The sequence below is a fragment of the Streptococcus sp. sy004 genome (assembly GCF_007859205.1).
Lineage (GTDB): Bacteria > Bacillota > Bacilli > Lactobacillales > Streptococcaceae > Streptococcus.
The window spans coordinates 57,672-115,342 of sequence record NZ_VOHP01000002.1 but is presented as its reverse complement, the minus strand read 5'-3'; the positions used below and the strand labels follow the sequence as shown (position 1 = coordinate 115,342).

The 57,671-nt window shown below is 38.6% G+C and carries 63 protein-coding genes and 1 tRNA gene (2 of these 64 cut by a window edge); 15 read left to right on the top strand and 49 right to left on the bottom strand.

Annotation, left to right across the window (positions count from 1 at the left end; all coding sequences use genetic code 11):
- From FRX54_RS03320 to FRX54_RS03290, 7 genes are all read right to left on the bottom strand, one after another.
- Positions 1–59: the start of a transcription antiterminator gene (locus tag FRX54_RS03320; protein WP_146461037.1), read on the bottom strand. It extends 1,633 nt beyond the left edge of the window; the window shows 59 of its 1,692 coding nt (coding positions 1–59); the start codon lies at positions 57–59; the stop codon falls past the left edge of the window.
- A 122-nt stretch (positions 60–181) separates the two neighbouring features.
- Positions 182–898 carry an L-ribulose-5-phosphate 4-epimerase gene (locus FRX54_RS03315; RefSeq protein ID WP_146461035.1) on the bottom strand — a complete coding sequence of 239 codons (717 nt, stop codon included), beginning with the start codon at positions 896–898 and terminating at the stop codon, positions 182–184.
- Between the two features lies 1 nt (position 899).
- On the bottom strand, positions 900–1,763 hold the full coding sequence (locus FRX54_RS03310; RefSeq protein WP_146461033.1) for an L-ribulose-5-phosphate 3-epimerase: 864 nt from the start codon (positions 1,761–1,763) through the stop codon (positions 900–902).
- Positions 1,764–1,766: 3 nt separating this feature from the next.
- Positions 1,767–2,432 carry a 3-keto-L-gulonate-6-phosphate decarboxylase UlaD gene (locus tag FRX54_RS03305; protein WP_146461032.1) on the bottom strand — a complete coding sequence of 222 codons (666 nt, stop codon included), beginning with the start codon at positions 2,430–2,432 and terminating at the stop codon, positions 1,767–1,769.
- A 37-nt stretch (positions 2,433–2,469) separates the two neighbouring features.
- The gene (locus FRX54_RS03300; protein ID WP_146461030.1) at positions 2,470–2,955 is read right to left on the bottom strand and encodes a PTS sugar transporter subunit IIA; all 486 of its coding nucleotides are present in this window, start codon (positions 2,953–2,955) and stop codon (positions 2,470–2,472) included.
- Positions 2,956–3,014: 59 nt separating this feature from the next.
- The gene (locus FRX54_RS03295) at positions 3,015–3,296 is read right to left on the bottom strand and encodes a PTS sugar transporter subunit IIB (protein WP_146461028.1); all 282 of its coding nucleotides are present in this window, start codon (positions 3,294–3,296) and stop codon (positions 3,015–3,017) included.
- Between the two features lie 43 nt (positions 3,297–3,339).
- Entirely contained in the window at positions 3,340–4,794 is a 1,455-nt protein-coding gene (locus FRX54_RS03290; protein ID WP_146461026.1) for a PTS ascorbate transporter subunit IIC, read from the bottom strand.
- Between the two features lie 246 nt (positions 4,795–5,040).
- On the opposite strand from FRX54_RS03290, the gene rpmF reads away from it, so the two are divergent.
- Both rpmF and rpmG read left to right on the top strand, forming a co-directional pair.
- On the top strand, positions 5,041–5,217 hold the full coding sequence (gene rpmF / locus FRX54_RS03285; protein WP_146461024.1) for a 50S ribosomal protein L32: 177 nt from the start codon (positions 5,041–5,043) through the stop codon (positions 5,215–5,217).
- Positions 5,218–5,233: 16 nt separating this feature from the next.
- Positions 5,234–5,383: a 50S ribosomal protein L33 gene (gene rpmG, locus FRX54_RS03280; protein WP_001265622.1), complete on the top strand. Its 150-nt coding sequence runs from the start codon at positions 5,234–5,236 to the stop codon at positions 5,381–5,383.
- Positions 5,384–5,783: 400 nt separating this feature from the next.
- Here the strand turns inward: rpmG and FRX54_RS03275 are convergent, their stop codons facing one another.
- From FRX54_RS03275 to FRX54_RS03265, 3 genes are read right to left on the bottom strand one after another with little or no spacing between them, the layout of a single operon-like run.
- Positions 5,784–7,556: an XRE family transcriptional regulator gene (locus tag FRX54_RS03275; protein WP_146461023.1), complete on the bottom strand. Its 1,773-nt coding sequence runs from the start codon at positions 7,554–7,556 to the stop codon at positions 5,784–5,786.
- Positions 7,534–8,145, bottom strand: a complete 612-nt coding sequence (locus FRX54_RS03270; protein WP_146461021.1) for a viroplasmin family protein — start codon at positions 8,143–8,145, stop codon at positions 7,534–7,536. Before FRX54_RS03270 ends, FRX54_RS03275 begins: the two co-directional genes overlap by 23 nt.
- 2 nt (positions 8,146–8,147) lie before the next feature.
- Positions 8,148–10,538 carry an LPXTG cell wall anchor domain-containing protein gene (locus tag FRX54_RS03265; protein WP_146461019.1) on the bottom strand — a complete coding sequence of 797 codons (2,391 nt, stop codon included), beginning with the start codon at positions 10,536–10,538 and terminating at the stop codon, positions 8,148–8,150.
- A 342-nt stretch (positions 10,539–10,880) separates the two neighbouring features.
- On the opposite strand from FRX54_RS03265, the gene FRX54_RS03260 reads away from it, so the two are divergent.
- The 10 genes from FRX54_RS03260 (at position 10,881) to FRX54_RS03215 (ending at position 18,446) form a co-directional block, all read left to right on the top strand.
- A complete protein-coding gene (locus FRX54_RS03260) occupies positions 10,881–11,780 on the top strand; it encodes a helix-turn-helix transcriptional regulator (protein ID WP_186603328.1) in 900 nt (299 codons plus the stop codon).
- A 223-nt stretch (positions 11,781–12,003) separates the two neighbouring features.
- On the top strand, positions 12,004–12,486 hold the full coding sequence (gene tenpIN / locus FRX54_RS03255) for a type III toxin-antitoxin system TenpIN family toxin (protein WP_146461014.1): 483 nt from the start codon (positions 12,004–12,006) through the stop codon (positions 12,484–12,486).
- A gap of 583 nt (positions 12,487–13,069) precedes the next feature.
- Complete coding sequence (locus tag FRX54_RS03250) at positions 13,070–13,501, top strand: sigma-70 family RNA polymerase sigma factor (protein ID WP_146461013.1); 432 nt, start codon at positions 13,070–13,072, stop codon at positions 13,499–13,501.
- Positions 13,502–13,664: 163 nt separating this feature from the next.
- Positions 13,665–13,979: a hypothetical protein gene (locus FRX54_RS03245; protein ID WP_146461163.1), complete on the top strand. Its 315-nt coding sequence runs from the start codon at positions 13,665–13,667 to the stop codon at positions 13,977–13,979.
- Positions 13,979–15,061, top strand: coding sequence for a cell division protein FtsK (locus FRX54_RS03240; RefSeq protein WP_146461011.1), 1,083 nt, complete (start codon positions 13,979–13,981; stop codon positions 15,059–15,061). The genes FRX54_RS03245 and FRX54_RS03240 overlap by 1 nt, the downstream gene beginning before the upstream one ends.
- The gene (locus tag FRX54_RS03235) at positions 15,058–15,657 is read left to right on the top strand and encodes a hypothetical protein (RefSeq protein WP_146461009.1); all 600 of its coding nucleotides are present in this window, start codon (positions 15,058–15,060) and stop codon (positions 15,655–15,657) included. The genes FRX54_RS03240 and FRX54_RS03235 overlap by 4 nt, the downstream gene beginning before the upstream one ends.
- 143 nt (positions 15,658–15,800) lie before the next feature.
- Positions 15,801–16,376: a replication protein gene (locus FRX54_RS03230; protein WP_146461006.1), complete on the top strand. Its 576-nt coding sequence runs from the start codon at positions 15,801–15,803 to the stop codon at positions 16,374–16,376.
- Position 16,377: 1 nt separating this feature from the next.
- The gene (locus FRX54_RS03225) at positions 16,378–16,641 is read left to right on the top strand and encodes a MerR family transcriptional regulator (RefSeq protein WP_146461004.1); all 264 of its coding nucleotides are present in this window, start codon (positions 16,378–16,380) and stop codon (positions 16,639–16,641) included.
- A gap of 89 nt (positions 16,642–16,730) precedes the next feature.
- Complete coding sequence (locus FRX54_RS03220) at positions 16,731–17,996, top strand: site-specific integrase (protein WP_146461002.1); 1,266 nt, start codon at positions 16,731–16,733, stop codon at positions 17,994–17,996.
- A 379-nt stretch (positions 17,997–18,375) separates the two neighbouring features.
- A tRNA-Cys gene (locus tag FRX54_RS03215) sits at positions 18,376–18,446 on the top strand.
- A 66-nt stretch (positions 18,447–18,512) separates the two neighbouring features.
- On the opposite strand, the gene FRX54_RS03210 is transcribed toward FRX54_RS03215, so the two are convergent.
- The 23 genes from FRX54_RS03210 to FRX54_RS03100 form a co-directional block, all read right to left on the bottom strand.
- On the bottom strand, positions 18,513–18,764 hold the full coding sequence (locus tag FRX54_RS03210; RefSeq protein ID WP_146461000.1) for a hypothetical protein: 252 nt from the start codon (positions 18,762–18,764) through the stop codon (positions 18,513–18,515).
- 319 nt (positions 18,765–19,083) lie between these two features.
- On the bottom strand, positions 19,084–20,094 hold the full coding sequence (gene mraY, locus FRX54_RS03205) for a phospho-N-acetylmuramoyl-pentapeptide-transferase (RefSeq protein ID WP_146460998.1): 1,011 nt from the start codon (positions 20,092–20,094) through the stop codon (positions 19,084–19,086).
- A 1-nt stretch (position 20,095) separates the two neighbouring features.
- Positions 20,096–22,345, bottom strand: coding sequence for a penicillin-binding protein PBP2X (pbp2X, locus tag FRX54_RS03200; protein ID WP_146460996.1), 2,250 nt, complete (start codon positions 22,343–22,345; stop codon positions 20,096–20,098).
- 2 nt (positions 22,346–22,347) lie between these two features.
- Positions 22,348–22,671: a cell division protein FtsL gene (gene ftsL, locus FRX54_RS03195; protein ID WP_146460994.1), complete on the bottom strand. Its 324-nt coding sequence runs from the start codon at positions 22,669–22,671 to the stop codon at positions 22,348–22,350.
- Positions 22,668–23,624, bottom strand: a complete 957-nt coding sequence (gene rsmH, locus FRX54_RS03190) for a 16S rRNA (cytosine(1402)-N(4))-methyltransferase RsmH (RefSeq protein WP_146460992.1) — start codon at positions 23,622–23,624, stop codon at positions 22,668–22,670. The genes ftsL and rsmH overlap by 4 nt, the downstream gene beginning before the upstream one ends.
- Positions 23,625–23,713: 89 nt before the next feature.
- Complete coding sequence (locus FRX54_RS03185; protein WP_146460990.1) at positions 23,714–24,409, bottom strand: PepSY domain-containing protein; 696 nt, start codon at positions 24,407–24,409, stop codon at positions 23,714–23,716.
- A 117-nt stretch (positions 24,410–24,526) separates the two neighbouring features.
- Complete coding sequence (locus FRX54_RS03180; RefSeq protein ID WP_146460988.1) at positions 24,527–24,781, bottom strand: DUF896 family protein; 255 nt, start codon at positions 24,779–24,781, stop codon at positions 24,527–24,529.
- Between the two features lie 8 nt (positions 24,782–24,789).
- On the bottom strand, positions 24,790–26,829 hold the full coding sequence (gene glyS / locus FRX54_RS03175; protein WP_146460986.1) for a glycine--tRNA ligase subunit beta: 2,040 nt from the start codon (positions 26,827–26,829) through the stop codon (positions 24,790–24,792).
- 1 nt (position 26,830) lies between these two features.
- Entirely contained in the window at positions 26,831–27,745 is a 915-nt protein-coding gene (gene glyQ, locus FRX54_RS03170) for a glycine--tRNA ligase subunit alpha (protein ID WP_146460984.1), read from the bottom strand.
- Between the two features lie 294 nt (positions 27,746–28,039).
- The gene (nagA, locus tag FRX54_RS03165) at positions 28,040–29,203 is read right to left on the bottom strand and encodes an N-acetylglucosamine-6-phosphate deacetylase (RefSeq protein WP_146460982.1); all 1,164 of its coding nucleotides are present in this window, start codon (positions 29,201–29,203) and stop codon (positions 28,040–28,042) included.
- A gap of 11 nt (positions 29,204–29,214) precedes the next feature.
- On the bottom strand, positions 29,215–29,469 hold the full coding sequence (yidD, locus tag FRX54_RS03160) for a membrane protein insertion efficiency factor YidD (protein ID WP_146460980.1): 255 nt from the start codon (positions 29,467–29,469) through the stop codon (positions 29,215–29,217).
- Positions 29,466–30,191: a pseudouridine synthase gene (locus FRX54_RS03155; protein WP_146460978.1), complete on the bottom strand. Its 726-nt coding sequence runs from the start codon at positions 30,189–30,191 to the stop codon at positions 29,466–29,468. The genes yidD and FRX54_RS03155 overlap by 4 nt, the downstream gene beginning before the upstream one ends.
- Before the next feature lie 10 nt (positions 30,192–30,201).
- Complete coding sequence (gene scpB, locus FRX54_RS03150; RefSeq protein ID WP_146460975.1) at positions 30,202–30,768, bottom strand: SMC-Scp complex subunit ScpB; 567 nt, start codon at positions 30,766–30,768, stop codon at positions 30,202–30,204.
- A gap of 2 nt (positions 30,769–30,770) precedes the next feature.
- Positions 30,771–31,472 carry a segregation/condensation protein A gene (locus FRX54_RS03145; protein WP_146460973.1) on the bottom strand — a complete coding sequence of 234 codons (702 nt, stop codon included), beginning with the start codon at positions 31,470–31,472 and terminating at the stop codon, positions 30,771–30,773.
- Positions 31,472–32,227 (bottom strand): site-specific tyrosine recombinase XerD, encoded by a 756-nt coding sequence (xerD, locus tag FRX54_RS03140; RefSeq protein WP_186652451.1) that lies wholly within the window; start codon positions 32,225–32,227, stop codon positions 31,472–31,474. Before xerD ends, FRX54_RS03145 begins: the two co-directional genes overlap by 1 nt.
- Positions 32,196–32,666 (bottom strand): cyclic-di-AMP-binding protein CbpB, encoded by a 471-nt coding sequence (gene cbpB, locus FRX54_RS03135; RefSeq protein WP_146460969.1) that lies wholly within the window; start codon positions 32,664–32,666, stop codon positions 32,196–32,198. Before cbpB ends, xerD begins: the two co-directional genes overlap by 32 nt.
- Positions 32,663–33,181 (bottom strand): metallophosphoesterase, encoded by a 519-nt coding sequence (locus FRX54_RS03130; protein ID WP_146460967.1) that lies wholly within the window; start codon positions 33,179–33,181, stop codon positions 32,663–32,665. Before FRX54_RS03130 ends, cbpB begins: the two co-directional genes overlap by 4 nt.
- On the bottom strand, positions 33,163–34,134 hold the full coding sequence (locus FRX54_RS03125; protein ID WP_146460965.1) for a nucleoside-triphosphate diphosphatase: 972 nt from the start codon (positions 34,132–34,134) through the stop codon (positions 33,163–33,165). The genes FRX54_RS03130 and FRX54_RS03125 overlap by 19 nt, the downstream gene beginning before the upstream one ends.
- On the bottom strand, positions 34,131–34,928 hold the full coding sequence (gene racE / locus FRX54_RS03120; protein ID WP_146460963.1) for a glutamate racemase: 798 nt from the start codon (positions 34,926–34,928) through the stop codon (positions 34,131–34,133). The genes FRX54_RS03125 and racE overlap by 4 nt, the downstream gene beginning before the upstream one ends.
- A 72-nt stretch (positions 34,929–35,000) precedes the next feature.
- Positions 35,001–35,246: a YneF family protein gene (locus FRX54_RS03115; RefSeq protein ID WP_146460961.1), complete on the bottom strand. Its 246-nt coding sequence runs from the start codon at positions 35,244–35,246 to the stop codon at positions 35,001–35,003.
- A 117-nt stretch (positions 35,247–35,363) separates the two neighbouring features.
- Positions 35,364–36,053, bottom strand: a complete 690-nt coding sequence (locus FRX54_RS03110; RefSeq protein WP_146460959.1) for a Bax inhibitor-1/YccA family protein — start codon at positions 36,051–36,053, stop codon at positions 35,364–35,366.
- A 39-nt stretch (positions 36,054–36,092) separates the two neighbouring features.
- Positions 36,093–36,560, bottom strand: coding sequence for an HD domain-containing protein (locus FRX54_RS03105; protein WP_146460957.1), 468 nt, complete (start codon positions 36,558–36,560; stop codon positions 36,093–36,095).
- A gap of 36 nt (positions 36,561–36,596) precedes the next feature.
- On the bottom strand, positions 36,597–37,340 hold the full coding sequence (locus tag FRX54_RS03100) for an RNA methyltransferase (protein ID WP_146460955.1): 744 nt from the start codon (positions 37,338–37,340) through the stop codon (positions 36,597–36,599).
- A gap of 68 nt (positions 37,341–37,408) precedes the next feature.
- Here FRX54_RS03100 and FRX54_RS03095 point away from each other — a divergent pair, with 68 nt between their 5' ends.
- Positions 37,409–37,687: an acylphosphatase gene (locus tag FRX54_RS03095; protein ID WP_146460953.1), complete on the top strand. Its 279-nt coding sequence runs from the start codon at positions 37,409–37,411 to the stop codon at positions 37,685–37,687.
- A 78-nt stretch (positions 37,688–37,765) separates the two neighbouring features.
- Entirely contained in the window at positions 37,766–38,689 is a 924-nt protein-coding gene (yidC, locus tag FRX54_RS03090) for a membrane protein insertase YidC (protein ID WP_146460951.1), read from the top strand.
- A gap of 79 nt (positions 38,690–38,768) precedes the next feature.
- Here the strand turns inward: yidC and greA are convergent, their stop codons facing one another.
- The 14 genes from greA to sstT form a co-directional block, all read right to left on the bottom strand.
- Positions 38,769–39,251 (bottom strand): transcription elongation factor GreA, encoded by a 483-nt coding sequence (greA, locus tag FRX54_RS03085; protein ID WP_146460949.1) that lies wholly within the window; start codon positions 39,249–39,251, stop codon positions 38,769–38,771.
- 93 nt (positions 39,252–39,344) lie between these two features.
- Positions 39,345–41,090 carry an endolytic transglycosylase MltG gene (mltG, locus tag FRX54_RS03080; RefSeq protein ID WP_146460946.1) on the bottom strand — a complete coding sequence of 582 codons (1,746 nt, stop codon included), beginning with the start codon at positions 41,088–41,090 and terminating at the stop codon, positions 39,345–39,347.
- A gap of 55 nt (positions 41,091–41,145) precedes the next feature.
- Complete coding sequence (locus FRX54_RS03075) at positions 41,146–41,637, bottom strand: GNAT family N-acetyltransferase (RefSeq protein WP_146460944.1); 492 nt, start codon at positions 41,635–41,637, stop codon at positions 41,146–41,148.
- A 12-nt stretch (positions 41,638–41,649) separates the two neighbouring features.
- Positions 41,650–42,981 (bottom strand): UDP-N-acetylmuramate--L-alanine ligase, encoded by a 1,332-nt coding sequence (murC, locus tag FRX54_RS03070; protein WP_146460942.1) that lies wholly within the window; start codon positions 42,979–42,981, stop codon positions 41,650–41,652.
- A 17-nt stretch (positions 42,982–42,998) separates the two neighbouring features.
- Positions 42,999–43,577 carry a hypothetical protein gene (locus FRX54_RS03065; protein WP_261379620.1) on the bottom strand — a complete coding sequence of 193 codons (579 nt, stop codon included), beginning with the start codon at positions 43,575–43,577 and terminating at the stop codon, positions 42,999–43,001.
- Between the two features lie 103 nt (positions 43,578–43,680).
- Positions 43,681–46,761, bottom strand: a complete 3,081-nt coding sequence (locus FRX54_RS03060) for a DEAD/DEAH box helicase (RefSeq protein WP_146460938.1) — start codon at positions 46,759–46,761, stop codon at positions 43,681–43,683.
- Positions 46,762–46,912: 151 nt separating this feature from the next.
- A complete protein-coding gene (gene srtB, locus FRX54_RS03055) occupies positions 46,913–47,752 on the bottom strand; it encodes a class B sortase, LPKTxAVK-specific (RefSeq protein ID WP_146460936.1) in 840 nt (279 codons plus the stop codon).
- A gap of 75 nt (positions 47,753–47,827) precedes the next feature.
- Positions 47,828–48,517, bottom strand: coding sequence for an LPKTxAVK-anchored surface protein (locus FRX54_RS03050; RefSeq protein ID WP_146460934.1), 690 nt, complete (start codon positions 48,515–48,517; stop codon positions 47,828–47,830).
- Positions 48,518–48,688: 171 nt separating this feature from the next.
- Positions 48,689–49,543 carry a class B sortase, LPKTxAVK-specific gene (srtB, locus tag FRX54_RS03045; protein WP_146460932.1) on the bottom strand — a complete coding sequence of 285 codons (855 nt, stop codon included), beginning with the start codon at positions 49,541–49,543 and terminating at the stop codon, positions 48,689–48,691.
- 21 nt (positions 49,544–49,564) lie between these two features.
- Positions 49,565–50,398: an energy-coupling factor transporter transmembrane protein EcfT gene (locus FRX54_RS03040; protein ID WP_146460930.1), complete on the bottom strand. Its 834-nt coding sequence runs from the start codon at positions 50,396–50,398 to the stop codon at positions 49,565–49,567.
- Positions 50,385–52,073, bottom strand: coding sequence for an ABC transporter ATP-binding protein (locus tag FRX54_RS03035; protein WP_398586709.1), 1,689 nt, complete (start codon positions 52,071–52,073; stop codon positions 50,385–50,387). Before FRX54_RS03035 ends, FRX54_RS03040 begins: the two co-directional genes overlap by 14 nt.
- Before the next feature lie 8 nt (positions 52,074–52,081).
- A complete protein-coding gene (locus FRX54_RS03030; RefSeq protein WP_146460924.1) occupies positions 52,082–52,630 on the bottom strand; it encodes an ECF-type riboflavin transporter substrate-binding protein in 549 nt (182 codons plus the stop codon).
- A gap of 9 nt (positions 52,631–52,639) precedes the next feature.
- Positions 52,640–53,482 carry an S-adenosyl-l-methionine hydroxide adenosyltransferase family protein gene (locus FRX54_RS03025; RefSeq protein WP_146460921.1) on the bottom strand — a complete coding sequence of 281 codons (843 nt, stop codon included), beginning with the start codon at positions 53,480–53,482 and terminating at the stop codon, positions 52,640–52,642.
- A gap of 172 nt (positions 53,483–53,654) precedes the next feature.
- Positions 53,655–54,863 (bottom strand): serine/threonine transporter SstT, encoded by a 1,209-nt coding sequence (gene sstT / locus FRX54_RS03020; protein ID WP_146460918.1) that lies wholly within the window; start codon positions 54,861–54,863, stop codon positions 53,655–53,657.
- A gap of 195 nt (positions 54,864–55,058) precedes the next feature.
- Between sstT and brnQ the strand changes: the two genes are divergently transcribed.
- Positions 55,059–56,435 (top strand): branched-chain amino acid transport system II carrier protein, encoded by a 1,377-nt coding sequence (gene brnQ / locus FRX54_RS03015; protein ID WP_146460916.1) that lies wholly within the window; start codon positions 55,059–55,061, stop codon positions 56,433–56,435.
- Between the two features lie 48 nt (positions 56,436–56,483).
- Here brnQ and FRX54_RS03010 read toward each other — a convergent pair whose 3' ends face one another.
- Complete coding sequence (locus FRX54_RS03010) at positions 56,484–57,176, bottom strand: methionine ABC transporter permease (protein WP_146460913.1); 693 nt, start codon at positions 57,174–57,176, stop codon at positions 56,484–56,486.
- On the bottom strand, positions 57,177–57,671 hold the 3' portion of the coding sequence (locus tag FRX54_RS03005) for a methionine ABC transporter ATP-binding protein (protein WP_146460910.1). It continues 570 nt past the right edge of the window; the window shows 495 of its 1,065 coding nt (coding positions 571–1,065); its start codon lies beyond the right edge, outside the window; the stop codon is at positions 57,177–57,179.

Sequence of the window (57,671 nt, the reverse complement as noted above, 5' to 3'; positions counted from 1 at the left end):
TGATCAAGCTGAATGAGGTAGCGTAATAAATCGCAACTACTTTTATCCAATAAAATCATAAGTGATTTCCTTTCTCTTTCATCTCCATTATAGCATAGATACTAAATTTTATAACGCTAAGGACCATCACTTAGCAAATCCACAAAAAAGCCTAGTCGATTACACTAGACTTTTCATTTTTTTAATGTGCATCTCCTTTTTGCCCATAATAAGCATTAGGACCATGTTTACGCAGATAATGCTTATCCATGATATATTGCGGAGCTGGTTCCACTTGTGGATTGATTTGTTCAGTGTAGCGATTCATGCGTGCCACTTCTTCTAGCACGACTGAATGATATACTGCTTGTGCAGGATCTTTCCCCCAGGTAAATGGGCCATGATTACGCACCACAATACCTGGTACGGCAACTGGGTCAATGCCACGCTCTGCAAAGGTTTCAACAATCACTGCACCTGTTTCTTTTTCATAGGCTGAATTAACTTCATCAGCCGTTAACGAACGTGCACATGGAACAGGTCCGTAGAAGTAATCCGCATGAGTTGTCCCATAAAAAGGAATATCACGACCTGCTTGTGCCCAGCCCACTGCTTCTGTTGAGTGCGTGTGAACCACTGCTCCAATTTCTGGCCAAGCCTTATAGAGAGCAACATGGGTCGCCAGGTCAGACGATGGATTCAAGTCACCCTCAACCACATTACCATCCAAGTCAGTGACTACCATATTTTCTGGGCTGAGTTTGTCATAATCCACACCAGAAGGTTTGATCACAATACGACCAAGTTCACGGCAAACTTCAGAAACATTACCCCAAGTAAACTTCACTAGACCATGTTCTGGTAGGGAAACATTGGCTTCATAAACACGTTGACGCATTTCTGCTAATGATTTTGGCATATTAGAATAACCCCGCTTTCTCAATCAATGGGTATAGAAACTCTTGTGCTTCTTTAATTGCTGCACGCGTTTCTTCCACTGTTTCACAATTTTCAGACCACATTTCAATCAAGAATGGGCCATTATAATTGGTTTCTTTCAAAACGGCAAACATATTTTCCCAATCAACGCAACCTTGACCAAACGGCACATCACGGAATTGCCCCTTAGAGCTTTCTGTGACAGCATAAGTGTCTTTTAGATGAAGGGCTGCAATTGAACGATGACCAAGTAAAAATTCACTATAAATATCATTATGCCAAGCAGACACATTTCCAGTATCTGGGTAAACAAAGAGATATGGCGAATCAATTTCTTTTTCAATGGCTAGGTACTTTTCAATCGAGTTAATAAATGGATCATCCATAATCTCGATGGCTAGCATAACTTGAGCTGCTTCAGCCCAGTCACACGCCAAGCGTAGGTTTTTCAAGAAACGTGCTCTGGTTTCTGGCGATTTTTTTTCGTAGTAAACGTCATAACCAGCCAACTGAATGGTACGAACACCCAAATCTTGAGCCAACTCAATACATTGTTTCATAGTTTCCAGTGATTTGGCTTCCAGTTCTGGATCGTTTGAACCTAGTGGGTAACGACGATGACCTGAGAAACAGATGGTTGGAATACGCACGCCTGTTTCATAAATGGCCTTAACAACTTCCAAACGCTCTTCTTTACTCCAATTTAGGCGAGCCAAACGATCGTCTGATTCATCCACAGACATTTCAACAAAATCAAAACCGAGTTCTTTAGCAAAATTCAAACGCTCTAACCAAGTAAACTGTTTTGGCGTTGCTTTTTCATAAATACCAATTGGACGTTTCATGGCCTACCCCCAAATACGACGGATTTCATCCTTGAATTCACGAGCTGCTTGTGCAGGATTTTCTGCTTCGGTAATACCACGACCAGCGATAAAGGTATAAACATCAACACCTTCAAACAATTTCAAGGTATCCACATCAAGACCACCTGTAACTGATACACGGAAGCCCATGTCAATCAATTTCTTAACTTTGTTAAGGTCTTTTTCACCCCAAGTTTCACCGGCAAGAAGGGCGTCACGAGATTGATGGTAAATGGCTTGAGAAATGCCTGCATCCAACCATAATTGAGCTTGTTCATAAGTCCAGTCACCATACAACTCAATTTGAATTTCTCCCTTATCGCCATTTACTTCTTGGATGGCTTTAAGGGCTGCTGACATGGTTGGAATGGTTGCTGAACAGATACACGTCATCCAGTCAGCACCACGCACGGCATTGTTTTTAGCAATCGTGCCACCAGCGTCTGCACACTTGGTATCTGCCACAATAATCTTATCTGGAAACAGATTGCGAAGAACTTCTACCAACTCACTTCCCACTTGAAGTAAGCAAACTGTTCCTGCCTCAATAATATCAACTTCTGTACCAACTGCAACGGCAGCCTTAACAGCACCTTTCAAGTCAGAGTGGTCAAGGGCAACTTGTAAATTTGGAATATGTTTTGTCATTTTTTCTCCTCTTTTCTATTTATTCAACAAGCCTATCTTAGCTATCCAAGTCAAGACCTTCAAGATATGGGCTATTTTTTGATTCTTCAACCATAGCTAGCACTTCTTCAGGACTTTGGCATGCCACTAGACGCTCGATTGAATTTTCCAATTCAAAAAGAGCAATGATTTGTGGAATCGCTACGGATGTGTGAATCGCTGCTGATGTTGCAGCAAGTGTGAGAAGGACTGATACTTCCTTACCGTCTGAGAAGGTTACTGGCTCTGTCAAGGTAATCAAAGAGAATGAATCACGATTAACACCTTCACCTGCCTGAGCATGTGGCATTGCCATACCTGGCATTAGGATATAATAAGGGCCATGCTCTTCTGTTGACGCAATGATATTTTCATAGTAGGTTTCTGTAACAGCACCACTCTCAATCAAAGGGTTAACTGCCAACTTAACAGCCTCTTGCCAAGTTGTAGCTGTCAAACCAAGACGAATCGAATTATTTTCAGTGAATGATTTTTTCAAGTTCATAAGTATTTCCTCCCATTAACAGAGGGGCTTTCGTTTCATGAAAGCCCCCGCCATCTCTATTATTTCAATGCTGCTTCCAATTTTGTTTTGATTTCATTATCATCCATCAAATTGTCAAGACCAATCAATTTACCATTGGTGCGACCTTCTAACTCGCTAATGAGGTGATTTGAAGCGACGATAATATCATAACCACCAGCTAATCCTTTAGCTTCACCAACTGAACATGATGCAGACTCAAAGTTAGTTACGCCTAGACCACGAAGAGCATTTTCTACTTTCATTTTGATCACCATTGATGATCCCATACCATTACCACATGCTGTAAGAACTTTAACCATTGTATTTTCCTCCTGTCAAATCAATTTCTAATCGTTTATTAAATTATTCGCCTTGAGCTTCACCACGATAGTAAGCTTCTTTATCTTTCGCTTTGGCAAATTGAAGTTGTGGGATAACCAATAAGAATACACAAACCAATACATAACCAGCCAAGCCAAGATATTTGAATAGGTATGCAAATGGCAACCATGGGAATTCAAAGTCGATATTTCCGTGATAACCACCGTATGCTGCCAAGTCAAGTAGGCCTACTGCAACTGCACCAAGAGCTACTTGAAGCACACCAGAGATAAATGATAGAATAACTGCTGCTTTCCAACCTCCACGCTTGTCTGCGTAAACTGCGATTGCCGCATTATCAAAGAATACTGGAACGAAACCTGTGATGATCAATACTGGGTTTTTGAAGACAATCAAGAGAACGATTGTGATCAATTGACCAATCAAACCAACTGCAAATCCTGAAAGAACTGCGTTTGGTGAACCAAAACCATAAGATGCTGCAACGTCAACCGCTGGGAATGAACCTGGAAGTAATTTAGATGAGATACCTTGGAAGGCATTAGTCAACTCACCAACGAACATGCGAACCCCTTGCATCAAGACAAAGAGATACACTGAGAAAGTAAATGCTGTTTGGATAACATACATGAAGAATGATTGTTTCGCTGGGTTAAATGGTGTACCTGATGTGATGACTTCTGCATTAGACATTACATCTGGACCCAAGATAGTTAAGATCACTCCGAAGAAGATTAACATCAATGTTGCTGAGGCAACTACTGTATCATGGAAGATGTTCAAGAAAGTTGGTAATTTAAGATTATCCAAGTTGTCTTCTTTTTTACCAAGTTTTGGAGCAACTTTATCAACAAACCAAATTGCAAATTGTTGTTGGTGACCGATGGCAAAACCACCACCACCTGTCAAGCGTTGTGTTGCTTCAACAGTCATATTTGAGCTGACTGCCCAATAAAGACCACAAATCACACCGATAGCGATAACACCTGCACTACTACGAAGTTGTGGCACAAGTAACAAAACAATCAAAGAAACGGTTGCTGCTTGTTGTACCATGATATGACCAGTAATGAAAAGGGTTCTAACTTTAGTCAATTTACGCAAAGCAACTAAAAGAATGTTAACCCCAAAACCAATCAAAAGAGCTGTTGTTGCCGCACCAACGAAGTCTGGGAATTGCTCAGCAATTTTAGTATTTGCCGCAGTCAAACCAAAGTAAGGGTCAATAACTGCCGCACCAATCTTAAATTTATAGTTTAGGGCTGCCAAGATTGGACGGAATGTAGTAACCAATCCTCCTGCACCAACGTTCAGAATAAGGTAACCAACTGTTGCTTTAACAAATCCTGCATAAACATCATGCAACGGTTTTTTCAAAAGTAGGTAACCGACTAGAACGAGCAAACCGACAAAGAACGCTGGATTCTGCAAAATATTTTGCGAGAACCAGTTTAATAGGTTAAAAATGACTTCCATTTTAAAACTCCTTTTCTTTTTATTTTTCTTATTTACAGTCCTATTATATCTTTTGTAAGCGTAAACAAAAAGACCAAGAAGTACACAAGCAAGTGTTCAAAGATAGTGAGTGAATAGTTTCTCAATCTTTTAGAAAAAAATTAAAAAAAGCTGTCAAGGGACTTTACTTTACAAAAAGATTATGTTATCATAGTAAAAGTTGACTAAGATAGTCTAATATATTTTAATCTTTGAAAGGAGTCTATCATGGCTGTTCCTGCACGTCGTACGTCAAAAGCTAAGAAAAACAAACGTCGTACTCACTATAAATTGGCTGCTCCTAACGTAGCATTCGATCAAACAACTGGTGACTATTCACGTTCTCACCGTGTATCTCTTAAAGGATATTACAAAGGACGTAAAGTTGCTAAAAACGCTAACTAATTAGAAGGGAGTTATCATGCGCGTTAATATCACTCTTGAACATAAAGAATCAGGTGAGCGTTTGTACCTTACTTCTAAGAACAAGCGTAACACACCAGATCGTCTTCAATTGAAAAAATACTCACCAAAACTTCGCAAACACGTTGTATTTACAGAAGTTAAGTAATGGGTCAGTACACGTCAATAGGACGGTAAAAACCTTGATTTAAAGGGATTCTTGAAATTTCAAATTTCACTGTATTTCAATAAAAATCAATCGAATGACTACATTTTTGACTACATTTTTTGTGAAATAAATTTAGACATTCGGATATATAAAAGAAAACAAGCTCTAGTAATTACTAGAGCTTGTTTTAATTTCTACTTTTATAATTAGATTATCCCTCTATACATTAGTTATTTTACTAAAATAAATTGAATTTAGACAAATCAAATTTTGACTTGAATATCCATCTATATGAACAATTAAAGTCACATTTTAACATATAAAAAACCCTTAACTATCTAGTTAAGGGTTTTAATATCACTTAAAAACATATTCCTAATTAAGTGAATTGTTTCTTTAATCAAATACCTTCGGTAAGAGGAGAACGACCATTATTTTTTAATAATCGATTACAAGATTCAACCGTTACATTTGGTGATGTTGCTATACGCAAAAATTCCTCATACAATAAATGTAATGGATTACCCATCCATAAACTATGAAACGCTGATTGTAATAAGCGCTCACTAAACCGGTATGGAAGAGAAAGACCAATACAAATAGCAACCACCATTTCTATAGTAGGTTTCATCTTATCATTTCTAATCTTAGAGATGGTCTCAGTAGCCACACCTATATCAGCCGCTAGTTCTTCATTTTTAACATCGAATTCTTTCATCAAATATTTAAGTGCCTCACCAAGTTGATATGGCATCTTTTGCAATAACTGACCCACTTCTTCGTAATCCTTTAGTTGTAAACTATCTAAATTTACATTTTTGATAATAACTTTTTCTAGCAAAGCTGGACGATTTAATGAAGTCATCATCTCAATAGCTATTTCAGTCTGAGCATAATTTTTAGTGAGAACTATACAAGCTTCATCCATGTGCTTTCTGGCATAGTCAGTCAATACCATTTTAAAGTCACCCTTTTGTGCCTTTATTCTTAAATAGTCAGGGTGATTTTTACAAAGATGAGATTCAACATAAACCAAGGCTCCATATTCTAAGGCTTGACGTAATTTAGGGTTTTCTTGCTTTAGTTTTTCCAATTCTTTTTCACTAATGCAAAACGTTTGCTTAGCATTTAGAAAACCTGATTTCCAACTATGAGCTGGTACATAGGCTGAATCTACCCACTCATAAACTCCTCTAGCCAACTCATAACCTAAGTGTGTCAAACGAATTTTAACTGCTTGTCGAGAGACTCCAAAAAAGTCTTTCAATTGATTAATGACTTTCTTCATTATAAGCAGTTCATCTGCCTCTGGATAGAGTTGTTTTTGCTCTTCAGTGACTTCTTCAACCTTTTTGATAAAGCTTGTTTTAGGCAAAAGAACTTTATTTGCAATACTATTAGCTTGATATTCAATATAGCTATGGCTATCAGCCTCAATTTGATGACTTGCGACTTCTAAGTCCTTATGAGCTACACGGTGCAAATGCCAATGTAAACATTCGTGCACAATTGTATTTGCCAAAACACCTTGTTTCTGATGACGAGAATGAGATTTGTTGATTAAGATTGTTCCTGCCTTAAATTGTGTTTCAGGATCATCTACAATATAAATCTTTCCAAGAACATCTAGTGTATCTGTTTCAACTAACGTTAAGTTCATTTTATCAACTAAAGCCATGTAATCCAACGGTTGAGGGGTTACTGGGTTTTCGGGGAAATAACGACTAACAAATCGCTCTGCTACCCACTCCAGTTCATCTGAAGCGAGTTTAAACTGACCTTGTCTTTTTTCATAGACAGATTTAATCTCACTTTTTTCAATCGGCTGACTTACGTTCAAATCTAAGACAACTTTCAGTAGGCAACGTCGCATGGCAGCATCTGTATTTGGTTGATACGTCTCACGATTATATAGGTAGCACTCAATTTCCAAATCAAGAGTAATTGTTTCTAAAGTTGATTGCAAGCAAGTTACTGATTCGTAGCTTGCTCCTTCAATCACATATTTTTCTGATAGAGAATACTCATCTAAACAAGTTCTAAGAGCTTGATGATACTTTTCTTTTAACGTGCGTTTCAGTTCTTGATTTTCTTTTAAGGGTTGAGCACTTCCATTTTCAAATCGGGCTAAAAGTTCTTGACGTTGCTCTTCAAAGAGACCTCCTTGATGCAATCGCCTGATTAGCTAAGTTATCTGCTCGATCATTATAAGTCACGCCAGAATGTGCTTTAACCTTGATGAAATCAATATCTAAGCCATCTACAAGTTCTTGATAACGTTTAACGTAGTATTTGGAAATTGGTTTTTCTGCCTTCCAACCTCCAGTTACCCATTCTTCAATTCCTATATAGTCATAATAGATGGCTGCACTTGTATAACCCTGTTCTTTCATCCATGTTAGCGCATGAATAACAGAGAGCACTTCACCTGCAACTTGATAACTCTCTACAAAGCTATCGTCTTGACTTGGAATCGCTAATTCTTCAATGACTTGGTCGTCTTTTAGGATAACAATTCCACTACCATAGATTTGAGATTCTGAATCAAAAGAACCATCTACATAGATTTCTAATTCTTTACTTGTCATGTCAATCATTTGTGCATCTTTTGGCAACATGTAGGCTTCTGCCTCTTCCAAAGTAGGAAAGCCTTTAAACTCTGCATTAGAGAAGCTTTTCACTTCTTGTTCAGCTTCTGGCCAACTAGTATAGATTCCAGGTTTTCTTCCGTTTCTTACTGCGTAGTATCTATTTTTCGCCATTGTTATTCCTCCCAACGTGCTTTCTTTTGTTTTAATCCGACTAGACCAAGGAGTGTAACTCCAATAAGAGCAAGGAAACTAGTTTCTTTTACTCCTGTTTGTGGCAAACGTTTTTCTGTGTTTGTATCATCAGTTACTGGCTTACTCATTGCTTGATTCACTTTATTGACTAATTTTTGATAGTCTTGTGGGTTGCTTTGAGCAAAAGAGTTCATTATAGGTTTATGACGTAATGTCTCAACTGGTTTAGTTTCCGTTGGTGTAGTTGGTACTTCAACTGGTTTAGTTTCAGTTGGTTTCACTGTTTCAACTGGTTTTGCTTCAGTTGGCTTAGCTGGGGTTTCAACTGGTTTTACTTCAGTTGGTTTAGCTGGTGTTTCAACTGGTTTAGTTTCAGTTGGTTTAGCTGGTACATCAACTGGTTTAGTTTCCGTTGGTTTAGCTGGTTCAACTGGTTTTGCTTCAGTTGGTTTAGCTGGGGTTTCAACTGGTTTTGTTTCAGTTTGTTTAGCTGGTACTTCAACTGGTTTTACTTCAGTTGGTTTAGCTGGTGTTTCAACTGGTTTAGTTTCAGTTGGTTTAGTTGATTCAACTGGTTTAGTTTCAGTTGGTTTAGCTGATTCAACTGGTTTAGTTTCAACAACTTCTTCACCCTTACTGTCAGCTAACAGGGCTTGTGCGTCATAGATGCCTTTAAGCTTGTTGTAGGTGTTAACTGCCTCATCACGCGCAAGAAGGGCTTCTTTTAAGGTTTGACGCTTAGCTTCAAGACTAGCTAGGGCTGCGGTTAGGCTAGCGTCTGCTGCGACTTTTTGCTCACTAGCTTTAGCAACTAATGCTTTAGCTTTGGTAAGGTTTGCCTGTGTTTCAGCTTTTAGAGTTTCAGTGTCTGACTTAACCACAAAACGGTAAGTGCGGCGTGGACCTGCGACTACTTCTTTACCCTTGTAGTATTGCACAAAAGTTGGGTCAACTTTAGCTGTTGAGTTAACAGAACCATCCATGTTGTAGGTAGTTGCTGTCAGGTTTTTGTCAACCATGGCGTAAGACAATTTGTTGAAGTTGGCGTCAAAGCGACTACCACCATTAACTTTGTTATTTGTGAAGTCTTCATCCTTACGGCGAGCCTCTAGTGTATTATCATACATGAAGGTCATAATAGCTTGGTAAATACCATTTGGATTAGTTTGGTCTTCGTTAGCATTTTTAGCTAGACCTACGCCAACATAACCCACACGACCCATCATGGCTGTGCGGTGACCGACAGCGCGTGCTTGAGTGAATGGGTTGCTTTCCGTCTTACCAGTTGTCATATCAATGAGTTGTTGGCGACGCTCGTTTGACTTTAATTCAACATTACGTGTATCAGCAAACCATCCTAGGAATAGATAATTAGCTAATTCTTTGTCTGAGCGAATGTTACTGTATGATGTGTCCGTTGCAGATAATTGATTAAGCTTTTTACCAGCAACATGTGCAGCTAATCCGTCACTGTAGGCGTTTTCATTTTTTTCAAAAAAAAGAACACCCTGACTGGCGTTTTCTGTAGACTTCACTTTATCTTTAGTGATAATTTCACCGGAACGATCAGTCATCCAGTAGTTACCGACTTCATCATTGTCTGTGTTTCTCACGTATAGTTTTGATGAATGCGTCATTTCATTACGCTCAGCGTTTTCTTCAGCACGGGCTTGAGCAGCACGAATGGCGTCACTATCTGCGACAACATTTGCCGTAATACCGTTCGCTTCGTTAAACTCGTTGATGTACTTGGCCATATACTCAGATACTTTTTCCATATCTGGGGTGTACTCAAAATCACCAGTTTCTTTAAGTGACTTGGCTTGTTCGGGGGTTAATTCAACCACTTCTTCAACCTCGCCCGAGTATGACCATGAGTTGTTAGGGTCGCCAACAACATCACTACCTTTGATAGTTACGCCCATGTACTCTTCATCTTCTGTTTTGATGGTGACACCTTGGGCTTTTGAAAACTCCTCTTGTGGTAGGGATACTGAATCCTTAACCATAAGGGTTTCTTCTACTGTTGGTGCTGTTTCTATTTGAGTGGCTTGTTCTTCAGCTTGAGCAAGAAGGGTTTGCGCCGTTTCAAGATTGGTAGCGGCTTGTGTGCTATCAGCTTGAGCCGTATCGACAGCCGTTTGAGCGGTATCAACGGCTGTTGTTGCGACCATAACTTGGTTGCTTGCGGTGTCAACCGTCGTTTGTGCTTCTGTGACCTGCTCAGCAGTCACTACAGCTTCTTGCGTTTGGGTTTCAGCGACTGGTTGGCTAGTAGGTACTGCTACTTCTTCGGCTTTTACATTACTTGCTAAGCCAAGTGTTGCGATGGTACCAGCAGCTAGGATTGTTTTTGTTTTTTTTGTGATCATCCTTTACTCCTTTCAACATGATGATTTTAAAAAATGTTTGCGTAAGCACTTAATGTCAGATTTAGACCTTTGCCTACTTTTTCTGATAGATTGGCCTACTCTCCTCCCTCTCTATCAGCTATTCAATTGTCAAAGATCTATCTCACTTAAGTCTTACATCATCAGTTTATCATAGGCACATGACCCCTTGTTAAAGGTGGTGCATATAGGTTCAAAATACATCTAAAAGGGGTACCCCCCCCCCCCCCCCCGATTTTTGATTTTTGCTACCTATAGGTTGTCTCTATTTTTGGTTGAGGCTTAAATATGATATGATGAAAAAAAGAACAACAGGAGGAAATGATGCCTCATCATTTTGGAAAAGTTTTTCGTCAGTTGAGAGAAAAAAGAGACTTATCAATCAAAGCTGCCGCTGGAGAAGTCGTTTCTGCTCAATTTTTAGGACGCTTTGAAAGAGGAGAAAGTAGTATTAGCTTAGAGAACTTCTCACGTCTTTTGATTACTATTGGTCTTGATTGGGTGGATTTTGCTCAAATTCATCATCAGGATAGACTCTATCAAGGTAGAATTGCTATGGAAAAGTTAGCGATTAGCCCAATTGAAGTTCAACAACAAGCCAAAAAAGTCAGTTCTGATATGGAGAACATTAGACAAGACAATCCTTTCCAGTATGACTTGGAACAAAAACTCTTTTATTTAAAGGCTAGGGGACAAGTTGAAAACTTTAAGACTTATGAAAAAGAAATTAGACACTTTATCAATGAGATAGAAAGTCGAGAATACCTTAGCTTACTGAATCATATTGAAACAGATTTTTACTTGTGTATTATTGAAGCCTGTCCTTACCAGTTTGTCAAACGAATGACTAAACACTTTCTTGAGGTTTATTCCAAACAAAGTACACTTGAACAAGTAAAAAGTGCTCAACGAATCCTGATTGCGACTGTGGGCTATTTTTCTAAACGTGGTTATTATTTACGAGCAGACTTGTTAATTAAAAAAATTAGGTCAAAACCTTATCTTTTTAAATATCAGCAAACCTATGAAATGATTTGTCTTGAGATGGAAGAAACTTATCATCTATTACGTCAAAACAAAGTAGAAGGACTTTCAAAAGCTCGGGTGATTATCGAGTGGTTAACATTAAGTCAACAGTTTGAACCCCATTACCGAGAAGAATTAGCCTTATTTCATCAAAAAGTACAAGAACTCAATTATACCGGAAAAGAATTGTATGGATAAGAGAGTTTTATTTGACAAAGTATCATTTGTAATCTATACTTAAGATAGTAAACATCGTTAACGATGATAGGAGTGACGGTTCTGACTCCTTTACCAAATAAAAATTGACCGAAACGATGATAGGAGTGACGGTTCTGACTCCTTTACCAAATAAAAATTGACCGAAACGATGTTAATGATAGAGAGTTCCTCTCTATCATTTTTTACATAAGGAGTAATAAAGTTGACACTTCAATATGAACAAGAACTATATACTTTAACAAGTGATTTTTACAAAGATTATCCACACAATAGATTTCCTGAAATTCTAAAACCTAGTGGAAATCGTACTTATAACTGTATTGTTGTTGAGTATAAAGATTATTTTATTTGTGTTCCATTTCGCAGTCAGATGAAACATCGAAATGGTTATCATTTTAGAAATACAAGTCGCTCACGTCGTTCTCTCTCTGGTCTAGATTATTCAAAAATGGTAATCATACAAAATTCAGCTAGATATTTAAGTACAAGCCATGTGCTTATCGATAAAGATGAATATATTGAAGCAATGAGTCAATCAAAACGTATTATTTCTGAAATGACAAGATATTTAGATGATTATATCAATCATAATCAGCATCATATCACATTAAATAAACAAAAATATCAAAAAAGATATGCTTATTCAACTTTAAAATATTTCCATGATATATTACAAATTCTTTAAATCAAAAACTGACAAAAAAAGACCTTAATGGTCTTTTTTCTATTACTATGAAAAACTAGTCAACTCTTTTCTTGTCAGAATACTTTTTGAACTCTTTGTTTTTTAGCTCCATATCTACCTCTAACAACCTAGCAAAAGCTGGGTTGTTTTTTCTTGTCAAAGTACATATCTACTTCTTTTTTAAAAAATAATTAAATTTTTTTTCTTATTTTTTGACCTGTGAGGTCATTTTTCTACTGTAAAAATAAAGATTTTAACTTTTTATAACCTGACTAAAAGCTTATAAATCGTTTAGTTATACGCTTTATAGACCATGACCTGAGAGGTCATGGTCTTCTTTTCTTATCTGTTTTATGATGAAAACATCAAGGAATTATTCTTGATAAAAAATAATCACAGTTCTATATGATGCGCATCAAATGGACGGATTGAAACTAATTATGATGATATGACGATAACGGTCATATCTTGCATAAATGGTTTTGCCGTTTATTTGGCGTACTTTTATGCCAAGGCGTTCAAAACTACTGCTCATAACTGTTTCTATTTGTCCTATAAAGAAACTGTTAGAAAGAGGCATAGTATGTCTAAAGTAACAGAACGCCGTCATCAAAAAATAATAGAAGCTGCAAATAATGATGATTGGAAAACAGTCTCACACTTACTTAATCAACCATTAGACAATCTTAAACGTCAAGATCGCAAATATCACTTACTTAGTTTGGATGCAACTATTGAACGATTAGGAAGACCTACTAATATTATTGACATGTATTCAGATTATCGCCATGAACCTCTGAAACATTTACTTCTAAAAGAACAAAATGAACGGATTTGCCGAGCTTTATCAACACTGTCAATAGATGATTTACATATTGTCATCGAAATCGCTATTTACAACACCTCTACACTTCAATTAACCAAAGAAACTCGATTCAAGAGTCATAAAACGGTTAAGAGCCATTATCAAAAAGCTCTAGATGTTTTAAAACAAGAGTTAAAAGATTATTTCTAAAAAATTTAAAAATAATTACCAATTACTCTAATTATTTCTCCTGATAGATAAGGAGGTAAAAATGTATGACTTAATCTATTGTCCAGCTCATGACATTAAACCGAGCATGTCGCTCTACACTAAACAAACAATAAATAATACACGAGGTATTTAAACTATGAAAATGAGACCACAATACCGCAAAAGCGGATACTCAAACCAAACAGCAGAACAATATGTTGACCTTCAAGCTCCTATCCACTTGCTTAGTAACGAGCTTGAACCCCAACAAAAATTTGAAGATGGAAGACCAACAAGTGAAATTGTCGCCTACAAAACATGGTTTGGTCAAAAAGGACTACCACCATTTCAAGTGAAATTCCTTGAAAAGCCTGACCTTCCTGAATATCTTTCTCTTGTTAGTTTTGATAACTTACAGGCATGTGAAGTAAGCTATAATGTTTACTTCAAAGCTGACGGATTGAAAGAGGTTAAATAATGGTTTCTACTACAGACACGACCCACTTGCAATCTTATTTGCTCCAGAGTCTCAATATGGCTCTGGGAATCCAAGGAGAAACAAGTTATACTAATAGCTTCAATATTGTTATTAGAGAAGATGGATTTATCTTTATACCAAGGATGCCTTGTGCTTATATCATTGACGATGAACTTTACAATAAAATCTTCTTGATTGCTAATGCTTCACTGTATCCTAGATATACGTTATTAAAGCAAACAACTGCTTACTTCATTCCTTTAGAAACAGATGATATTCATGCTCAACGTGGTTTATTTTTTCCTTGGAAAAAAGGAATATCAGAACGTTTAGTAATTGCTGATCTGGATAAGTACACTGCTCACTTGCCAAAACATCGAATTCCAATTATGAAAAACCTTACAATTGATTATAATAAAGTCACTTCTCTTGCTATTGCTGGTAACTCAGGTTCTGGCAAATCCTACGCTCTTACTTATTTATTAAGTGTGTTACAAAACATCTCTGACTTAATTATTATTGACCCTAAGTTCGATTCCCCGAGCCGTTGGGCACGTGAACACAAAATTGGAGTTATCCACCCCGTAGAGAATCGTTCTAAATCTGACTTCTTATCCGAAATCAATGAAAGTTTGAGTCAATGCTTAAATCTCATACATAAACGTCAAGGAATTCTATTTGAAAATCCACATCATGAGTTTAAACATCTAACTATTGTTATTGATGAAGTGCTTGCCCTGTCAGAAGGCGTCAATAAGAATATCAAGGAATCCTTTTTCAGCCTCTTATCAGAAATCGCCTTACTTGGAAGGAGTACTAAAATCCATTTACTCCTTGTCAGTCAACGGTTCGACCATACTACTATTCCAATTTCCGTCAGAGAGCAACTTAACGTTGTAATACAGATTGGCAATATAAATCGAAAGACCACGCAGTTCCTCTTTCCTGATTTAGACCCAGAAGGGATTGTAATTCCAGTCGGTAAAGGGACAGGTCTGATACAAATTATTGATAGCGAGCACCCTTATCAAGTATTACCGCTATTATGTCCTACATACTATACAAAGAAAGGCATATTATGAAAAAAACTTATTATCAAAAAACATTCAACATTTGCGTAAAACTATTTATTTTAGGAATAATATTTACTATAGGTTCAATAGTTTTTTATATTAGTATCGATTTATTGCAAGGCATTACTTATTTAACAGTTCTAACTCAATTTCTAACGACAATCTATATAGTTAGTGCTCTCCTTGCTTTTCTCTCAATTTTGATCTTCATATTGTTAGTTGGTCGTGAAATATCTTTACGGATAGAACAAGACAGTTTAACAAATCTTCTGAAATCCATTTGGCATACTATCACTATGAGGCAATTTTTGACAAAACATGATCACTCTAAAACCATAACAACAGTAGGGCAAGTAAAAACACCACATTATAACTCTAAAATTAAGCTATTCAATAAGGCAATTCAAAAAACTGTTGTAGATATTCGAGAAGATAAGGTTGTATTATTAATCAGAGTGCCAAAAACCCAAGAGGCTTTAGACATTCTTAATAATATAGACTCTGCGATTCATAATGAAATCTCAAATCGTTTACCTGATTATTACTTCTCACAATCTGAGCGTCAAGGTAACTATCTGTATTTTATCGGTACTAAGCGAAAATAGATATAAAGAACAGTGCTGTGGCTCACGAAGTGAAAGCCAAACAGCACTGTTCTATATTCGGGATGTTATGGGGGTTACTACGACCCCCCATAACATCAATAATCAACAATCAGCAAAATTCAATCTAGAAAGGCAAATATTCTATGACAAAAGAAAAACGTTCAAACAAATGGGCATTTCTACTTTATCAAGATAGTACCCCTAAAAACTACCTTGATATTCTTGAAGATATGCACATCCCATTTATCCTGAGTCCTTGGCACGACAAGGACATCAATCGACAAACAGGAGAATTCAAAAAAGCACATAAGCATGGTGCATTATTCTTTGACTCACTGAAAAGCTATTCACAAGTATCTGAGTTATTAACTGAGAAATTAAACACGCCAGCTCATATCGAAATCGTCATGAGCCCAAAAGGGATGTATGACTATTTTATCCACGCTAACGACCCTAATAAGACACCTTATGATATTAACGATATTGAATTCGGTTGTGGCTTCGACTTAGACAAGTTTTTAATTAGCAATAATACTGATGGATTTATTACCTCAGTCATTGATATTATTGAAGAGAATAATTTTACGGAATTTAAAAATTTGGTGCTCTATGCACGACGTGAAGATGCTAAACTCTTAGAATTCATAATGGAGAAGACCTATTTTTTCTCTCGATATTTGGATTCTAGGAGACATGATAATAGAAAAGAGGATTACTAACATGACAAAAACTAACGAACATATAAAGTTAAATCAAATTGAACAACTTCTAAATTATCTCATTACCCTAATACAAACTCAACAACAAGAATTAAAAAGCAATGGACTGGTTACTCAAAAGGAATTATTAAAAATTCTCAATATCTCCCCGAACACACTAAAATCATGGGAAAATACAGGTCTTAGACGACTAGAACCTCCCATTGAAAACACCCGAACTGTCTATTATAAAATGGAAGATGTGATCAATTATTTAACTCCTTAATCTAAAATATGCTAAAATAAAACTATCACATTAAAAGAAATGTGAAGGTCTTATTTTAGCCTTTTATATATCCGATAAAGAAGGCTAACGTGAAAAAAGAAATTATCATCCATAACAATCGTAAGATTATCAAGACAACTAAAAACAACGGTTCTGTAAGCTACACTCAAAGAGGCGTTTATATAGGAATTGATGTGAAAACAAATAAAAAGGTGACATCATCTCTCACTGCCAAAACTTTAAGAAGTCTTGACCGAAAAATTATCCAAGCTAGATTGGATTTTGAAGCAAAAGGGTCAACATTAAAAGAAACAGTAGTCATCAATAATTTTGAAGAACTGGCTGAAGCGTGGTTTATTAGTTTCGTCACTTGGGTTTCTTCTCAAAATACTATCAATCGTGTTAGAAGCTATCTTGACACTTATATCATCCCTAAATTTGGAGAATACAGACCTGATGCCATCAAATCTGCTGATATTCAACTATGGGTCAATAAACTCGCTCAACAATCAAAAAAATCAGTTGAATCTGGAGTAAAAAAATCAAAAAAGGGGCACGCCAAGGACTTTGGAGCAGTTATTCATAAGATGAGTGATATTTTTGATTTTGGTATAACCAACTTTGAACTTTCTCATAATCCTGTAAGAACAATCAAAATTCCACCAAAACCAAAGTCATCTAAAGAACGGGTACGAGTCTTACATGAACAGGAATTATCAAGATGGCTTAATTTTTTAAACGATCTACCAGACACGCGAGCTAATAGGCGTTTCAGAATTATTTGTGATACACTCTTAGCTTCAGCACTACGTATTAACGAACTTCTCGCTCTAACTATTCACGATTTAGACTTTGAAACAAATGAAATTATCGTTAATAAAACTCTCATGTGGCGAGCAGGAAATCAAAAACTCGGTATTAAAGGGGAAATGATTTGTAAAAATAGTGCTAAAACTGATTCAGGAAATCGTCGAGTTGCTGTTCCTCGACAAATTCTTATAGATTTACAAACTTTTTACAATGAAATGAGCAATTACTTCAAAGAACATAATTTACCTTGTGTTGATTTGATTTTTCCAACTATCTATGGTAACTATATGTGTGATAGAAATGAACGAGCAACTCTGAAAAAGCGTTTAAGTGAGTTAGGGTTACCAAATTATGGTTTTCACCTTTTCCGACACACACACGCTTCTTTAATGCTAAATGCTGGTGCAAATTGGAAAGAACTTCAAACAAGAATGGGACATAAGTCAATCAAAACTACAATGGATACCTATGCTGAACTAGCTCCTAAAAAGAAGGCTGAAGCAGTTGATATTTATCTTCAAGAAATTGCTAGACTTACAAGTTGATTTTATGACTACATTTTTGACTACATTTTCTTAGTAAAAAAATTAAAAATACTGATATATCAACATTTCTAGCACGCTAAAATAAGATTTCTAACCTTTACAGAAGTTAAATAATTAAACAAAAGCACCTAGGACATATGTATGTCCTAGGTGCTTTTGTTTAATATATATGGAACTTATAAAATAATTTCAATAACATTTTTTACAAGCCTAGCAATGCTTCATAAATCTGCTATTTTTCTATTGCTTTCCTCTATGATTAACTATCCAAATATTATAATAAGTTTCTACAATAAAAAACCTACCTAATTGGTTGATGAGAAATTATAGTAAGTGACTTGACAGTTCTACATTTTTACGATAGAATGGTAGAAGTTATGGCGGTATAGCCAAGTGGTAAGGCACGGCTCTGCAAAAGCTTGATCGTCGGTTCAAATCCGTCTACCGCCTTTCATTTCCTGTTTTATCAGGTTTTATCCGCTTAAAAAGCCCTTAAAATCGGGCTTTTTTATTTTTTTAAGCAGATAAAGCAGGATAAAACACAAAAAGTTTTGATTCAACTAAATTACTAGTTTTCAACAATCGTAGTACTTCTGCGCGTGCCTTGTTAGCATAGTATGGTGCTCCAAATTCCTTGTCACGATTGACTTGAACTGCAATGACAACTTCGTTTTCTTTAATTTCAATCATACCTACATCAGCAGTATTTTCTGGATGGTAAAAATATCTTTGAACACTAGAATTTTTTATTTTTTCTAATCGTATCATGACTACTCTTCTCTTGATTTACTAAAAATAACTTGTTTATAAATTAAATTATCCTCCATATATTCTATTGTAAAAGTATCTAACATTTTAAGTCCTCTTCCTAGTAACAATATGATGAAACCTATACGCCTTATCCCCAATCAAAATCTTAGTATCTGGTTTTGAATAGCGAAAGTCAGGATTTTCAACAGTAACAGATACCAAACCTAAAGATTTTAATGAAGCAGTTGAAAATCACTTTATTTTTCATTTCTTACTTCCTATTTTCTAATAACTAAAAAGCTAAGATATTTTCTTAGCTTTTTATTGTATCCACAGCTTACTTAAAAACATATAAAATCAGTAACGCCAAGCTACTCATTACAAAACCAACTGACCAAAAGAAAGCATCAACTTTCCATTCGCTCCATGGCTGTTCTTTACCAGAAAAACCACCCAATTCAAAATGATGGTGTAACGGTGTCATACGGAAAATACGACGACCTTGACCATATTTTTTCTTGGTATATTTGAAGTAAGCCACCTGTAACATCACTGAACTAGTTTCACACACATAGACAAAACCAATCAATAGTAGCGTCCATTCTTGATTAAGGGCAATGGAAATGGTTGCCAACAAGGCACCTAGAGCTAAGCTACCAACATCTCCCATAAAAATTTTGGCTGGTTTTTTATTGTAAAGGAAGAAACCAAGTAGGCCACCAATGGTACTAAGAATCAAGAGAAGAACATCATACTGTTTTTGTACCACAGAAATGACCCCATAGGCAGCTAAACTAATGACCACTGAAATCGACGCTAGACCGTCAAGACCATCGGTTAGATTGACTGCATTTGAAAAGCCAACAATCCAAAATAGCACAAAGGCGAGATAGAAAACGCCTAAATTTAATTCCCAACCAAAGAAATTGAGCGACTCTGCTCCACTCGGACGAACATAAACAAAGTAAAATAGTAAACCAGCTAAAATCTGTGCTAGCATTTTTTGCTTAGGAGTCAGACCTTCATTGATTTTCTTGAAAATTTTCAAAAAATCATCTAAAAAACCAACGGTACCATAGATGACCACAACCAATAAAATAGCTAGTGGCTTGGCTAAGTTTGTTCCTTGATTGAACAATAGGGTAAAGAACAAACTCACTAGCACCGTTGTTGTCAAAAAAACCACACCCCCCATTGTTGGGGTACCTGCTTTGGCGACATGCTGTTTGACGTCCTCATGCATTTGCTGACCTGCAATTTTTTTCTTTTGGAAAAAAGCCATAAAATGTGGCATGGCTACCACTGTCAAAACGAAGGTTAACCCTCCTGCCATCAGGCTTATCAACATGTTATTCTCCTAACCTTATTGTTATTTTTTTAACTTTACTAATCAGCTCACCTGGATTGACACTTTGCTTGGTCACTCGAGCTGAGGCAGATTGACTGCCTTTATAAGTGATTTCAAGATTCAACCATTTGGCAAAGACTTCAACATTTTGACGAGTCCAACCATACATATCTGGTAGATTCTCCAAATTACTGGTCAAGAGCAGAATTTGCTGATTTTCATTGAGATTGCTGCCAATCTTGGTTGATACCTTGTTAATCTTACTTCCTGTTCCTAGAACAACGGGTTGGACTAGGTTACGACGCAGCTCATCTGCAGTATCACCAGGATTTGTACCGATAATTTCACCTAGTTTATAAGGTGTTTGATTTTTCTTACCGTTTGGCACAGCCTCTAAAATGGTATCTTTCATCAACACTGCTTCTTCTAAGACTGGATTGATCACATCACGCCAGAAAAGACCTGACCATTCTTTTGGTTGTTGAAGGGTCACATACATGACAAAATCTGGATTATCAGACGGGACCATGGCCACCACCGAATAAATATAATCTGTTGCTCCAGTCAAGTAACCCGAACCATCTTCTGCTGCAATCTCAGCCGTCCCAGACTTAACGGCAACGGATTGATTGCCAACTTGGATAATAGGACCTTCTGATTTTGAATAAAGCGTACCAAAATCTGGATCAGTACCAACCGTTACCATGTAATCACGAGTTTGCTTGGCTGCTGTTTCAGAAACTGGATTACCCACAACTTCTTTTTGTGCTGTTCGTGTGGTTTTCGTGTTTGGATCATAGATTTTGCTAATAAACTGTGGCTCCAGCATGATTCCATCGTTAGAAATTGCCGTAAAAGCTCTTAACATCTGAGTTTGGGTAACGGCAATCCCTTGACCAAAAGAACTCATGGCAATACTAACAATGTTATCTGATGGCAAAAGACCTGTTGCCTCGCTCCCCATTCCAAAACGTGTTGGGAAACCAAAGCGGAATTTAGCTAAGTAATTAAGCCACTGATCGTCACCCATTTTTTGTTCAAGAAGAGCCATACCGACGTTACTAGAGTAAGCAAATCCTTGAGCAAAGGACATATAGCCCCCTGTTGATGTTCCGTCATTGATTGACCAATCTTGAATAGTTGCATCAATAATGGTCAATTTGGTATTGTCATAAATTTCATTTGGATTAAAGACACCGGCATCAATAGCTGAAGCTAGGGTCATGACTTTCATGGTCGAACCCGGCTCGTAGTTAGTTTGATAAAGGGAACTACGCCAAGTAAAGTCCTCAGTTAAACCCTCTTTAGTATCCGCATTAAAGGTTGGTCGCTGGGTCGTTGCTAAAATCTCACCTGTCTTAGCATGAACCAAGGTCGCACTGGCTTCCACCCCTTGTGCCTTGGATTGAAAAACATCCATCTGTGTTTCTAGATAGCGTTGAATTGGCTCTGAAATTGTCGTGTAAACATCTCGACCGTCTATTGCCTTACTCACCTGAACACCTGTTCCTAATAAGGTATTGCCATTTTTATCTTTTTGATAAGTAATTTGACCGTCTGTTCCAGACAAAATATCATTGAAAGCAGCTTCAAGACCAGTTGTTCCGACTAATTTTTTATTACCATTATCATCTTCTTGAGTTTGAGCCAAGCCGATAAACTGAGAGGCAAAGGTTCCATTAGGATACATCCTACTGGTACTGGTTTCAAAAGAAAGCCCCTTAATATCAGCGGCTTCTGCAGCTTTTTTGATACTACTCATGGTGCTATAAGTCAGATTAGACCCCTTAATACCAAAATAAACTTGAACCAGTCCTTCTTGATTGAGTTGTTTAAGGACATAGTCTTTTTCCAACTTCAAATACTTTTTGAAAATGTCAGCCACTTTGTCATATTGACTAGATTTGATAAATAATTCTTCGCCACTGGCTGTCACATAGTTTTGATCAAGAATGGCATATACCGTATAAGTGGTCGAATCTTCTGCAATCACATTACCATTACGGTCATAAATAGTCCCACGCTTGGCAGCAACTGTTTGGGTTCTTTGATAAACCTGTTTTGCCCCTTCTGATAAATCTACTCCAAATTTTTTATCCGTTCCAATAATCACCACAAAATTGATGATAAAGATAAAAAACATGAAAATAGCTAGCAACATCAGGTTTTGCCCAACATGAACACGGTTTTCTTCTGGCGTTTTTCTATCTGTTACGACATAACGCAAAAAAAGATTTCGTAACTCTTTCATGCCTACTCCACCTTACCAATATTATCATGCTGGATACTCAAACCAGCTTCTGTTGCAATCTTTGAAATGCGATCAAAACGATTAAGCTCGTTGACCTCTTGTTTGGCGTCATTAAGCTCAGTTTCTTTTTCACTAATTTGATTATTCAAAATTGTCACTTCCTGTTGCAGTTGTAACATCCGACTTTGAAGATAGACAATGCTAACTGCCATCATCACTGCTGTCAATACAATCGATGCATAAAAAGCCTTTTCTATTCTTGATAGGGTACGGATATGAGCCTGCACTGCTTGTGACAAGGCTTCCTGCCGTTTCTCTCTGGTCATATGTCTTTCCTAATTCTCTCAATCACACGTAATTTTGCCGAATGAGCACGATTATTATCTGTCAACTCGGTTTGACTTGGCAAAATCGGTTTTCTGGTAATCAGTTGATACTGAGCCTGTAATTCATCAGGGATAAAAGGTAACCCTTTTGGAATATCAAGACGACTCACTTCCTTAAACAGTTGCTTAGTCAAGCGATCCTCTAAAGAATGAAAAGTAATCACTGAAATACGTCCTCCCACTACCAACAAATCTAAAGCCTGCTGTAAAGAATCTTCTGCAGCTCCCAATTCATCATTTACCTCAATACGAATAGCCTGAAAAATTTGTTTAGCTGGATGTCCCTTTTTCTTAAGCTCTTTAGCAGGTTTCGCCGCCTTAATCAATTCAGCAAGCTGAGTCGTTGTTTCAATGGGTGCTGCTTGACGAGCCTGTTCTATTTTCCTAGCTACCTGTTTAGAAAATTTATCTTCACCATAACGGAAAAAAATCCGCACTAAATCATGGTAGTCATAAGCATTGACTACCTCATAGGCTGTTAAGGTTGCATCTTGATTCATCCGCATATCCAAAGGAGCTTCCTGTTTATAAGAAAAACCACGCTCACCTTGGTCTAACTGCGGACTGGAAACACCTAAATCATAAATAATACCGTCAATTTCACTGACACCATGTTGGGCAAGCCGACTTGACAAATGCCTAAAATTATCCTTGATAAAGGTCACCTGTCCACGCTCAACAAATTTTTTTAACCTCACTTGAGCATGATCAATAGCTGTTTGATCCTGATCAAAACAATAAAGGTGACCTTGATCGCCCAATTGTGACAGTAAATACTCACTATGTCCTGCTCCCCCTAAGGTCGCGTCAACATAAATCCCATTTGGTTTAATCTTTAACTGATCAACCGTTTCATGTAGTAATACGGTTACATGATGAAAATCTTTAGTCATATCTCTATTTTACCATATTTTAGTCATTTAATAAATCAAAAGAAAAATACCAGCTGCATTTAGCTAACTGGTATTTTGCCATTAAGAACTTATTCTGCTGGGCTTGTTTCAGTTTCGATAACTTCTTTTGTTTCTGCATTAAGAATGTAGTGGTAACGTGTACCATTGCTAACAAAGTCCACATCAAACTGTTGAACACCATCTTCAGTTTCTAACTCGCTACCAACAACTTCTGCATCTGCTTCAGTAATACCTGCGTCAGCCAAAGCTGCTGCTACAAGTTTATTTTGATCTGCTGAAGATACTGTCGCTGTAGATGTTGATGCGTCTTTTGAATCAACCATCTCAGAAGCATTTTCAATCACTTCTCCTGTTTCAGCATTCAACGTGTACTCATACTCTTGACCAGCACTTGTGAAATCCACTTTAAAGACATTCACACCGTTTTCAACATCTTTTTCCACTGAGGTCAAAACTGCATCTGCTTCAGAAATACCTGCTGCTGCTAAGGCTGCTGCAAAAGCTGTGTCTTTAGTCAAAGTTTCTGTTGCCGTGCTTGCTGAGGCATCAGTTGATGATGAAGCTGTCTTATCAGACGAAGATGATGACGTTGTTGATGAAGCAGACTTGTCTGATGAAGTTGATGCTTCTGATGAACTTGCTGAACTACTTGAAGAAGTAGTTGCCGTGTTGTTATTGCTACCGTTCAAAAATGAACCCGCACAAGTAGAAAGGCCTAGTAGAGCCAAGATAGCGACCACTGCCGCGACTAAAAGTTTTTTCATAATAACTTTATCTCCTTTTTTATTACTTAATCATTCTAGTCTATCTTGAAAAAACTGTCAAGAAATTTGACCAGAATAAAACTAGATTGATTCCCCAACCTAGTTTTATGATAAGTCTTAGTCTTTATCATCAAGCGAACGACCATGTAGGCCTTTTTCACGTTGAATTTGTTTTAATTTTTCTGGGGTCAAGTCATTACCTTCTTCATCAACGATCTTAATCCCTTCGATATGATGACGGACGGCTCTGCGATAACCCTCGATATACTCCTCACGCAAGAGTTTTTGTTCAGCCAATTCTGCCTCAGTCAAACCTTCTGCTTTCTTCTTACGGGCTAGTTCATTGATGCGATCAATTTTTGCTTGTTCCATCTTATCTCCTACTTTGTATTTAGTTGGTTAAAGGCTGCCATTTGGCAAGCGTAACGGGCTAGACTAGCCAATAAGCTCAAACGATTGTTTTTGACAGCTTCATCGTCAACCATAACCATAGTTTGATCAAAGAACTTAGTAATGACAGGACTCAGGCCAAATAGCTGGTCTAGATTAGCTGCGACATCGTCAGTTAATTGTAGGTCTTGAATCGCTTGATAGAGTGCTTTTTCTGCCTCATTTTCAAATAATGCTGACTCAACCGTCTGACCTTCTGCTTTTTCTGCCAAATTAAAGACACGAGCTAAACTTTCTACGGCTACCTTATAGTCAGTTTGTTCTGATTTTGCAAGCAAGGCTTTAGCGGTTGCAAAAAGATTGCTCACAATCAGGCTTGAACTAGCAAGAACAGCTTCACGAATATCTTTTGTAATACCCTCATCTGCCATCAACCTATCCAAACGGGCTTTGATAAAGCTCATAACGTCGTCTTTATTCGCATAAGTCTGGGGTGAGAACGTTTTTTGATACAGGTTATTGACAAACTCTGCCAAATCAAGTTTCCACTCTTCTTGATCGAGAATCTTAACCAAACCTTGTGTCGCACGGCGAAGAGCATAGGGGTCATTTGACCCACTTGGAATCAAGCCCACACTAAAGAATGACAACAGGGTATCCAATTTATCAGCCACGGCTAAAATCGCTCCGAGCTGGCTAGCTGGTAATTCGCCATCACTACTTGTTGGCAAATAATGCTCACGAATGGCTTGGGCAACAGCCTTATCTTCACCTGCAAGTAGGGCATATTTTTCCCCCATTAAGCCTTGAAGTTCGTCAAATTCACCCACCATGCCAGTCATCAAGTCAAATTTATAAATGGCTGCTGCTCGCTCTAACTTGCTTTTATCTGTTTCAGATAAGCCCAATTCAGTAGCCAACTTATCCGCAATCAAGCCTGTGCGTTTCATGTGCTCTGCCAGAGAACCAATCTTTTCATGGAAGGTTACCTTATCTAGTTTTTCCACTAAATCGGCAATCGAAAGTTTTTGATCTTCACGCCAGAAAAACTCAGCATCTTCCAAGCGAGCTAGAAGCACTTTTTGGTTACCCTTGATGACATTTTCAAGATGCTCAGCATTACCGTTACGAACTGAGATAAAGGCTGGTAAGAGTTGACCTTTTTTATCACGCACGACAAAGTAACGTTGGTGATTTTTCATTGATGTGACTAGGACTTCTTCTGGAACGTCTAGATATTTTTCGTCAAATTGTCCCATAAAGGCTGTTGGGTATTCAACCAAGTTTAGCACTTCGTTTAGAAGGTCTTCATCAATGTCAACTTGAATGTCATGCTTTTCTTCTAAGGCCTTGATTTGATCAAAAATCATTTGCTGACGCTCAAGTGGACTTGCAATAACAAAAACCGAACTCAAGGTAGCTTCATAACGATCACTAGTTGCGATTTCTACGTCATGGCCAAGGAAACGATGACCACGACTCACGCGACCACTCTTGATGTCAAAGAAATCTAAATCCAAGGCTTTGTCGTCCAAAAGCACCGTCAAGGTGTGAACTGGACGAATGTACTTGAAAGAATTAGATGCCCAAGCCATGCTGACAGGGAAACTCAAGCTCTCCAACACCTTAGGAAGTTCTGCCAACACTTGCTCAACAGGCTGACCTTTTTCGGTCTTGGTCACATATACGTAGTCTTCTCCCTTGATGGTTTCAAAGCGAATATCGTCTGTGGTCAAACCTTTACCACGCACAAAGCCTTCGGCTGCCTTGGTAAAATGACCAGACGCATCAAGGGCAATCTTTTTCGCAGGCCCCTTAAAATCTTCTGTCAAATCACTTTGCTCATCTGCCAAACCAACAACACGAACCGCTAAGCGACGAGGCGTTGAAAAAAGTTCAATCTTATCAAATGTCAAACGGTTGTCTGTTAGAAAAGTCGCCATGCGATTTTCAAGTTGTTCCATACTTGGCGTTACCACATAAGCTGGCAACTCTTCCAAGCCAATTTCTACTAATAAATTTTTTACCATGTTATTTCTCCTCTGCTAACAATGCTTGACGTGTTTCGTCATCTAGTAAAGGATAACCTAGGCGTTTGCGTTCTGCAACAAAGGTTTTGGCTACGTTACGGGCTAGGTTACGAATGCGAGCGATATAGCCAGCACGTTCTGTTACTGATACGGCTCCTCTGGCATCTAAAAGGTTGAAGGTGTGCGAACATTTCAAGACATAATCATAGGCAGGATGCACCAAGTTTTCAGCCAGACAGTTTTTGGCTTCTTGCTCAAATTTTTCAAAATTAGATAGAAGCATATCTTGGTCACTCAATTCAAAGCTATATTTTGAATGCTCATACTCGGGTTGGATGAAGATTTCACCATATTTCACGCCATCTGCCCACTCAATGTCATAGACAGACTCCACTTCTTGAATGTAAGACGCTAGACGCTCCAAACCATAGGTCACCTCAGCAGTGACTGGCCCTGTTTCCAAACCACCGACCTGTTGGAAGTAAGTAAATTGAGTAATTTCCATACCATCAAGCCAAACTTCCCAACCTAGACCAGCAGAACCTGTTGATGGATTTTCCCAGTTGTCCTCAACAAAACGAATATCGTGTTCTAAAGGATTGATTCCCAACAACTCCAAACTTTCCAAGTAAAGCTCTTGGATATTGCTTGGGCTTGGTTTCATAACCACTTGGAATTGATGGTGTTGGTACAAACGGTTTGGGTTTTCACCATAGCGACCATCGGCTGGGCGACGACTTGGCTCTACATAAGCCGCATTCCAAGGCTCAGGCCCAATCGCACGCAAAAAGGTGTATGGACTCATGGTTCCGGCTCCTTTTTCATTATCATAGGCTTGCATGAGCAGGCATCCTTGGTCATTCCAAAATTGTTGTAAGGTCAAGATAATCTCTTGAAAGGTTAATTTTTTAGACATAGTTTCCTCTTTCTATTGCTTTAATGTGGTGGCGATAGCTCGTTGACATCAACTTAGTAAACAAAGACCGTTATTAGACAAGAAAAACCACGCACTAGCCCCTGTTGATAACAGGGGCGTAGCAACGCGGTTCCACCCTATTTTATGACTTCATTTGTATTGATTAAAGTATTGAATCGCCACCATTTATTGTTTTCCTGCCTAGCTTCCACCAACCTAGACTCGCTTTTAGGGTTCAATAAAATCTCTTTCAACACCTTTTATCTTATCATAAATTGATTGGCCTGTCTAATCTTACTTATCTTGTGACCAAACTTTTTGACCATTGAGATAAGTTGCTTGCAAGGTCATTTCCTTGTTTAAGACGATAAAATCAGCAGGCAAACCGGCTTTGATTTGACCGCACTCATCTAGCAAGTTCAAGGATTTAGCTGGAATGTAGCTAGCCATGCGAATAGCTGTCACCACATCTGCCAAGCCCCACTCAACCACATGTTTGACGGCATCTTTTAGCTGCAAGATAGAGCCAGCCAGATTACCACCATCCTTTAATCTAGCCGTCCCAGCTTCAACACGAACAGGAAACTCCCCTAGCATGTAGTCACCATCTGCCATACCACCTGCACTCATACAGTCCGTAATCAGAGCCACACCATCATAGCCTTTTTGTTTCATTAACAAGTCACAGGCCTTAGGATGAACATGATGACCGTCACAGATTAACTCGGCATAAGTATTTGGCAGATGATAAACAGCTCCTAACATGCCCAGTTCACGATGGTTGAGTCCTCTCATGCCATTATAAGCATGAACCCAGATAGAAGCTCCTGCTTCTACGGCTTTTTCTGCCTCGTCATAGGTAGCATCAGAATGCCCCAAGGCTACTGTCACACCTTGTTCTGTCGCATATTTGATAAATTCGACTGTTCCTTCACGTTCAGGAGCTAGGGCTATTTTGGACAAAAGCCCTTGTGAACTCGCCAACCACTGATCCAATTCAGCAATACTTGGATTTCGCATGTAACTAGGATTTTGTGCTCCCTTATACGTTTCGGTAAAATAAGGCCCTTCAAAATAAAGTCCTTGAATTTTACTGCCTTGAACTGTATCTTTGGCTGTCACTACCAACTGACAAACCTTGTTCAAGGTGTCAAAATCAGCCGTTAGAGCAGTTGGTAAAAAGCTGGTCACCCCTGTTTCTAACAAGGACTGACTCATACGTTCTAAACTCTCTAGTTGACAATCCATGACATCGGCTCCTGCATACCCATGAATATGGGTATCAAACAAACCAGGAGCAATCATATAGCCACTATAATCTAAAATCTCCGCCCCTTCTGGCACCTGCTCTTGCCACTGACCAAATCGACCATTTTCAATCGCTAAAAAGCCACCGACTTTTTCTTCATAAGGGTAAATAAACCCATCAGCTTTGATAAACATGCTTACTCCTTTCATCAGAAAAACTTCTACAACTCACCATCTGATTCTGTTTGATTGGCTCTCAGTGAAAACTTATCCGGTACAGGATCCCAGCCACCTTTGACAAAGGGATGGCAGCGGCAAATCCTTGCCAAGCCCATAATAAGACCCTTGATACCATGACGCTCAACTGCTTCAATCATATAGGCAGAACACGTTGGACGATAGACACATGAGGGTGGAAACAAGGGCGAAATCAAACGCTGATACGCCCTAACCATATAAATGATTAGCTGCTTCATTTGACCTTGTTGATAGCTGCATTATGTAGCTGGCTGATTTCTTTTTTGTTCAAACGGCGAGATTGACCTGGGCGTAAGCCAGTCAAATCAAGCGTTCCAAAGCGTGTTCGTGACAATTTATCAACCAAAAGCCCTACACTTTCAAACATCTTTTTAACCTGATGATGACGCCCTTCATGGATAATCAATTCAACAACGGAACGATTTTTTTCAGGATCAACCTTAATGATTGAATAACGAGCTGGCTTAGTTTTTTTACCGTCAATCACCACACCACGAGTTAGGGGACGTAAATTGTCCTTGGTTGCAATCCCCTTTAGACGAGCCACATAGACCTTGTCAATCTCATTGCGAGGATGAATCATCTTATCGGTAAAATCACCGTCATTGGTCAAAATCAAAAGGCCCGTCGTATCCCAATCCAAACGACCAACAGGGTAGATACGCTCCTTGACTTGAGGGAGTAAATCAATCACGGTCTGTCTGCCCTTATCATCTGACACACTGGAAATGACCCCACGAGGTTTATTGAGCAGGTAGTACACCTTTTCTTCGTTATAAATGGGGCTACCACTCACTTCTACTACATCTCCAGATTTGACTTGAGTAGCTAGGTCAGTGATCACTTGACCATTGAGCGTTACCAACCCCTTTTTAATCAATTCTTCTGCCTTACGGCGACTGCTCACTCCGGCATGGGCCATGTATTTGTTAATTCTCATCTTCTTTTCCTTATTCTTCTGCTAAATCTTCTGTATTAAAAAGCGAAATTGGCTCTTCCGTCACAGCTAAATCTGACACATCTATCAATTCCGATAACTCATTGATTCCCAAGTAATCTAGGAAATAAGCCGTGGTCCGATAGAGATTGGGACGACCCAAGACATCTTTTTTTCCAGCTTCTTCAATCAAGTTAAAAGCCTGTAACTTGCTAATAGCTCCACTGGAATTGACCCCTCTAATCGCATCTACTTCCACCCGAGTAATCGGTTGTTTATAAGCAATGATTGATAAAACTTCTAGACTAGCTCGTGATAGACTTTGATTGATTGGTGTTTGGGCATAACGACCAAGTAAGTCCGCATGCACGTCTTTTGTGACCAACTTATAACGATTGGCTGAGAGTAACAAAGACAAACTTGATGTTTCATCATTTTGATATTTGTCACTTAGTTGATCTAGTTGTTGCAAAAGAGCTGAGGGAAGCACATCTAATAATTCTGTCAACTGTCTTAAACTAAGACCATCTTCTCCAGCCACAAACAAGAGTGCTTCTAAAGCTGCTAAATCATTTGCCATGTTCACTCCTTCTCCAAATAAATCTCACCAAAATTGACCGCTTGGCTAAAGGATAGCTGACCAATTTTTATCAATTCCAAACAGGCTAAAAATAAGGTAATCAACTCATTGACAGCTGTCGTTTGCGAAAACAATTGTGACAGACTCAGTTTTTTGGCTTGCGCAAATCTTTCTTCCAACCAAACCATCATGTCTTCAATCCGATAATCCTCAGCTTCAATCAAAGTATGACTAGTTTTAAATTCTTCCTGTTTTTTAGCCATAATCTTGGCAAAAGCAAGGTACAAATCTAGCGGTGTCTTATCTTGTTTCAAACTGATTTCTTCATGAATCAATTCTTGCTTGGCTTTTGAAAAATGACGGGCTCGCTGCTCATGCTGGGCAGCCAACTCTTGACTTAGCTCCTTAAAACGAGCATATTCTTCAATCTGACTCAAAAGTTCATACTCAGGCGTTTCTTCAACAGGCTGACTTTCTACCACCTTAGGTAGCAACTTACGACTCTTGATTAACATAAGCTGACTGGCCATCACCATATAGTCACCAGCAATCTCTAATTTCAGTGTTTTCAACGTGGCTAAATAGGTCAGATATTGCTCAATCACTTCAACGATAGGCACATCATAAATATCCACCTCATACTTGGAAACCAAGTGCAAAAGCAAATCTAAGGGGCCTTCAAAATCTTTTAGTTTTATGTCCATTAGTGATAATACTTCTCCAGAGTGATGGGGGATTTTAGTCCTAGACGCTTGGCTAGGGTTGACAAATCAAGTCCTGCTGCCAGTTGCCGTTTGATGTGTTCTTCACGCAAAGAATGAGCCGTCAGGCTTGTTAAACCCTTGTTTTTAAGATATGTCGTCAACACACGATGAAACCATTGCCGTGAATAGGGCTTCCCTCCATGTTCAAAAACATAGGTTTGATTTTGTGGCAGGGAAAAATAAGTCAAAAATCGTTCAGACAAGAGTAAAATTCTCACCTGTTGTTTATTGACCAAGCGTAAAATTCTCAACTCAAGCTCAAACCATCCTACTTCCAAGGACAAAATCTGACTTGGCGTCAAACCAAGCTCTACAATAAATAGGGCTAACAGTTGACCAATGTCTTTCTCTTTTTCCTGATAAAGACCAGACAAGTCCACTTGTTTTGTCTCTTTACTTGGTTTTGGTAATTTTTCTTGACTGGTCAAGCGATAAAACGTTTGGAGTTGACCTGATTGATAAAGGTAATATAAAAACTGATTGACAACAGACAACTTACGATTTTTAGCTGAAGCCTTGAGGGGTAATAAAAACTGCTCATAACGCGATAAGCTACTTCTATCAATCTGTTCAGCAACCACTTGGCAAAACTGGTCTAAATCATAAGCATAGGCCTGATAGGAATTTTTAGCCAGTTGTCGTTGATTCAAAAACTGGGCAATCTCATTCTTGAGGTGATTTTGGGCTAATGTCATAATAATGTTTGAAATCATGAAGCAGGCTATTTAGAGCCTTGAGAATCGACTTACGCGTAATAATCCCAACAAGGGTATGGTCTTGTAAAACGGGCAGAAAGGACGCATCTACCAATTTGTGCATGACCTCTGTCAGATTAGCATTCAAAGCCACAGTCGGCAGTTCCTTATTGACCATCAAGCCAATATTCAAATCAGCCATTTCTATCTCAGACAGCTCATGTTCCTTTTGATAGTGGATAATGTCTGACATGCTGATGGTGCCAACATAGATTTTATCCTTAGTCATAACTGGCACACGAGAAAAACCGTTATTACTCAACAAGAGTAGAACATGACCCACATTATGCGTATCGATAAAAAGGGCCAATTCTTCTTCTGGCGTCAGATAGGTTTCCATGTGAGCCAATAAAAATTCTTCAAATTCTTTTGCAATCATCGTTGAAATTCCTTTGATAAAGGAGCATAAAGCTGGTGATTCAAATCAAAAAAATCCACCTTAATCTTATCTCCTGTCACCTCAATCTTAGCATAAAGCTTTTCTCTAACCTCTCCACGAGGTTGCTCAACACTGCCAGGATTAACAAAAACAATCTGCCCTTCCTGCCAAGCACTCGCCTGATGCAGATGACCATAAAGACAAATGTCTGCTCTTTCTTCTTGAGCCCATAGATTCAAACGATCCCAAAATAAGTTAATCAAATGATGATGGCCATGAGTTTGAGCTACCCTTAATCCATCAAAATCCGTCACCAAACGTTCCGGATAATCTCCGCCATCACAATTTCCACCAACGACTTGAATCCCCTCCCATAAGGGCAAGTTGCTAGGTAGTTCCGAGTCCCCATTGTGGAAAATAGCGTCCACCTTACCTTGATAATAGTCTTTGATACTTTGCACAACGGCTTTATTGCCATGAGAATCACTCATCACAATTAGAGTGTAAGTTGCCATTTTGGAAAGACCTCCATTAGTTTTTTCACAGCCTGCCCACGATGAGATTGCTGATTTTTTTCTGTAGCTGATAATTGAGCGGCTGTTTGCCCTGTTTCTCCCACCAAAAAGATTGGATCATAGCCAAAACCATTCTCCCCCTTTGGTCTAAAGGCAATATAGCCCTCCCACTCGGCTGACACGACCAAACTGTCACGCTCTGGCACTGCAACAACCAAGGTGGTGTGAAATTGGGCTGAACGTCGCTTCAAGTCTGTAATCACAGCTAGTTCATGTAAAAGTTTGGCATTATTAGCCTGATCATCAGCATCTTGACCAGCAAATCGAGCCGACCAGACCCCAGGTAAACCGCCTAGCAGATCAACCTTTAAGCCAGAATCATCAGCCAAGACCATTTGACCAGTCAAATTGGCAATGGTTTCGGCTTTCAAACGAGCATTTTCTTCAAAGGTCATCCCAGTTTCTGCCACTTCAGGTAGATCAGGATAATCATTGAGATTCTGCACAGATATGCCCAAAGGAGCAAACAAGTCACGGAATTCCTTGGTTTTGCCCTCATTACGAGTTGCAATTAAGAGATTACTATCCAATCCCCTTGTTTCACCAGCCAATAACTCTGACAGCTTGACCGTTGACTTAGCCGGCTGAATCCATAAAATCTTATCTTGCTCGGAGATGACCATTAACCCCTTAAAAGAAGTCAAAGTCAACTGACGTCCTTGCTCTTGATTGAGCATATCCAAGATAAACTGAACTAAAGCCAAATTTGAGGATAGTTTGATGACAAACAGATCATAAGCAACAGAAGATTCTTCTCCCAATAAGATATGGTTTAAGTTATCATACATCGTTTTTGGATAATCAACAAAAGAATGGATTGAGGGACCTGCAACTCCCCATTTGGCAACAAACCAGTCTTCTTCTGTCTTATACTCATATAATTTTTCACTCATAGGTCAACATGCTCCACATTTATCTCGATTTTTAACCAATTTTCAGCAATTTCTTTGAAAATTTTAGCACTGGCCGTCGTATAAAAACGGTGATTGGGTTCTCCCTCTTGCCAACTGCGATTTAGTTGGAAATAATTCAACAAGACAGACACATCACGAATACATTCTGCCCCACTATCAATTAGACTTACCCCATCTCCTACTGCTTCTTGAATAAGCGGTCTTAACAAGGGATAGTGTGTACACCCCAAAACCAAGGTATCCACTCCTTGATCAATCATCGGAATCAAGCTTTCATAAACCACTTGTTTGGCTAAGTTAGAACTAATTTCATTGGACTCAACCAAGGGAGCAAATCGTGGGCAAGATAGGCTCATCACCTCTGTTTGTGGAGAAAGTAATTGGATTTTTTCACGATAAATATCTGATTGAATGGTCATAGGGGTGCCAATCACTCCGATTTTACCACCTTGATTGGTCTGAATAGCAGCACTTGCTCCAGGTAAAATAACTCCGATAACAGGTATTTCTAATTTTGCCTTAATGTCTTCCCAGACAACAGCAGTTGCTGTATTACAGGCAATAACGATCATTTTAACATCTTTGGTTAAAAGAAATCTAACCAAGTCCCAAGTAAAGTCACGAATTTGTTCAGCAGATCTAGGCCCATAAGGTGCCCTAGCTGAGTCACCAATATAGACAACCTCTTCTTGAGGTAGCTGCCTTATCAACTCTTTCACTACCGTTAGACCACCCACACCAGAATCTAAAAAACCAATCGGCCGATTATCCATAGGACCTCCACTTTATGTCTTACTTGCTACTACAAAGAAAGAGCAGAAAATCCCTTCCCTGCTCCCCATCAGTTATTTTTTCTTAGCCTTTGTTTTAGCAGCTTGTTGTTGCTTGTTCATTTGACGGACAACTTGTTGCACCTTAGCTTCACTTGGTTTTTGACCCATTTGGCTCATCATGGTACGAATCACATCAGCATTAAGTGGTGGGTTTTCTTCCAAATATTTTTCCATTTGCTTACGAGCGATAAAGGTTCCACCTACAAGCCCTCCAAAAAAAGCAATGATTACAATTACAATCCAAAGAAATGTTGACATCTTTTCTCTCCTAATTTTTTTACCAACCCATTATATCAAAAATTCAGTAAAATAACAAAATTTATCTCCAAACAAAATCACTGGAAGCATCTTCCAGTGACTATTATTTATTAAACATCAATCATTTCTACCCATAATACGCAACAGGCTGAGAAACAGGTTGATAAAGTCTAAATAAAGGCTTAGAGCCATCGAAATCGCCCAACCATCTGTTACTTGTCCTTGTTGTTGAAGGTAAACACGTTTAATCAATTGATTGTCATAAGCAATCAAGCCAGAAAAAACAAAGACAGAGATAATACTCACCACGTAAGACATCAAACTGCTAGCAAAGAAAATATTCACCAAGCTAGCAATCATAATACCAATTAAGGCTGCCATTGTCGCCTTTCTCATGCCCGACAAGTCTTTTTTAATGGTACGACCAAGAACGGCCATCACCATGAAAACAAGAGCTGACGATAATAGAGCTTGAAAAACTGTTGCTTGAGCGTAGGCTAATAGCATAAAGCTCATGGTAAAACCATTTAAAGCAGAATAGCCCAAGAAAATAGGTAAAGCCATCGGAGTATTTTTACGAGCTGCCCCACTAGCAATAAAAACAAGAGCAACTTCAAGAAACATCCCCCCATAATAAAGCCAAGGGTAGTTTGTCAAAATCACCTGCATATTGGCAGGAAAAACATACAACATTAGTCCTGCCACTGCTGCAGATAAGCCTATTCCCATGCCAACTAAACCATAAATTTTGGCATAAAAAGTAGCCAAGCCGGTATCTGTTTGTGTATAAGTAATGGTTTGATTCATCTTACTTCTCCTAAAATTTTACTTTTTCAATATTCTTGGTCATTTTTTAGCCAAGTATTTTCTAAAAGGAGTTAAGGCCTCCTTAACTGCCCAATATTTATCAACCATGGTCACAATATAGCTTTCCTTATAACGAGGAAAAGCCAGCGTTGCTCCCCACATGTGCTTCAAGATAATATCTTCTTCACGTTTGTTGAGATTGATGAGTTTTCTAGCATTGCGAACAGCAATTCGAGGATGAACCCAAGCATGACTTTTATTAAATTTTGTCACTCGCCAATCATAATAAAAGAAATCATGCAAAAGACCACCACGAGCCGTACTTTTCGCATCCCAACCAAATTTTTTAGCAATTTTATAACTCGTATAGGCAACGTTAATCGAATGCTCTAATCGTGTCGAATGCTGATGTTGGACAATCGGTGCCAACTTTTGAAATCTCGGATGAGCAATCAAATGACCCACGTAGTCCATAAATTCTCGATCTTTTTGATAATTTTTTGTCATTATTAAACCTCTGTCGCTAATTTTAGTCTATCGGTCTTAAATAAAACTAAACATCAAAATGCCCGCAGCAACAGCTACATTCAGACTTTCTGCTTGACCAGGCATGTTAATATGAACTAACAAATCGGCTTGGTTGGTCATGTCTTGCGAAATCCCTTGACCTTCATTACCAAAAACCAGGGCAAAATTACTCAAGTCAGACAGACTGCGATAATCCACGGATTTTTTTGACAAGGTTGTTGCTAGGCAGGTTACACCACTTGCTTGCATTTGGTTAAGATAAGTCAAGACATTCCCACGATAAATGGGAAGATGAAAATGACTACCTTGCATAGAACGTAAGGTCTTAGCATTATAAATATCAGCTGACTTTTCTGAAATAAAAACTGCATCAAAACCTGCGGCATCAGCCGTTCGTATCATTGTTCCTAGATTACCTGGATCTTGGACATCTTCCAAAATCAGATACTTACCTTTAAACTGACTTGGGAGCATCATATTAGGTAGAGCTATTTCCGCGACAATACCTTGAGGAGTTGGTGAGGTTGACAAGTCTTTAAGAATTTCGGGTGAAACAAGAATCAGTTGCCCCTCATAATCTCTTAGCTGGCTAATTTGATCAGCAACAACAAATACCCTGAGAATCTCTGCCTTCGCCCGCACTGCTTCTTCAAATAAATGCCAACCCTCAATCAAATAAGACGATTGGCGATGTTTTTTTTGTAATAATTTCTTGGTTTGCTTGATTAAAGGATTAGCCTTTGATGTTATCTCAATCATGTTTACATTATATCATATTTAAGACCAAGCTATGTTATAATAACATTAACAAATCAAAGGAGAACATCATGCACAAACTACGTCTCTTAGTTTCTGGTCGAGTTCAAGGAGTCGGCTTTCGCTACGCTGTTCTTGGACTTGCTTTAGAACTAGAAGGAATCACTGGTCGAGTCTGGAATAATAGTGACGGCACGGTTGAAATTTTAGCTCAATCTGACAACCCTCAACTCCTAGCCAAATTTACCCAAGAAATCCGGAAAAATCCCTCCCCCTTATCTAAGGTCACTTATGTGGATGTGACTACAGCCAATTTTTCTTCATTCAGCGATTTTCAAATCATTTCTTAAATTCCAACTAAGGAACTATTGAGAAATTTAATAAAAAAAGGTAAAATAAAGGGTATCTTAAAAATCGAGGAAATGATAGTGAACAAAAAACAAAAACGATTACTCCAGTCAGGACTCGGCTTGAGCCTTCTGTTTCTTTTAGCTGGCTGTGTCCAACAAAAAAATGGTGTCCCAACAGGAGAAGGTTGGGTCTATAACCTACTAGTTGAACCTATGGGACGCTTTATCCAATATTTTGCTAATGATATGGGACTTGGTTTTGGCATTGCCATTATCCTTGTCACCATTGTTGTGCGTTTTCTAATTTTACCACTAGGACTTTATCAAAGTTGGAAAGCGAGCTACCAGTCTGAAAAAATGGCTTATCTCAAACCTATTTTTGAGCCTTTGCAAAAACGCATGCAAGAAGCAAGTACCCAAGAAGAAAAATTAGCTGCCCAAACAGCCTTTATGGCTGCCCAACGTGAGAATGGCGTTAGCATGCTGGGTGGTATCGGCTGTATGCCACTCTTGATTCAACTACCTTTCTTTTCTGCTCTTTTCTATGCTGCTCGCTTTACTGAAGGTATTGCTGGAAAAACATTCCTTTGGTTCCGACTTGACCAACCAGACTTAATTTTGGTCTTAATTGTCGGTGCACTGTACTTTGCTCAATCGTGGTTATCTATGCAAGGCATGCAAAATATGTCACCTGAACAAGGTAAACAAATGCAAACCATGATGTATATGACGCCTCTAATGATGGTCATGATGTCATTTAGTATGCCAGCAGGGGTGACACTTTACTGGTTTGTCGGTGGTATTTTCTCAATCCTCCAACAACTCATTACCATGTATATTCTTAAACCTAAACTTCGCCAAAAGGTAGAGGCAGAATTTGCTAAAAACCCACCCAAAGCTTACCAAGCTCCAAAGACGCGTAAAGATGTGACACCACAAATGACACAAGCTATTCATCAACCAAGCAATCGTAATGCCGGTAAACAACGTAATAAACGTTAAAGTAAAAAGCTATCTAATCATTTAGATGGCTTTTTTAATAACTAAAAAGACTAAAACCTAAGGGCTTCAGTCTTTTTGATTAGGCTGTTTTAATCACACTAACAATTTCTAATTGGTAGGCTCCACCTGGCGCTTCAATCTTAGTCACATCCCCAACTTTTTTACCAATAAGGGCTTGAGCTACGGGGCTTTCATTAGAAATTTTCCCTGAAAAAATATCTGCACTGGCAGCACCAACGATTGAGTAGGTTACTTCTTTACCACTATCCAGTTGTTTTACCACAACAGTTCGACCAATAGCTACCTCATCCTTTGCAACAGCATCACTATCGATAATTTCAGCATAACGAATCTTGGTTTCTAGAGTTGAAATTTGATCTTCCACAAAAGCCTGTTCATCTTTTGCTGCATCGTACTCACTGTTTTCTGACAAATCACCATAAGAACGAGCAATTTTAATTCGTTCAACAACTTCAGGACGACGGACAAGTTTTAGTTCTTCCAGTTCTTTTTCTAGCTGTTCTTTTTCAGCTAGGGTCATTTGATAGGTTTTTTCTGCCATAATATTTCACTTCCTTTTCTGATTTTTTATTCTTCAAAAACCAAAGAGCAGCAGGGCAACCCCTACGCTCTTTTTATGGTTACTATTTTGTCATTAGTTTAACTGACTATTGACATATTTTTCAACATTAGCTGAATGTTCTTCATAAGTTTCAGCATAATAAACACTACCAGTCTTAACATCTGCTACAAAGTAGAGATAATTCGTATTGGCTGGAGCAATGGTCGCTTTAATTGCTGATAAGCTTGGACTATCTACTGGCCCTGGCATCAAACCTGGATTTTGATAGATATTATAAGGCGACGCAATACCAGTATCGATTGCAGCATCTTCTGCCAAAGTCGTTTTTTGACCCAATTTGCCCATAGCATACAAGATAGCGATGTTACTTTGCAAAGGCATATTTTCAGCCAAACGATTATAGAATACGCTAGCAATCATCTTACGATCGTCATCTGTTGAGCCTTCTTTTTCAACCAGAGAAGCCAGTGTTAAAACTTCATTGACGGTCTTACCAGAAGCGGCAATCTGATCATAGTAAGGCGATAGTTGACTATCCATCGTCGCAATCATGTCCTCAACAACTTCTTCCAAGGTTGTTTCTTCATAGTAGTTATAAGTCGCTGGGAAAAGATAACCTTCCAGTTGGTAACGAGCATCAGTGGTTGATGGCAAGTCAGCTAACAAATTCGGATATTTTTGCACCATTTTATTGATAAAGCTACTATCTGTCATCAAAGCAAGAAAATCTTCCTTGCTAAATGGTGTTTTATCTGTCGTGTCCTTGGTATTGGCATTACTAGTAATCGCTTGAGCAATCTGATCAATGGTGTAACCTTCTGTGACCAAAATTTTACCAAGAGCTGGACGAGTTGGTTCTGCTGTCCCACCTTTTTGTAGTTCTGCTACAATTTCATCTAAAGACATGCTCTTTTGAAGATTGTAATAACCACTTTGGAAGTTGGTATAATTACGAAACTTGGTATAATAATTAAAAATTGTTCCACTCTTAATCACACCAGATTGTTCTAAAACCTGACCAATCATTTTGTTACCAGAACCTGATGGAATTTCAACCTGAACATAGTCAGTTGATGTTTTATCAGCCGGATTGATACCTGATTGAACATAACGATAACCAAAGAAAGCCGTGATTAACAAGACCAACAAAATAGCTACAATCAAGCCACGAGAAATACGTCTGGCCAAATGATCTGTTCGTTCCTGTTTACTTAAATAAACAGGTTCTTCTTCAAGGACATCCTCATCTTCAAAGGCAACGACTTCCTCTTGTTCCACCATATCATCTCTATTTGAGCTTGAAAAAATCTCAGGATTTGTTTGTGCTTCTGGTGCCAAGCCTAGTCCGTGATTAGTTGATACTTCTGAAGCAGATAACTCTTCTTCCTGTAAATCAGCTAGACCGACTAGGTCAGATAGATTTTGTGTTTGAACTAACTCTAACGGTTCATCTTGTGGCACAAATTGAGAGAAGTCTTGATCTCGATTGAAATCAATCGTTTCTGAAAGATCTGGTTCAAGTTCAATCTCTTGGTCAGTCACTAAGTTTTCAACACGAATATCCTCAAGGGCAGCCTGTGCTTGACGCTCTAACTCTTCCCTTTCTTCTGTTGTTCGTAGTTCTTCTAAACGTTTTTGTTCTTCATATTCTGCTAAAAGCTGAGCTGTGCGTTTGGCAGCTTCTTCTGCTTCTAACTGTTTTTGTCGTAGTTCTTCTTCTCGAATCTTACGCAAACGATTGGCTTCTTCCAATTCAGCTAAAATCTGTTCTTTGAAAGAGTGGCCTGTTTGAGCTTTTGGCTTATCATTATCAGTCAAATTCTCAACCTCCCATTTTTATCAAAGGCCATTATACCTTAAAAATCAAGGAAAATCAAGCAGGAGCATACCAAACCAGATTATACCATTGATAACCACCTAAATTTGACGTGTTTGATTCGCCCTCGTCAACAAAACCATTCATGACATAATAACTAATTAAATGGTCATGACAGGTTAAACTCAGCCCTTGGCGATCTTGGGCCACTGCCAAATCTTTCATTGTTGCTAATAGGCTACTGCCAATCCCTTGCCCTTGATGACTTTTAGCTACCGATAAGGCACTAATGATGAAATAACCACCATCAACTTGATTGGGAACTGCTCCCATAAAAACGTCATCTTTTAGATATTTATCTTGACGAGCATGAGCCGTAATATAACCCACCACTTGATTATCTATTTCTGCTACTAGAAAACTATCGCTGATCGTTTTAATCTGCTCACGCATGGCTGTTTCTGTAATAGCCTCATTAGGTAGAAAATTCTCTCTTTCCAGAAACATTAAACGCTCTAAATCGTCTAGCCTAACTTGTCTAATCTGCATAACCATATCTTATTATTGGGTATTTGTTGCCAAGCTAGACACCAATTGTTCAAAGGCATGTTCATAGGTTTGAATATCACCTGCTCCCATAAAGACATAGACGGCATTGTCATGTTTCAAAAGAGGTGACACATTATCAGCCGTGATGATTTGAACGGGTTTTGTGATATTAGCGGCCAAATCATCAATCTTAACTTGACCATTATCCACTTCACGCGCTGACCCATAAATTTCTGCCAAATAAACTGCATCTGCATCATTAAGTGCAACTGCAAACTCATCTAACAAGGCAATCGTGCGAGTAAAGGTATGAGGTTGGAAAATGGCCACAACCTGCTTAGCTGGATATTTTTGGCGTGCAGCGTCTAAGGTTGCAATGATTTCTGTTGGGTGATGAGCAAAATCATCAATAATGATTTTATCATTAACAATCTTTTCTGTGAAACGACGTTTTACGCCTGCAAAGGTTTTAAGATGTTCAGCTACTAGGCTCATATCAAACCCTGCAATGTATAGGTTACCAATAACCGCCGTGGCATTCAAAATATTATGGCGACCAAAGGCAGGCACATGGAAGTTACCCAATTCTCTTTGACCATAACGCACCTTGAAATCCGATCCATTAGTCGTTCTAACCAAATCATAGGCGATAAAATCGCAATCCTCTTCAAAACCATAATAGTAAATAGGAGCATTAGCCGTCAAACGACGCAATAGTGGATCGCCACCAAAGATAAAGAGACCCTTAGTCACTTGTTTGGCATAGTCATCAAAGGCATTAAAGACATCATCTAAGCTCGTGAAATAATCTGGGTGATCAAAATCAATATTGGTGATAATGCTGTACTCAGGATGATAAGGTGCAAAATGACGCTCATATTCGTCCGATTCAAAAACAAAATACTCACTATTGGCTGAACCACGACCTGTTCCATCACCGATAAGATAAGACGTGTCTGTAATATTCTTCAAAACATGAGACAACAAACCAGTCGTTGAGGTCTTGCCATGTGCTCCTGCCACACCTAGACTGGTAAATTGACGCATGAATTCACCTAAAAACTCATGGTAACGTTTGAAGGGAATACCTTCTTTAATCGCCTTAGCTAGTTCAATATTGTTATCTTCACGAAAGGCATTACCGGCAATCAATTCTAAATCAGCAGTAATGTTTTCTTCAGCAAAAGGTAGTACCGTAATGCCTGCTTCTTCTAAACCATATTGGGTGAAGTAGTACTTGTCCACATCGCTTCCTTGCACCTTGTGGCCCATTTGATGCAACATCAAGGCCAAGGCACTCATACCCGCTCCTTTAATCCCAATAAAGTGATAGATTTTTGTCATGATTTTCTCCTCATTTTTTAATCATCAAATCGTGTCAAATTCAATTCTTGTGCCACCTGACGCTCTTTTTGAACTTGATTCATCGTTCTATTATAAATTTGACTGGTTTTCAAAAAGTCATAATTATTTTTTTTCGGTTTATTCTTGCTAGAAAGATTTTTAGGTTCTTGATAAACAGTTGGTAACTCAGCCAAGATATAATCTGTCTGATGCAAGACTTGTGCTAGTTTACCCAAGGTTGTTAAGGGTTTTGTTTCCTTAGCCTTGTCTAAAGGCTTAACACTTGATGTAAAACTTGACTTGGGTGCTAATTTAAGCTCCTGAGCCATCATGGTCTGACGTTTTTTTCTAACATCTTCCCTAGCCTGTTGACGCATGGCTTCCAAATAAGTACCACTTTTGTCATCAGACAAGTTGACCTGTTTTGTCATCTGCATTGGCTGTTGATTGACCACTGGATTAGTATCATACTTTTCCATATAACTACCGTGAATTTGACTGATTAAATCTTCCTTTTCATATAAATTCATGGCAGGGGCTGGTGTGATAATCGGTTCATTATCTGCCACCAAGGGATAGGATCTTTTTTGTTTCATCAAGAAAACCTCCTTTCTATGCTTGTTTATTATACCCTAAAACCAAGTTTTTTTCAAAGCCTTCTTGACTGAGAAAAAGAATGGCTCTTAACCATTCTCTCAGCTAATCCAACCCTAAAATTTCCTTGATTTCAGCCAAACTTAGATTAGTTTTACTATCTTGACCATCTAGAACCGTTGTAATCAGATGACGCTTACGGTCTTGTAAAGCTAAAATTTTTTCTTCAATACTTCCTCGGGTTATCAAACGATAAACCGCTACAGGTCGTTCTTGTCCCAAACGATGTGCACGACCAATCGCCTGCATCTCAACGGCAGGATTCCACCATAAATCTACTAGAATTACCGTATCTGCCCCTGTTAAATTAAGACCTACCCCACCAGCTTTTAAGGAAATGAGAAAAACATCTCTTTGACCCGCATTAAATTGTTGGGTCATGTTTTGTCTTTTATCTGACGGGGTTGATCCTGTCAACTTAAAACTACTCAAAGACAAGTCTTGAAGAAGGCCCTCAATAATGTCTAGCATCCCCTTAAATTGAGAAAAAATCAAAACACGTCGTTGGTTTTTCTTTAACTGTATGAGCAGTTCGATTAGGCTATCGATTTTACCACTAGAACCTTGATAATCCATAAAAAGCGCTGGGGTATCACAGATTTGACGTAACCTCATCAAACCTGATAAAATTTCCATTTTTTTAGCTTGAAATTCCTGAGTCGAGGTGTGTGCAACCTGATCTTGCATTTGCCTTAATTGTGCCAAATAGATACTTTTTTGCTCATCAGCCAATTCGTTATAATGTGTGATTTCAATCAAGTTTGGTAATTCTGGCAAGACATCTTCTTTTTTTCGTCGCAAAATAAAAGGAGAAATTCTTGTTGCAACCATTTGAGCAGACCAGCTTAAAAACTTAGACCGACTAGGCAAAAGCCCTGGCATAACAATTTGAAAAATAGACCAGATTTCCAACAGTTTATTTTCAATTGGTGTTCCAGACAAGGCAAAACAACGTTTGACTTCAAATTGACGCAACTGTTGTGCTAGTTTACTCTGATTATTTTTCATCATTTGGGCTTCATCCAAAATCAAATAATCAAACTGCTTGGCTTGATAAGTCAAAACATCCTGACGAAAGGCAGAATAACTGCTGATAATTACTTGATGGTCTTCAGCAATGATCTTATCTCGCAAGGATTTGGGACCATAAGCCACTGCCACATCTACGTCTGGAGCAAACCTTGTCCATTCTTCCTGCCAATTATAAATCAAGCTAGACGGTGCAAGAATCAAAACCCTTGTATTTGCAGTCATTCGAGAAGTCAAAAAGGCAATGGTCTGCAAGGTTTTTCCCAAACCCATGTCATCGGCTAAGACACCACCAAACCCATAACGATCAAGCATACTTAACCACTTAACCCCAGTTTGCTGGTAGTCACGTAAATTCGCCTTGATGTTTAATTCAGGTAATTCCAATTCTTCTGGATGCCTTAAATCATAGGCTAACTGTTCAAATGGTGCTGAAAAATTCACGCACGACATGGACCGAGTTAGACTTTCTAGTTGAAAAGCACTTAAAATAGGAAGGCTCAATTTCCCCGGCTCAATCGTTTCTACTGATGTAACTTGCAAGGCTTGACTAATTTTCTGCGTCATGTCATCAAACTCAACTAATTGACCTGATTGATTGATAAAAAAAGACTCATTTGCCAAGAGAGCTGACATGGCTAACTCAACATCATCTTCGGTAATACCTGTAAAATCAAAGGAAATCGCAAGCAACCCTTCTTGATAGTCAATTAAAACGTTAGGGGCAAGTTCTTTTTTTCGCCTGTCTAAGTCTTCTGCTAATCTTACCAATCCCAATTGTTGTAGTTGTGGTAAGGTTTGATGAAAAAATTGATGCAAATGAGATGACCTTAATGGTGGATGATAGGCGATAAAATCACCAATAAAACCACATGTCTTAATCGTCTGAAAAACTGCCTGTTCATGTTCAAAATGACTGGTAAAAGGCAAAGCCGATAATTCTTGACGATTATGAACCACTGCTTGACCGTAATCAAAAACCGTTCTCAACACAAGACGACCATCATTTGCTATATCCAAATCAAAACTTGGCACAAAATCCTTAATCACAAATTCTTCTGGTGCAATTACCTGACCCAAACTTTGAAACGCCAATAGACTAGCTGCTAGCTGAGCCTGTTCTGATTTTAGAAAACTAATTATTCTCTTTTTGTCATCTATCACAGGCAAACTCTGTATTGCTGTCAATAGACGCATTTGCTTATTGTTTAAACGATAAAAAGTTCCTTGATGCCACAAGTATTCCTTATCAAAAAACAGTTGTTCTGTCAGTGCTTCACAAATCAGCTCAATCTGATTTTCTTGATTATTTACCCTAAAGAGATAAAATCCATCCTTTCCAGTCAACTCAGCAAAAGTGATTCGACTATAATTAGTCTGATCCATTTCTAAAGAAAAATCGTACAAATCTGCTAAAAAAAGCAACCCTTGTTCAAAGACACTAACAGGCAAGCTAAGGTGACGCGCTTGATTAGGAAAATAATAGTCCACTAGTACAGACTGACCTTGTGGTAGTAAGCGCCAAAGAAACTCAATCAATCGTTGACTTGCTTGATCAAAGTTTTCCAAAGACAAAGGCTCAAAATACTGTTTGCCAAGTTGATAATGAGATTTTCGACGAAGACCTTGCAAAAAACTTTTGATATCACGAATAATATATTGACGGTTATCTGGTAAACGATTGATTTTCAAAGTCCACCAAAAATCAGAAGAATAAGGACTAGGTTCGCCAAATGCTGACAAGCGATAATACCTCTCACTATCTTGAGTCAAGTCCAGCTGATCCAAAAATAATTTACCAAGTGATGATACCACTTCTACGGACTCTGGAGTAGGTTTTTCTTGCTCTACAAGAGGTTGTAGCAATTTATCATTTTTAAGTGCATGTTCCACAGCTGCTAGATGTTGACAATATTGTTTTTGTAAAAAACAATCACATTGACAGTGCGTCTCACTCTCTTGTGAAGAAAATCGAAGGGCCATCTGATCCACTTGAAACAATAAACTTTTCGCTTCTTCTTTTTCAAACGTCACTAAACCTTTCTCATAAAGGGATATCCCTTCATTTCTCACACGACTCGGAATCATTCGCACCATAGTTTACAGTCCTCCTTATCCCTTCATTATATCAAATTTCTCTTTCTTTTACTGAAAAATCCAGTCAATACTCCAGACACAAAAAACCAGACTTGATGAACACAAGTCTGGTTAGTGTTGAATATAGATTTTTAGTAACCACCCCCTTGATTTAGCGTGTTGGAACATAAGTAAGTTTGTCACCATTTTCAGCTAAGAACTGCTCCAATTCACTATCTGGGATGCGTCTCATATAGAGATTTGAGCGAATGGTATCATCATCTTCACGACAGGTTGATAACACCAAATATTTATCTGTTGGCTCAACTACGGCTCCTTCTTTTTTGCTGACTGCATCTGTAGCCACTGCATTCAGCTGCTCAGCAAACGATTCTTCACTGTCAAAAGAAGTTCGATAAAAGGCAGTCGTTTCTGGAACAATAATAAAGAACATCGCTTCATAGTAATACTTCCGCTCTGCCGTTTCAAGAACAAGGTAACGATTCTGATCGAAGAAAGTTTGATCTTCATAAAAATTAACATCATTAAACATACGATTATCTGGCACCTGGCTACCTCTAGCATGTCCAAACAACCAAGTCAAACTGTCATTCCAATCCTTATTATTATCCGTATCCATAAAAACAGCACCCATTAAAGGCTCATTGTTACCCTCAAATGTCTTATCCAGATAAGTGGCATTATCACCTGTCTGGACGACTGGTTCGTCTAATTTCGTTCCAGGAGCATAGATATAACCAATCACTTCAGGATTGATCGCTGAAAGAGCATCAAAACGTTCTTTCAAATAGGCTTGCTCTTCTGCACTTGGTTGATAAGTGACTTGATTGGTCACTGTCTGTGCTGGTGTGTCTTGAGAGCTAGCCACATTAGACACTGGATTTTTAACACCAAAGGCAAACCATGTACCGATCGCTACAGCCACAACCAATAAGCTTGCTAATAAGTATTTGAGTTGCCTGTGCTTTCTTCGTTCATTTTGATAAAACATATTATCCTCCATTATTTAATAAAGAAAAGGCTATTCTATCGAATAACCTTTAACCTTACTTCGACAGCAAATAGATTATTTTACTGCTGATGTTTTTGGCAATGTTTTCTCACCAGATTTCGCTGCAGCTGCTGGCGATACTTTTGCTGAACTTGATTTACCAGAAGGTGCAACTGCTGAACCAGCTTTAGATGAAGCAGCTTTAGCTACTGTTGCTGACTTCTTATCTGATTTAGCAGACTCTTTTTTATCTGAACTTGTTGTTTCTTTTTTAGTTTCTGAGCTTGCTACTGTTTCGCTTGAAGCCGTTTCAGAAGTTGTTGAGTCACCTTTAACAGTTACTTTTGAACCTGTTTTAGTATTTTCAACAACTGTGTTACCTACACCGTCAAAGTTGCGTGTATCAACTTCATTCGTATCAAGTACTTTTGCTGAACCATTTTCAACAACTGTGTTTCCTACACCTTCAAGGTTACGAACATCAACAGCTGCATCGTTATTGTTAACGGCTCCCTCTACTGCTGAAGGAACTGGTTGAGCCAATTTTTCTTTAATGATTGCTGCTGCATCTTCTGCCGCTTTCACCTCAGCTTTAACAGCTTCTTCTTTTGCTGTTTCTTTAGCAACTTCTGATTTTAACCATGCAGCTACGTCAGTGTTTTGGTCACCAACCATAACGTTATCTTGTGCAAATGCTGGCGCTGCAACTGACAAGGCAACGCTTGCCAATAGTGATGTTGACATTAATTTCAATTTCTTGTTCATAAACGAACTCCTCCGATTTTTTATAGAATTCCCCATAGGATTCTATTTATATTGTAACGCACCCCCCCCCCGTTTTGTCAAGTTTTTTGCACGTTTTTTTCAAATTTTCATCAACTTTTTTGACCTTTTTTGACCATAAAAACAACCCAATGATTAGGTTGTTCTTCTTTATTAACGAGTTGGAACATAGGTGAGTTTATTTCCATTTTCAGCTAAAAATTGTGGGAGTTCCTCATCAGGAATTTGACGTAAATAGAGATTGGCTCTCAAACTGCCGTCTTCTTCACGACAGGTTGACAATACCAAATACTTGTCAAGCGGATCAATCACCGCATCTGCTTTTTTTACTTTGGATTCTGCTGCCACTGTTTCTAACTGCTTACGAAAATCTTCCTTACTCTCAAAAGATGTCCGATATAACGGAGTCGCTTCAGGAACAATGATAAAATAGGTCGCTTCATAATAATAGTTGCGCTCAGGTGTTTCTAATACCAGATAGGGATTTTGATCAAAAAATGCTTGATCATCATAAAAATTCACATCGTTAAACATGCGATTATCTGAAACAAGACTCCCCCTAGCATGCCCAAAAAGCCAAGTCAATGAATCCGTGAAATCTTTTTGATTGTTGGTATCCATAAAGACTGCCCCCATATAAGGTTCATAAGTGCCTTCAAAAGTTTTTTCCAAATAAGTCGCATTATCTCCTGTTTGCACAACAGGTTCATCCAACTTAGTTCCTGGAATATAGATGTAACCAATGACTTCTGGATTGATTGCTGATAATTTAGCAAAACGCTCTTTCAGATAAGTCTTTTCTTCACTGCTAACTTGGTATTGCTCGAGTTGTTGAGTTTGACTATCTTGAGTCGGATGACGACTGGATTGGCTACTACTTGCCGTAGAAACCGTTGAGGTTTGCTGATTTTTGATCATAACTATCAGACCACAAGCGAACACAAACCCTAACAAAGCAAGCAACAAATATTTAACATAAGCAGACATCGGTCTTTTTTGATTAAACATACTCATTTCTTTCTAAGTCATTTAAGTCCAAGGGTTATAAAACCGTCCTTGATTGAGCCAAATCAACACAAAACTAAGCACTAGGATAAGAATTGCCAAGGCAATGACGCCATAATCGCCAGCTTTCAAGTCTTGTTTTTGGTACCAAGTTCGTTTTTTTCCCTTACCAAAACGACGTAACTCCATAGCCGTTGCAACGGTGTCAATTCGTTCTAAGGAGCTAAAAATCAAGGGGGTTAAAATCAACAAGTTCCCTTTAATACGTTCTAACAATTTAGCTTTTTGAGATAATTCCAATCCACGCGCATTTTGTGATAACTTAATGAGATAAAATTCCTCTTGTAAATCTGGAATATAACGTAAAGTCAGACTAACAGCATAAGCAATCTTATAAGGGACACCAATTTGATTAAGGCTGGCTGCAAATTGGCTAGGATGAGTCGTCAACAAAAAGACAATAGCCATAGGCACTGTTGAGAAATACTTCAGAGCAAGATTAAATAAATAAAAAAGTTCTTGACTGCTTATGCCATAAGCACCGATTCCAGCCCAAAGTAAAGTCTTTTGCCCATAAATCTCGACCCCATAATTGGGAGCAAAGAGATAAACCATGAGCAAATTCAAAAATGCAAAGAATAAGACCAAATAAATCACAAAAGACACCTGTCGCCATTTGATATTAGCTAGCTTGAAAAGCAATAAGGAACCAAAACCCACAAAAGCAAGCAAACGTGTGTCATAACTAATCATTACTGCTATTGAAACAAGGATAAAAAAGACTAATTTGCTAGCACCTGACAAACGATGAATCGGACTAGTTCCTGGTTGGTAACCCAAGAGTTTATTTGTCTGCATGATGCTCTCCTTTATTGCGCAATATATAATGATGAACCACTTGCTCAACATCAAGCTCAAGTTTATCCGCCAAAGCAAACAGACTTGGCTGACAAAGATTGGCTTGTGTTAAGACATCTTTTTGTTTTAAAATCTGAATTGGTTGGTCGTCAGCCAAAATTTGCCCCTTGGCTAAAACTAAAGCTCGATCACTATGTTCCAACATCAACTGCATATCATGAGTAATCATGATAATCGTATGGCCTGCTTGATTAAGCTGATCCAAAAACGCCATAATCTCATTATAATGACGGAAATCTTGACCTGCTGTTGGCTCATCTAACAAGATAATTTCTGGATTCAAGACCAAAATAGACGCAATGGTCACTCGTTTCTTTTGACCAAAAGACAAGGCTGCAATCGGCCAGTGGCGATAAGGATACAAGCCACAAATTTTTAAGGTTTTTTCTACACGTTCCTTTACGTCTGCCTCATTCACTTGACGCAAACGTAAACCTAAGGCTACCTCATCAAAAATCATGGTCTGACTAATCATTTGATTAGGATTTTGCAAGACATAACCAATACGCTCTGCTCGCTCCTTAATCGTATCTGCTGAAATGTCTTGACCTTGATAAAAGATTTGACCTTGGCTAGATTCAACAAATTGGCAGAGTGCTTTAGCTAAAGTGGACTTCCCAGCCCCGTTTTGACCAATCAAGGCCAGACGCTCACCTTTTTTAACGGTAAAGGAAATATCAGATAGAATCGGCCGAGCCTCTCCATAATTCACTTCTAAATCCTTGACAACCAACACATCTTCACTTGGCTTTGAAGATTGATAAGAGTCAATCGTTGGCAAGGATAACTTGGGCAAATCCATACCTTCCAACTGCGACAAAGAACTTAGTGAGGTCAAGTCCAATCCTTGTTCACACAAAAAACCAAGATACAGCGGCTCACGAATCCCTTGCTCTTTTAATAAAGTCGTAAGCAATAAGTCATCTGGTTGCCCATCAAAAATAACCTCACCTTCCGCCATCAAAATCACTCGATCAACAGAAGCAGCTAGCACTTCCTCTAAGCGATGTTCAATAATCAAGGTTGTGACTTTCTCACTCTTATGAATACTGTCAATAAGAGCCAACATATCCTGACTGGATTTAGGATCTAAATTAGCCAAAGGCTCGTCAAACACTAAAATCGGACTTTCATCAATTAGAACACCTGCTAAGCTCACTCTTTGCTTTTGCCCACCTGATAAATCTTGTGGACGGTGTTGTAGCAAATCTTCCAAACCTAGTCGTTTGCTCCACACCTCGACCTTTTCTTTCATCTCTTTTTCAGGTACTTGATCATTTTCTAAAGCAAAGGCTATATCTTCTGCCACAGACAAGCCAATAAACTGGCCATCGGTATCCTGCAATACCGTACTGACCAGTTTTGACTTATCATAAATCGATTGTTCAAAGCTAGGCTGACCCGCCATTAGAAAACGACCTGTCATTTTTCCCTTGTGATGATTAGGAATCAAGCCGTTAATTAACTGTCCTAAGGTTGATTTGCCTGAACCAGACGGCCCAACCAATAAGATTTTTTCACCTTCTTGGATACTTAGGTTAATATTTTTCAGAGTAGGCTCTGCTTGTGTTTCATATTGAAAACTAAAATCATCAAATACAATCAAGTCTGTCATCATTTCTATCAATCCTTAGAAAGACTACCAGCTTTAATTCGAGTCCGAGCATAAAGCCCAATCAACAAGCTACCACCCAAACCAACTGTTAGGGCATTAACTCCTGCTGACCAAATCCCTTGAACATAGACTTTACTAGCAATTTCCTTGTAAATCAAAACATCTGCATAAGGTGCAATCAACCCCCAGCCAATAAAGTTTACTACTAGTTGAGTAAGGTTGAACACCAGATAGTCTTTGGTTTGCAATTGCCCTTTATCCAGCTTAATCACACCAGACAAGAAACCAAGGCCCAAACCAATCAAACCACTGACCAAGACCCAAGTCCACCAAACTGAGCCGTATTGAATGGCATCCTTGAGTGCATGACCAATAAAACCTGCAAAGAAACCAACGCTTGGCCCATAAATCAAGGCAAACAAAGCTAAAACAGCATACTGTAACTGGATACTGGTATTGGGTACTGGTACAGGAATATTCACCAAAATTCCAATAATCACAAAGAGTGCGGCACCAATTCCCGTTGCGACAACTTTTTTAATTGAGTTATTTTTCATAGACATCTCCTAAATTTTCTTCACTTCAATATGCCAGTTCGAACCCACTCCCACATTATATGCCTTGGCAAACGACCCTTGGTTAATCGCTAAACCTAGACGATAGAGAGAGTTAATATACAAAATTGGCTGACCAATACGGACATCTGCAAAAGATTTACCATACGTCACTTGATTTTGATACACCAACATATCATTGTTATAAATCGTCACTTCAAAACGGTCGTTAAATTCTGGGTTTAATTGATAAAACTCCTCACGAGTAATCGAAGTCCACAAAGATCCAAAGCGAACATCCAAAATGTCAATAGCTCCCCTAACCTGATTGTCAGTAACTTGGGTTTCTACTACTGGCAATTCCACAATATCATTCACTGACAAGACAGGGCCAACTTCTTCAAAGCTAATATGCCCACTAGCTAATTTTGCTCCTGTATAGGCATAGACATCGCGACCATGGAAGGTATAAGAATGCTCTGTATTTTGACGACGATTTTTCACTTCAGAAATCTCACGAACAGCCTTAATACCAACATGTTTTTTAATGTAAGATAGGGTACCATTGTCTGGTGTCACGATATAGTGGTCTTGTTCTGTTAAGGCAACGACACTTTTACGTTTAGACCCCACACCTGGATCAACAACCGAAACAAAGGTTGTTCCTTTCGGCCAATACTCAACCGTTTGGAACAGACGATAGCTGCCTTCAAAGATGTTATAAGGTGTAATGTCATGCGTCAAATGGTGAATACCTAAGTTGGGTGATTCTTGCAATGCTACACCAATCATGGCCGAGACTGCCCCATCAACCAAACCAAAATCTGATTGTAACACTAGTAATTGATTACTCATTTATCTTTCCTTTTTCTAACTAAGATAGTATTTATTTTATCATAAGTTACACTATTTTTGTAGGCTATACTTAACAAGGAATATCCATAGTTACAAACTATATCAAAAAAAGATAAAAACAGGTTGAAACATGATCTGTTCAACCTGTCCTTTGATTAACAATAAATAGTTCTTACTTATTCTTACCCCAAGCTGATTTTTCAGCTACGGCAGTAAAGAGAACGTCTGTTGATGAGTTGATTGCTGTTTCACATGAATCTTGAATCACACCGATGATGAAACCAACACCAACAACTTCTGCAGCGATATTACCATCAATACCAAACAAACTACAAGCCAAAGGAATCAAAAGTAATGAACCACCTGCCACTCCTGACGCACCACACGCTGACAGGGCAGCAACTACACTAAGCAAGAAAGCCGTTGGGAAATCTACAGAAATTCCCAAGGTATTCACTGCAGCCAAGGTCAAAACCGTGATTGTAATGGCTGCACCACCCATGTTGATAGTTGCTCCTAGTGGAATTGATACTGAATAAGTATCTTCGTTCAAGCCCAGCTCTTTACACAAACGCATGTTAACAGGAATGTTAGCTGCTGAACTACGCGTGAAGAAGGCTGAGATACCACTTTCTTTCAAACAACGGAAAACCAATGGATATGGATTTTTCTTCATGACGATAAAGGCAATCAACGGATTAACCACAAGGGCTACTACTGCCATGGTACCTACCAAGACCATCAATAGGCGACCATAAGTTGTCAAGATATCCAAACCATTTTGTGAGATTGTCGAGAACACCAATCCCATAATACCGAATGGTGCCATTTCAATGACCCATGTCACCACTTTTGATGTGGCATCTGAGATTTGTCCTAGACCATCCTTAATAGCATCGCTTGCTTGACGTAAAGCCAAACCAAATAAAACAGCCCATGACAAAACACCAATATAATTAGCTGTTGCAATTGCATTTAGTGGGTTATCCACGATATTTGTGATAAAGGTGTTAAATACTTCTGCAATCCCTTGAGGGGCTGATGATGTATCTGTTGCCCCCCCTGACAGATTAAGGGTTACAGGAAAGGCAAAACTTGCTAAAACAGCTACAAAGGCGGCTGCAAAGGTTACTAAAAGGTATAGGCTGATAACGCCTTTCATATTACTTTGCTGACCTTGACGGGTTTGTGATAGCGCATGCACAACCAAAACAAATACTAAGACAGGAGCTACACCCTTCAAGGCACCAACAAAAACGGTACCGAACAAGCCAATCACTGACCATGATGGCACTAGAAGTCCTAAAATCGCTCCAATTGCCACACCAATAATAATTCGCTGAATCAAACTCAGTCGATTCCAAAAATTCATTTCTTTCATCTATTTTACTCCTTTAAAAATAGTAATATCACTATATTATCTTAAAAGGAACAAAAATTCAAGGCTATTTCTGTAAATTTACCTTAGATTTCTCTAATTTTTTAAGCTATTGACGAATATTTAGAACTGGGGTACAATGATAGAACAAGTGAAATGATTATTTTCACTTCAATTTACGTAAACGAGGAAATATCAATGAAGTCCACTCAAAATAAATATCTAATTATTGGTTTGATGCTTTTTGCCATGTTTTTTGGAGCATCAAACCTAACCTATCCTGCCTTTCTTGGCATTTACTCTGGTAGTAGTCTTTGGCTTGCCGTCCTAGGTTTCTGTTTATCAGCCGTCACTCTACCGTTATTGGCAGTCATTGCTATTTCGTATTCTGGTAGTGACAATGCCCAAGATATGATTGAAAAACGAGTGTCTAAAGGTTTTGCCGTTGTTTTCATGACTGTGCTTAATCTGGCTATTGGCCCTCTATTTTCTATCTCAAGAACCGGAGCTGTTTCTTTCTCTGTTGGAGTCGCCCCTTTCTTTGGCAATGATCTCATCAGCAAACTCATCTATGGTGTTATTTTCTTTGGTTTGACTTATTTAATCGCTGTTAAACCAAGTAAAATTGCTGACTATATTGGTAAATACCTAACACCAGCTCTACTCTTGGTTATCCTAACCTTAATCATTGGTTCTTATATCAGTCCAGCTGCCGCTCCTGCTAGCCAGAGCTATAATGCCGCAAGCGACTTGTCTAATGCTTTTGCTGATGTTCCTTTCATCGCTGGTTTATTACAAGGTTATGGGACACTTGATGCCCTTGCCGCCTTCATGTTTATCAATGTTGTGATCAACTCGGCAAAACAATTTGGGGCTAAATCTAAACGTGACATCGCAACGATTTCACTCAAAGCAGGGCTTATTACAACTGCCTTTCTTGCCATCATCTATATCTTTATTGCTCGTCTAGGATCTGTTTCTCAAGGACTCTTTGACATGCAAGACGGTCTATTTGTTCTCAATGGTGTCGGCGTTGACGGTGGTAATGTGCTTAGTATTGCAGCAAGAAATTATTTCGGAACTTTTGGTCAATTAACGCTATCACTTGCTGTTTTTCTAGCCTGTCTATCAACATCGTCAGGTTTAGTGGTGGCTAGTGCAGATTATTTCCACACTTTGTTACCAAAACTATCTCATGCTCGCTGGTCTGCTATAATGACCTTAATTGGTACTTTTCTTTACTTTAGTGGTCTAAATGGCATCATTAAAGCTTCTCTTGCCATGCTCTTCTTCCTTTATCCTATTGCGATTAGCTTGATTGTACTGACCTTAACAGGCAAATGGTTTAAAGATAAAAAAATCGTTTATGTTTCAACTTTAATTTGGGCTTCTGTTGCTGCCCTTTACGATTCATTATCTACCCTAGCTGGTCAGTTAGGTATTGACTTTATCCCAGCTGGTATCAATCACTTCTTTACGCAAGTTGTGCCCCTTGGGCAATTCCAACTCGGTTGGACCTGCTTTGCTCTTATTGGTTTTGTTCTAGGTCTTATCTTAGATAAAATCAAATCATAAAAAATCATACGCTTAGTCCTGACTAAGCGTATTTTCTTTATCTAAAATCTATTTATGACTTACCTTTTTGGTTAAGAAATCCCCTAGGAACTGAATGGCAAAAATCAAAATCAAAATCATCAGAGTTGCCACCCAAGTCACATCATTATTATAACGATTATAACCATAAGAAATAGCAACATTTCCAAGACCACCAGCTCCGATTGCGCCAGCCATGGCTGTTTCACCAACCAAGGAAATCAAGGTCACCGTTGACACACGAATCAAATCTGGTAGCCCTTCCGTTAAATACACCCAAACAATATCCCATGTGGTCGCACCAGACGCTTGAGCTGCTTCAATAATTCCCTTGTCCAACTCAGACAGAACCACCTGTACTTGACGAGCAAAAAAAGGAAATACTGCCACAGACAGCGAAACATTGGCTGCATCAGGTCCAAGCATGGTTCCAACCAAAAGAAGGGCAACAGGGAACATAATAGCTAACAAAAGAATAAAGGGAATGGCACGAAAGACCGATGTCACCTTATCCAAAACCCAAAAAACTAATTTATTTTCAATAACACCACCTGGTTTAGTCATTACCAATAATAAACCGGCAACCAAGCCCAAAATGCCACCGATAACAAAAGGAATTAAGGTCATATAAAGGGTGTTAAACAGGGCAGTTCCCCAACCTGCATCACCAGACCACCCCAACGCATAGACGTTAGGCAAATAGGTTTGAATCAATTCATTCATCTAGGCACCTCTTTTCAATACAACAACAGATACCCCAGCTTTTTCTAGGGCAGTTAATGCACTAGCCAAATTGTCCGTTTGACCAGATAGGATAACGACCAATTCACCAACTGGCACATGGTCTAGAATTTCAATATTGCCATAAAGGATATTGGCACTGACATCAAATTCTTTATAAATCTGATTAAGAATCGGCTCATCGGTTGACGTTCCCGCATATTTTAACTCAACTAAAATCGAATCATCCGCTAGATTAGCAACAATGTCTTGCTTTTCAATCTTGAGAAGAGCTTCATCTAAGCCAGTAGCCGTTTGGATAAATTCCTGAGTTAAGACTTGCTGTGGGTTAGAGAAAATATCCAGCACACTGCCTTCTTCAATCAGCACACCATTTTGCATAACCGCAACACGATTACAAATGTCTTTAACAATCTGCATTTCATGGGTAATCATGACAATGGTCAAACCTAATTTTTCATTCAGATTTTGTAAAAG

Bases quoted from the DNA above. Each gene is read 5' to 3' on its own strand.
- FRX54_RS03315 (WP_146461035.1), bottom strand. From the start codon at position 898: ATGCCAAAATCATTAGCAGAAATGCGTCAACGTGTTTATGAAGCCAAT.
- FRX54_RS03310 (WP_146461033.1), bottom strand. From the start codon at position 1,763: ATGAAACGTCCAATTGGTATTTATGAAAAAGCAACGCCAAAACAGTTT.
- FRX54_RS03305 (WP_146461032.1), bottom strand. From the start codon at position 2,432: ATGACAAAACATATTCCAAATTTACAAGTTGCCCTTGACCACTCTGAC.
- FRX54_RS03300 (WP_146461030.1), bottom strand. From the start codon at position 2,955: ATGAACTTGAAAAAATCATTCACTGAAAATAATTCGATTCGTCTTGGT.
- FRX54_RS03295 (WP_146461028.1), bottom strand. From the start codon at position 3,296: ATGGTTAAAGTTCTTACAGCATGTGGTAATGGTATGGGATCATCAATG.
- FRX54_RS03290 (WP_146461026.1), bottom strand. From the start codon at position 4,794: ATGGAAGTCATTTTTAACCTATTAAACTGGTTCTCGCAAAATATTTTG.
- rpmF (WP_146461024.1), top strand. From the start codon at position 5,041: ATGGCTGTTCCTGCACGTCGTACGTCAAAAGCTAAGAAAAACAAACGT.
- rpmG (WP_001265622.1), top strand. From the start codon at position 5,234: ATGCGCGTTAATATCACTCTTGAACATAAAGAATCAGGTGAGCGTTTG.
- FRX54_RS03270 (WP_146461021.1), bottom strand. From the start codon at position 8,145: ATGGCGAAAAATAGATACTACGCAGTAAGAAACGGAAGAAAACCTGGA.
- FRX54_RS03265 (WP_146461019.1), bottom strand. From the start codon at position 10,538: ATGATCACAAAAAAAACAAAAACAATCCTAGCTGCTGGTACCATCGCA.
- FRX54_RS03260 (WP_186603328.1), top strand. From the start codon at position 10,881: ATGCCTCATCATTTTGGAAAAGTTTTTCGTCAGTTGAGAGAAAAAAGA.
- FRX54_RS03250 (WP_146461013.1), top strand. From the start codon at position 13,070: ATGTCTAAAGTAACAGAACGCCGTCATCAAAAAATAATAGAAGCTGCA.
- FRX54_RS03245 (WP_146461163.1), top strand. From the start codon at position 13,665: ATGAGACCACAATACCGCAAAAGCGGATACTCAAACCAAACAGCAGAA.
- FRX54_RS03240 (WP_146461011.1), top strand. From the start codon at position 13,979: ATGGTTTCTACTACAGACACGACCCACTTGCAATCTTATTTGCTCCAG.
- FRX54_RS03235 (WP_146461009.1), top strand. From the start codon at position 15,058: ATGAAAAAAACTTATTATCAAAAAACATTCAACATTTGCGTAAAACTA.
- FRX54_RS03230 (WP_146461006.1), top strand. From the start codon at position 15,801: ATGACAAAAGAAAAACGTTCAAACAAATGGGCATTTCTACTTTATCAA.
- FRX54_RS03225 (WP_146461004.1), top strand. From the start codon at position 16,378: ATGACAAAAACTAACGAACATATAAAGTTAAATCAAATTGAACAACTT.
- FRX54_RS03210 (WP_146461000.1), bottom strand. From the start codon at position 18,764: ATGATACGATTAGAAAAAATAAAAAATTCTAGTGTTCAAAGATATTTT.
- mraY (WP_146460998.1), bottom strand. From the start codon at position 20,094: ATGTTGATAAGCCTGATGGCAGGAGGGTTAACCTTCGTTTTGACAGTG.
- pbp2X (WP_146460996.1), bottom strand. From the start codon at position 22,345: ATGAAAGAGTTACGAAATCTTTTTTTGCGTTATGTCGTAACAGATAGA.
- ftsL (WP_146460994.1), bottom strand. From the start codon at position 22,671: ATGACCAGAGAGAAACGGCAGGAAGCCTTGTCACAAGCAGTGCAGGCT.
- rsmH (WP_146460992.1), bottom strand. From the start codon at position 23,624: ATGACTAAAGATTTTCATCATGTAACCGTATTACTACATGAAACGGTT.
- FRX54_RS03185 (WP_146460990.1), bottom strand. From the start codon at position 24,409: ATGAAAAAACTTTTAGTCGCGGCAGTGGTCGCTATCTTGGCTCTACTA.
- FRX54_RS03180 (WP_146460988.1), bottom strand. From the start codon at position 24,781: ATGGAACAAGCAAAAATTGATCGCATCAATGAACTAGCCCGTAAGAAG.
- glyS (WP_146460986.1), bottom strand. From the start codon at position 26,829: ATGGTAAAAAATTTATTAGTAGAAATTGGCTTGGAAGAGTTGCCAGCT.
- glyQ (WP_146460984.1), bottom strand. From the start codon at position 27,745: ATGTCTAAAAAATTAACCTTTCAAGAGATTATCTTGACCTTACAACAA.
- nagA (WP_146460982.1), bottom strand. From the start codon at position 29,203: ATGAAAGGAGTAAGCATGTTTATCAAAGCTGATGGGTTTATTTACCCT.
- yidD (WP_146460980.1), bottom strand. From the start codon at position 29,469: ATGAAGCAGCTAATCATTTATATGGTTAGGGCGTATCAGCGTTTGATT.
- FRX54_RS03155 (WP_146460978.1), bottom strand. From the start codon at position 30,191: ATGAGAATTAACAAATACATGGCCCATGCCGGAGTGAGCAGTCGCCGT.
- scpB (WP_146460975.1), bottom strand. From the start codon at position 30,768: ATGGCAAATGATTTAGCAGCTTTAGAAGCACTCTTGTTTGTGGCTGGA.
- FRX54_RS03145 (WP_146460973.1), bottom strand. From the start codon at position 31,472: ATGGACATAAAACTAAAAGATTTTGAAGGCCCCTTAGATTTGCTTTTG.
- xerD (WP_186652451.1), bottom strand. From the start codon at position 32,227: ATGACATTAGCCCAAAATCACCTCAAGAATGAGATTGCCCAGTTTTTG.
- cbpB (WP_146460969.1), bottom strand. From the start codon at position 32,666: ATGATTGCAAAAGAATTTGAAGAATTTTTATTGGCTCACATGGAAACC.
- FRX54_RS03130 (WP_146460967.1), bottom strand. From the start codon at position 33,181: ATGGCAACTTACACTCTAATTGTGATGAGTGATTCTCATGGCAATAAA.
- FRX54_RS03125 (WP_146460965.1), bottom strand. From the start codon at position 34,134: ATGAGTGAAAAATTATATGAGTATAAGACAGAAGAAGACTGGTTTGTT.
- racE (WP_146460963.1), bottom strand. From the start codon at position 34,928: ATGGATAATCGGCCGATTGGTTTTTTAGATTCTGGTGTGGGTGGTCTA.
- FRX54_RS03115 (WP_146460961.1), bottom strand. From the start codon at position 35,246: ATGTCAACATTTCTTTGGATTGTAATTGTAATCATTGCTTTTTTTGGA.
- FRX54_RS03110 (WP_146460959.1), bottom strand. From the start codon at position 36,053: ATGAATCAAACCATTACTTATACACAAACAGATACCGGCTTGGCTACT.
- FRX54_RS03105 (WP_146460957.1), bottom strand. From the start codon at position 36,560: ATGACAAAAAATTATCAAAAAGATCGAGAATTTATGGACTACGTGGGT.
- FRX54_RS03100 (WP_146460955.1), bottom strand. From the start codon at position 37,340: ATGATTGAGATAACATCAAAGGCTAATCCTTTAATCAAGCAAACCAAG.
- FRX54_RS03095 (WP_146460953.1), top strand. From the start codon at position 37,409: ATGCACAAACTACGTCTCTTAGTTTCTGGTCGAGTTCAAGGAGTCGGC.
- greA (WP_146460949.1), bottom strand. From the start codon at position 39,251: ATGGCAGAAAAAACCTATCAAATGACCCTAGCTGAAAAAGAACAGCTA.
- FRX54_RS03075 (WP_146460944.1), bottom strand. From the start codon at position 41,637: ATGCAGATTAGACAAGTTAGGCTAGACGATTTAGAGCGTTTAATGTTT.
- murC (WP_146460942.1), bottom strand. From the start codon at position 42,981: ATGACAAAAATCTATCACTTTATTGGGATTAAAGGAGCGGGTATGAGT.
- FRX54_RS03065 (WP_261379620.1), bottom strand. From the start codon at position 43,577: ATGAAACAAAAAAGATCCTATCCCTTGGTGGCAGATAATGAACCGATT.
- FRX54_RS03060 (WP_146460938.1), bottom strand. From the start codon at position 46,761: ATGGTGCGAATGATTCCGAGTCGTGTGAGAAATGAAGGGATATCCCTT.
- srtB (WP_146460936.1), bottom strand. From the start codon at position 47,752: ATGTTTTATCAAAATGAACGAAGAAAGCACAGGCAACTCAAATACTTA.
- FRX54_RS03050 (WP_146460934.1), bottom strand. From the start codon at position 48,517: ATGAACAAGAAATTGAAATTAATGTCAACATCACTATTGGCAAGCGTT.
- srtB (WP_146460932.1), bottom strand. From the start codon at position 49,543: ATGTTTAATCAAAAAAGACCGATGTCTGCTTATGTTAAATATTTGTTG.
- FRX54_RS03040 (WP_146460930.1), bottom strand. From the start codon at position 50,398: ATGCAGACAAATAAACTCTTGGGTTACCAACCAGGAACTAGTCCGATT.
- FRX54_RS03035 (WP_398586709.1), bottom strand. From the start codon at position 52,073: ATGACAGACTTGATTGTATTTGATGATTTTAGTTTTCAATATGAAACA.
- FRX54_RS03030 (WP_146460924.1), bottom strand. From the start codon at position 52,630: ATGAAAAATAACTCAATTAAAAAAGTTGTCGCAACGGGAATTGGTGCC.
- FRX54_RS03025 (WP_146460921.1), bottom strand. From the start codon at position 53,482: ATGAGTAATCAATTACTAGTGTTACAATCAGATTTTGGTTTGGTTGAT.
- sstT (WP_146460918.1), bottom strand. From the start codon at position 54,863: ATGAAAGAAATGAATTTTTGGAATCGACTGAGTTTGATTCAGCGAATT.
- brnQ (WP_146460916.1), top strand. From the start codon at position 55,059: ATGAAGTCCACTCAAAATAAATATCTAATTATTGGTTTGATGCTTTTT.
- FRX54_RS03010 (WP_146460913.1), bottom strand. From the start codon at position 57,176: ATGAATGAATTGATTCAAACCTATTTGCCTAACGTCTATGCGTTGGGG.